The 55766-nt window shown below is 67.1% G+C and carries 56 protein-coding genes (1 of these 56 running past the window's edge); 25 read left to right on the forward strand and 31 right to left on the reverse strand.

From position 1 onward, the window contains the following. The first annotated feature begins 219 nt into the window (after positions 1 to 219). Positions 220 to 1152 (forward strand): fimbrial protein, encoded by a 933-nt coding sequence (locus tag AB4Z48_RS10805; RefSeq protein WP_441613922.1) that lies wholly within the window; start codon positions 220 to 222, stop codon positions 1150 to 1152. 36 nt (positions 1153 to 1188) lie between these two features. On the opposite strand, the gene fliR is transcribed toward AB4Z48_RS10805, so the two are convergent. The 8 genes from fliR to AB4Z48_RS10845 all read right to left on the reverse strand — a co-directional run bounded on the left by fliR (position 1189) and on the right by AB4Z48_RS10845 (position 7163). Next, positions 1189 to 1974: a flagellar biosynthetic protein FliR gene (fliR, locus tag AB4Z48_RS10810; protein ID WP_441613923.1), complete on the reverse strand. Its 786-nt coding sequence runs from the start codon at positions 1972 to 1974 to the stop codon at positions 1189 to 1191. Between the two features lie 37 nt (positions 1975 to 2011). Next, on the reverse strand, positions 2012 to 2281 hold the full coding sequence (gene fliQ, locus AB4Z48_RS10815; protein ID WP_043353410.1) for a flagellar biosynthesis protein FliQ: 270 nt from the start codon (positions 2279 to 2281) through the stop codon (positions 2012 to 2014). 45 nt (positions 2282 to 2326) lie between these two features. After that, on the reverse strand, positions 2327 to 3166 hold the full coding sequence (gene fliP / locus AB4Z48_RS10820; protein ID WP_441613924.1) for a flagellar type III secretion system pore protein FliP: 840 nt from the start codon (positions 3164 to 3166) through the stop codon (positions 2327 to 2329). Further along, positions 3163 to 3741 carry a flagellar biosynthetic protein FliO gene (gene fliO / locus AB4Z48_RS10825; RefSeq protein ID WP_441613925.1) on the reverse strand — a complete coding sequence of 193 codons (579 nt, stop codon included), beginning with the start codon at positions 3739 to 3741 and terminating at the stop codon, positions 3163 to 3165. The genes fliP and fliO overlap by 4 nt, the downstream gene beginning before the upstream one ends. Beyond that, on the reverse strand, positions 3738 to 4190 hold the full coding sequence (gene fliN / locus AB4Z48_RS10830; protein ID WP_441613926.1) for a flagellar motor switch protein FliN: 453 nt from the start codon (positions 4188 to 4190) through the stop codon (positions 3738 to 3740). Before fliN ends, fliO begins: the two co-directional genes overlap by 4 nt. Further along, positions 4183 to 5187, reverse strand: coding sequence for a flagellar motor switch protein FliM (gene fliM, locus AB4Z48_RS10835; RefSeq protein WP_441613927.1), 1005 nt, complete (start codon positions 5185 to 5187; stop codon positions 4183 to 4185). The genes fliN and fliM overlap by 8 nt, the downstream gene beginning before the upstream one ends. 149 nt (positions 5188 to 5336) lie before the next feature. Next, entirely contained in the window at positions 5337 to 5822 is a 486-nt protein-coding gene (gene fliL, locus AB4Z48_RS10840) for a flagellar basal body-associated protein FliL (protein ID WP_441613928.1), read from the reverse strand. 315 nt (positions 5823 to 6137) lie between these two features. Further along, positions 6138 to 7163 carry a GlxA family transcriptional regulator gene (locus AB4Z48_RS10845; RefSeq protein ID WP_441613929.1) on the reverse strand — a complete coding sequence of 342 codons (1026 nt, stop codon included), beginning with the start codon at positions 7161 to 7163 and terminating at the stop codon, positions 6138 to 6140. Between the two features lie 256 nt (positions 7164 to 7419). Here AB4Z48_RS10845 and AB4Z48_RS10850 point away from each other — a divergent pair, with 256 nt between their 5' ends. The 3 genes from AB4Z48_RS10850 to AB4Z48_RS10860 all read left to right on the forward strand — a co-directional run bounded on the left by AB4Z48_RS10850 (position 7420) and on the right by AB4Z48_RS10860 (position 11510). Next, positions 7420 to 8106 (forward strand): M24 family metallopeptidase, encoded by a 687-nt coding sequence (locus AB4Z48_RS10850; protein ID WP_441613930.1) that lies wholly within the window; start codon positions 7420 to 7422, stop codon positions 8104 to 8106. Positions 8107 to 8346: 240 nt separating this feature from the next. Further along, entirely contained in the window at positions 8347 to 10932 is a 2586-nt protein-coding gene (acnB, locus tag AB4Z48_RS10855) for a bifunctional aconitate hydratase 2/2-methylisocitrate dehydratase (RefSeq protein ID WP_441613931.1), read from the forward strand. Between the two features lie 125 nt (positions 10933 to 11057). Then, positions 11058 to 11510: a thioesterase family protein gene (locus AB4Z48_RS10860; protein WP_441613932.1), complete on the forward strand. Its 453-nt coding sequence runs from the start codon at positions 11058 to 11060 to the stop codon at positions 11508 to 11510. 36 nt (positions 11511 to 11546) lie between these two features. Here AB4Z48_RS10860 and alkB read toward each other — a convergent pair whose 3' ends face one another. The 7 genes from alkB to fliF form a co-directional block, all read right to left on the reverse strand. Then, positions 11547 to 12203 (reverse strand): DNA oxidative demethylase AlkB, encoded by a 657-nt coding sequence (alkB, locus tag AB4Z48_RS10865; protein WP_441613933.1) that lies wholly within the window; start codon positions 12201 to 12203, stop codon positions 11547 to 11549. Between the two features lie 154 nt (positions 12204 to 12357). Next, positions 12358 to 13878, reverse strand: coding sequence for a flagellar hook-length control protein FliK (locus tag AB4Z48_RS10870; protein ID WP_441613934.1), 1521 nt, complete (start codon positions 13876 to 13878; stop codon positions 12358 to 12360). A 20-nt stretch (positions 13879 to 13898) separates the two neighbouring features. After that, complete coding sequence (fliJ, locus tag AB4Z48_RS10875) at positions 13899 to 14354, reverse strand: flagellar export protein FliJ (RefSeq protein WP_441613935.1); 456 nt, start codon at positions 14352 to 14354, stop codon at positions 13899 to 13901. Beyond that, positions 14347 to 15810, reverse strand: a complete 1464-nt coding sequence (fliI, locus tag AB4Z48_RS10880) for a flagellar protein export ATPase FliI (RefSeq protein WP_441613936.1) — start codon at positions 15808 to 15810, stop codon at positions 14347 to 14349. Before fliI ends, fliJ begins: the two co-directional genes overlap by 8 nt. Further along, on the reverse strand, positions 15803 to 16657 hold the full coding sequence (gene fliH, locus AB4Z48_RS10885; protein WP_441613937.1) for a flagellar assembly protein FliH: 855 nt from the start codon (positions 16655 to 16657) through the stop codon (positions 15803 to 15805). The genes fliI and fliH overlap by 8 nt, the downstream gene beginning before the upstream one ends. Continuing rightward, positions 16644 to 17636, reverse strand: a complete 993-nt coding sequence (gene fliG / locus AB4Z48_RS10890) for a flagellar motor switch protein FliG (protein ID WP_441613938.1) — start codon at positions 17634 to 17636, stop codon at positions 16644 to 16646. The genes fliH and fliG overlap by 14 nt, the downstream gene beginning before the upstream one ends. After that, positions 17626 to 19332 carry a flagellar basal-body MS-ring/collar protein FliF gene (gene fliF, locus AB4Z48_RS10895; RefSeq protein WP_441613939.1) on the reverse strand — a complete coding sequence of 569 codons (1707 nt, stop codon included), beginning with the start codon at positions 19330 to 19332 and terminating at the stop codon, positions 17626 to 17628. The genes fliG and fliF overlap by 11 nt, the downstream gene beginning before the upstream one ends. 500 nt (positions 19333 to 19832) lie before the next feature. Between fliF and fliE the strand changes: the two genes are divergently transcribed. From fliE to AB4Z48_RS10965, 14 genes are all read left to right on the forward strand, one after another. After that, positions 19833 to 20159, forward strand: coding sequence for a flagellar hook-basal body complex protein FliE (fliE, locus tag AB4Z48_RS10900; protein WP_441613940.1), 327 nt, complete (start codon positions 19833 to 19835; stop codon positions 20157 to 20159). A gap of 157 nt (positions 20160 to 20316) precedes the next feature. Further along, positions 20317 to 22563, forward strand: a complete 2247-nt coding sequence (locus AB4Z48_RS10905) for an O-linked N-acetylglucosamine transferase, SPINDLY family protein (RefSeq protein WP_441613941.1) — start codon at positions 20317 to 20319, stop codon at positions 22561 to 22563. After that, complete coding sequence (gene rfbF / locus AB4Z48_RS10910) at positions 22560 to 23330, forward strand: glucose-1-phosphate cytidylyltransferase (RefSeq protein ID WP_441613942.1); 771 nt, start codon at positions 22560 to 22562, stop codon at positions 23328 to 23330. Before AB4Z48_RS10905 ends, rfbF begins: the two co-directional genes overlap by 4 nt. Next, positions 23321 to 24403: a CDP-glucose 4,6-dehydratase gene (gene rfbG, locus AB4Z48_RS10915; protein WP_441613943.1), complete on the forward strand. Its 1083-nt coding sequence runs from the start codon at positions 23321 to 23323 to the stop codon at positions 24401 to 24403. The genes rfbF and rfbG overlap by 10 nt, the downstream gene beginning before the upstream one ends. Continuing rightward, on the forward strand, positions 24400 to 24951 hold the full coding sequence (locus AB4Z48_RS10920; RefSeq protein WP_441613944.1) for a dTDP-4-dehydrorhamnose 3,5-epimerase family protein: 552 nt from the start codon (positions 24400 to 24402) through the stop codon (positions 24949 to 24951). Before rfbG ends, AB4Z48_RS10920 begins: the two co-directional genes overlap by 4 nt. Next, entirely contained in the window at positions 24948 to 26183 is a 1236-nt protein-coding gene (locus tag AB4Z48_RS10925) for a methyltransferase domain-containing protein (RefSeq protein ID WP_441613945.1), read from the forward strand. Before AB4Z48_RS10920 ends, AB4Z48_RS10925 begins: the two co-directional genes overlap by 4 nt. Before the next feature lie 23 nt (positions 26184 to 26206). Next, on the forward strand, positions 26207 to 26965 hold the full coding sequence (locus AB4Z48_RS10930) for a WbqC family protein (RefSeq protein ID WP_441613946.1): 759 nt from the start codon (positions 26207 to 26209) through the stop codon (positions 26963 to 26965). A gap of 19 nt (positions 26966 to 26984) precedes the next feature. After that, positions 26985 to 27704, forward strand: coding sequence for a class I SAM-dependent methyltransferase (locus tag AB4Z48_RS10935; RefSeq protein ID WP_441613947.1), 720 nt, complete (start codon positions 26985 to 26987; stop codon positions 27702 to 27704). Beyond that, entirely contained in the window at positions 27701 to 28684 is a 984-nt protein-coding gene (locus tag AB4Z48_RS10940) for an ATP-grasp domain-containing protein (RefSeq protein ID WP_441613948.1), read from the forward strand. The genes AB4Z48_RS10935 and AB4Z48_RS10940 overlap by 4 nt, the downstream gene beginning before the upstream one ends. Then, positions 28665 to 29366: a metallophosphoesterase family protein gene (locus tag AB4Z48_RS10945; RefSeq protein WP_441613949.1), complete on the forward strand. Its 702-nt coding sequence runs from the start codon at positions 28665 to 28667 to the stop codon at positions 29364 to 29366. The genes AB4Z48_RS10940 and AB4Z48_RS10945 overlap by 20 nt, the downstream gene beginning before the upstream one ends. 1 nt (position 29367) lies before the next feature. After that, positions 29368 to 30180 carry a cephalosporin hydroxylase family protein gene (locus AB4Z48_RS10950; protein ID WP_441613950.1) on the forward strand — a complete coding sequence of 271 codons (813 nt, stop codon included), beginning with the start codon at positions 29368 to 29370 and terminating at the stop codon, positions 30178 to 30180. A gap of 39 nt (positions 30181 to 30219) precedes the next feature. Next, positions 30220 to 31062 (forward strand): phytanoyl-CoA dioxygenase family protein, encoded by an 843-nt coding sequence (locus AB4Z48_RS10955; protein WP_441613951.1) that lies wholly within the window; start codon positions 30220 to 30222, stop codon positions 31060 to 31062. 83 nt (positions 31063 to 31145) lie between these two features. After that, positions 31146 to 32225 (forward strand): class I SAM-dependent methyltransferase, encoded by a 1080-nt coding sequence (locus AB4Z48_RS10960; protein ID WP_441613952.1) that lies wholly within the window; start codon positions 31146 to 31148, stop codon positions 32223 to 32225. 48 nt (positions 32226 to 32273) lie between these two features. Then, on the forward strand, positions 32274 to 33404 hold the full coding sequence (locus AB4Z48_RS10965; RefSeq protein WP_441613953.1) for a DegT/DnrJ/EryC1/StrS family aminotransferase: 1131 nt from the start codon (positions 32274 to 32276) through the stop codon (positions 33402 to 33404). 45 nt (positions 33405 to 33449) lie between these two features. On the opposite strand, the gene AB4Z48_RS10970 is transcribed toward AB4Z48_RS10965, so the two are convergent. From AB4Z48_RS10970 to AB4Z48_RS11005, 8 genes are all read right to left on the reverse strand, one after another. Further along, positions 33450 to 33740 carry an EscU/YscU/HrcU family type III secretion system export apparatus switch protein gene (locus AB4Z48_RS10970; protein ID WP_441613954.1) on the reverse strand — a complete coding sequence of 97 codons (291 nt, stop codon included), beginning with the start codon at positions 33738 to 33740 and terminating at the stop codon, positions 33450 to 33452. Next, positions 33737 to 35065 (reverse strand): flagellar hook-length control protein FliK, encoded by a 1329-nt coding sequence (locus tag AB4Z48_RS10975; RefSeq protein WP_441613955.1) that lies wholly within the window; start codon positions 35063 to 35065, stop codon positions 33737 to 33739. The genes AB4Z48_RS10970 and AB4Z48_RS10975 overlap by 4 nt, the downstream gene beginning before the upstream one ends. 43 nt (positions 35066 to 35108) lie before the next feature. Beyond that, a complete protein-coding gene (locus AB4Z48_RS10980; RefSeq protein WP_441613956.1) occupies positions 35109 to 35441 on the reverse strand; it encodes a flagellar protein FliT in 333 nt (110 codons plus the stop codon). A gap of 1 nt (position 35442) precedes the next feature. After that, on the reverse strand, positions 35443 to 35877 hold the full coding sequence (gene fliS / locus AB4Z48_RS10985) for a flagellar export chaperone FliS (RefSeq protein WP_441613957.1): 435 nt from the start codon (positions 35875 to 35877) through the stop codon (positions 35443 to 35445). A gap of 22 nt (positions 35878 to 35899) precedes the next feature. Continuing rightward, complete coding sequence (gene fliD / locus AB4Z48_RS10990; RefSeq protein WP_441613958.1) at positions 35900 to 37399, reverse strand: flagellar filament capping protein FliD; 1500 nt, start codon at positions 37397 to 37399, stop codon at positions 35900 to 35902. Between the two features lie 62 nt (positions 37400 to 37461). Then, positions 37462 to 37836, reverse strand: coding sequence for a flagellar protein FlaG (locus AB4Z48_RS10995; protein WP_441613959.1), 375 nt, complete (start codon positions 37834 to 37836; stop codon positions 37462 to 37464). Positions 37837 to 37953: 117 nt separating this feature from the next. Then, positions 37954 to 39678, reverse strand: a complete 1725-nt coding sequence (locus AB4Z48_RS11000; protein ID WP_441613960.1) for a flagellin N-terminal helical domain-containing protein — start codon at positions 39676 to 39678, stop codon at positions 37954 to 37956. Positions 39679 to 39913: 235 nt separating this feature from the next. Continuing rightward, on the reverse strand, positions 39914 to 40237 hold the full coding sequence (locus tag AB4Z48_RS11005) for an RNA chaperone Hfq (RefSeq protein ID WP_441613961.1): 324 nt from the start codon (positions 40235 to 40237) through the stop codon (positions 39914 to 39916). A 954-nt stretch (positions 40238 to 41191) separates the two neighbouring features. On the opposite strand from AB4Z48_RS11005, the gene AB4Z48_RS11010 reads away from it, so the two are divergent. Both AB4Z48_RS11010 and AB4Z48_RS11015 read left to right on the forward strand, forming a co-directional pair. Next, positions 41192 to 43273, forward strand: a complete 2082-nt coding sequence (locus AB4Z48_RS11010) for a methyl-accepting chemotaxis protein (RefSeq protein WP_441613962.1) — start codon at positions 41192 to 41194, stop codon at positions 43271 to 43273. A 368-nt stretch (positions 43274 to 43641) separates the two neighbouring features. Next, entirely contained in the window at positions 43642 to 45126 is a 1485-nt protein-coding gene (locus AB4Z48_RS11015; RefSeq protein WP_441613963.1) for an MDR family MFS transporter, read from the forward strand. A gap of 24 nt (positions 45127 to 45150) precedes the next feature. Here AB4Z48_RS11015 and AB4Z48_RS11020 read toward each other — a convergent pair whose 3' ends face one another. Next, positions 45151 to 45489, reverse strand: a complete 339-nt coding sequence (locus AB4Z48_RS11020) for a DUF190 domain-containing protein (protein WP_441613964.1) — start codon at positions 45487 to 45489, stop codon at positions 45151 to 45153. Between the two features lie 306 nt (positions 45490 to 45795). Then, complete coding sequence (locus tag AB4Z48_RS11025; RefSeq protein ID WP_441613965.1) at positions 45796 to 46314, reverse strand: MarR family winged helix-turn-helix transcriptional regulator; 519 nt, start codon at positions 46312 to 46314, stop codon at positions 45796 to 45798. Positions 46315 to 46450: 136 nt separating this feature from the next. Here AB4Z48_RS11025 and badH point away from each other — a divergent pair, with 136 nt between their 5' ends. The 4 genes from badH to aliA all read left to right on the forward strand — a co-directional run bounded on the left by badH (position 46451) and on the right by aliA (position 50947). After that, entirely contained in the window at positions 46451 to 47218 is a 768-nt protein-coding gene (badH, locus tag AB4Z48_RS11030; RefSeq protein WP_441613966.1) for a 2-hydroxycyclohexanecarboxyl-CoA dehydrogenase, read from the forward strand. Between the two features lie 37 nt (positions 47219 to 47255). Beyond that, positions 47256 to 48038 (forward strand): 2-ketocyclohexanecarboxyl-CoA hydrolase, encoded by a 783-nt coding sequence (gene badI / locus AB4Z48_RS11035; protein WP_441613967.1) that lies wholly within the window; start codon positions 47256 to 47258, stop codon positions 48036 to 48038. A gap of 89 nt (positions 48039 to 48127) precedes the next feature. Beyond that, a complete protein-coding gene (aliB, locus tag AB4Z48_RS11040) occupies positions 48128 to 49279 on the forward strand; it encodes a cyclohexanecarboxyl-CoA dehydrogenase (protein ID WP_441613968.1) in 1152 nt (383 codons plus the stop codon). A 48-nt stretch (positions 49280 to 49327) separates the two neighbouring features. Continuing rightward, the gene (gene aliA, locus AB4Z48_RS11045; protein ID WP_441613969.1) at positions 49328 to 50947 is read left to right on the forward strand and encodes a cyclohexanecarboxylate-CoA ligase; all 1620 of its coding nucleotides are present in this window, start codon (positions 49328 to 49330) and stop codon (positions 50945 to 50947) included. Between the two features lie 35 nt (positions 50948 to 50982). On the opposite strand, the gene AB4Z48_RS11050 is transcribed toward aliA, so the two are convergent. From AB4Z48_RS11050 to AB4Z48_RS11070, 5 genes are all read right to left on the reverse strand, one after another. After that, positions 50983 to 51291, reverse strand: a complete 309-nt coding sequence (locus AB4Z48_RS11050) for a hypothetical protein (RefSeq protein WP_441613970.1) — start codon at positions 51289 to 51291, stop codon at positions 50983 to 50985. 128 nt (positions 51292 to 51419) lie between these two features. Beyond that, positions 51420 to 52391, reverse strand: coding sequence for a LysR family transcriptional regulator (locus AB4Z48_RS11055; RefSeq protein WP_441613971.1), 972 nt, complete (start codon positions 52389 to 52391; stop codon positions 51420 to 51422). Between the two features lie 43 nt (positions 52392 to 52434). Next, a complete protein-coding gene (locus AB4Z48_RS11060; RefSeq protein WP_441613972.1) occupies positions 52435 to 52860 on the reverse strand; it encodes a cupin domain-containing protein in 426 nt (141 codons plus the stop codon). 4 nt (positions 52861 to 52864) lie between these two features. Beyond that, positions 52865 to 53344 carry a carboxymuconolactone decarboxylase family protein gene (locus AB4Z48_RS11065; protein ID WP_441613973.1) on the reverse strand — a complete coding sequence of 160 codons (480 nt, stop codon included), beginning with the start codon at positions 53342 to 53344 and terminating at the stop codon, positions 52865 to 52867. A gap of 301 nt (positions 53345 to 53645) precedes the next feature. Further along, entirely contained in the window at positions 53646 to 54107 is a 462-nt protein-coding gene (locus tag AB4Z48_RS11070; RefSeq protein ID WP_441613974.1) for a carboxymuconolactone decarboxylase family protein, read from the reverse strand. Between the two features lie 195 nt (positions 54108 to 54302). Between AB4Z48_RS11070 and AB4Z48_RS11075 the strand changes: the two genes are divergently transcribed. Further along, the gene (locus tag AB4Z48_RS11075) at positions 54303 to 55175 is read left to right on the forward strand and encodes a sigma factor-like helix-turn-helix DNA-binding protein (RefSeq protein ID WP_441613975.1); all 873 of its coding nucleotides are present in this window, start codon (positions 54303 to 54305) and stop codon (positions 55173 to 55175) included. A 16-nt stretch (positions 55176 to 55191) separates the two neighbouring features. On the opposite strand, the gene AB4Z48_RS11080 is transcribed toward AB4Z48_RS11075, so the two are convergent. Further along, positions 55192 to 55766, reverse strand: the 3' portion of a protein-coding gene (locus tag AB4Z48_RS11080) for a bestrophin family protein (protein WP_441613976.1). It continues 433 nt past the right edge of the window; 575 of the gene's 1008 nt are visible here — the last part of the coding sequence; the start codon falls outside the window, past its right edge — the gene reads right to left on this strand; it ends in the stop codon at positions 55192 to 55194.

The following is a 55766-nucleotide window of genomic DNA, read 5'->3' on the forward strand; positions in this document are numbered from 1 at the left end:
AGCGGCGTATCCGGCCAGGATGCCGCCGCCCTGCGGGTCCTGAATCACATACCGGATCATGAGTGCGATGCCTCAATGAATTTGGTACTTGTCCCATATATTGCATCTGATTATTTCCCGATACTGGCGGCATTCATCGCTCGTGGAGAGGCACGAGCCAATTAACAGGGGATCCCGACAATGCAATTCGATAGGCGAGGGCACAGGCGGAGCGGCCCATTGGCGTACACGATCGTGGTTGCCTTTGCCGCCATGTTGCTGTCACCGGCGCACGCCCTGGCAGCACACACCGAGATGACGGCATTCGGATCGGACATGGCCCTTCCGGCCAGCTCGGGCGAGGGGACGGTGCTGGCACGTACCAGTTTCTCGCCGCAGCAGCTTTGCGGTGCGCCCACCTGTCCTTCTCCCGTGGCATCGATATGGGTCTGGGATGGTCAGAATATCCAGCCGGGCCCGGTTACCCGCACAGGTGTAGCGGGCGTTGGCGTCCGTTTCGTGGTCAACGGGTCTCCTCTGCTCAGCGGCATGCAATCCCCGCCGACGATTTCCCAGCCCGTGGAAGTGCAACTGGTACGCACCTCGGGCGCGATGGGTGCTGGCAGTCTTGCGGGAGGTGCCTCGACGTTCCTGAACCTCTGCGCTAGTGTCAACCCGGGCTTCGGTGATTCCTGCTATGACGCCTCGGGCGCCAACTATGCCAAGATCAGGCTCGGGGGCACCATCAAGCCCATCGCCCTCACTTGCCAGACGCCCAACCAGAGCGTCAGCCTGCCGCCGGCGCAGAGGGGAGGGCTGACGGGCGTCGGCAGTTCGACCGGCGAGATCGGTTTCACCGTGCGGCTGAATAACTGCCCGCCCGGCTACAACCGGATCGGCTATACGCTTGATCCGGTCGGCGGCATGGTCGCCAATGCCCCCGGCGCGCTGCCCGCGCGCCCGGGTTCCACCGCGAGCGGGATCAACATCAGGCTGACGGACGATGCCGGCACGCCGGTGACATTCGGGGCGTCGACGCCGGTGGGCGCTTACGACAAGACTACCGGGGGATCGTATTCGATCCCGATGAGGGCGGCCTATCTCCAGACCGGCGCTTCGGTCACGGTGGGCCGCATCATTGGTGCCGCCACCGTGCTGGTCAACTATCAATAGCTACGGCACCCCGGGAGCGCTGAACGAGGGCAAGCCTCACTGCCCCAGCTGCCCCAGCAGCGTGCCAACGGTGGCGAGGCTGTCCTCGACCAGCCGCGCCATATACGTACTCATCTGCGGCATCACCAGCGTCATCATCAGGAAGCCGCCGGCCAGCGTGACCGGGAAGCCGACCGCGAACACCGACAACTGCGGCGACGCGCGGTTGAGGATGCCCATCGCCAGGTTGAGCGTGAGCAGCGCGGCGATCAGCGGCAGCGCCAGCAGCAGCCCCGAGGAAAACACACTGGCGCCGGCCGCCGCCACCGCGGACCAGCCCGCGCCGGAGAGCGGCTGCGGCGAGATCGGCAGCGCGGCGAAGCTGTCGGCCACGGTGGCCAGCAGCATCAGGTGGCCGTCCATGGCCAGGAACATCAGCATGGCGACCACGTTGAGAAAGCGGGCCAGCACCATGGTTTGCCCACCGGAAGAGCGGTCGTAGAAGGACGCGAACGACAGGCCCATCTGCAGGCCGATGGTTTCGCCGGCGAACTGCACGGTGGCGAACGCGAGCCGCATGGTGAAGCCCACCGCCAGGCCGATCCCTACCTCATTGAGGATGATCAGGAAGCCTTCGAAGGAATACACCGGCGCCAGCGGCAGCTTGTCGATGGTGGGCGAGATCACCATTGCGATCAAGGCCGCCAGGCCAACCTTGGCACGACGCGGAATGGTGGATTCGCTGAACAGCGGCGCGGTGCCGATCAGTGCCAGCAGGCGGAACAGCGGCCACAGGAAGGCCGCGATCCAGGCATAAAGCTGGGCGGAGGTGACGGACAGCACGGCTGGCGGGCGCGAGGCGGGCGAGCGCGACGGCGCTTCAGTGCACCAGGGCGGGGATGCCCTGGAAGACTTCGCGCATGTAGTCGACGAAGGTATTGATCATCCACGGGCCGGCCAGCACCATGGTGGCGAACAGGGCCAGCAGCTTGGGGATGAAGGACAGCGTCATTTCGTTGATCTGCGTGGCGGCCTGGAACAGGCTCACCACCAGGCCAGCCACCAGTGCCACCAGCAGCAGCGGCGCCGACAGCATCAGGGTCATCTTCATCGCCTGGGTGGCGATGCTCATTACGGTTTCCGGAGTCATGGCGAAGGCCTAGGTTGGGATGCGCGGGGGATGCGCGGCCCTTGGTCAGTTCAGGAAGCTCTGCGCCAGCGAGCCCAGCAGCAGTTGCCAGCCGTCCACCAGCACGAACAGCATCAGCTTGAACGGCAGCGAGATGGTGGCCGGCGGCACCATCATCATGCCCATCGCCATCAGCACGCTGGCGACCACCAGGTCGATGATCAGGAAGGGGATAAAGACGGTAAAGCCGATCTGGAATGCGGTCTTGAGCTCGCTGGTGACGAAGGCCGGCACCAGGATGCGCATCTGCACGTCTTCCGGGCCCTGCATCTCGGGGGCCTTGGCCATCTGCGCGAACAGCGCCAGGTCCTTCTCGCGGGTCTGCTTGAGCATGAAGGTCTTGAGCGGCGCGGAGGCCTTCTCGGCGGCGGCCTCCAGGCTGATCTTGTTCTCGGACAGCGGCTTGTAGGCGTCGGTGTAGATGCGGTCGAACACCGGCGACATGACAAAGAAGGTCAGGAACAGCGACAGCCCCACCAGCACCTGGTTGGGCGGCGAGCTGGCCGTGCCCAGCGCGTTGCGCAGCAGGCCCAGCACGATCACGATGCGGGTGAAGCCCGTCATCATCAGCATGGCCGCCGGCAGGAATGACAGCGAGGTCAGCAGCACCAGCGTCTGCACCGACAGCGACCAGGTCTGGCTGCCGCCGGGGCCGGCCTTGCTGGTCAGCCCGGGCAGGGCCTGGGCTTGCGCGATGGCGGGCAGCAGCACCAGCGCCAGGCAGGCGCAGGCCAGCACGGCCGCGAAGGCGAGCCGCGACGGCTGGCCGGCGCAGGCGCGCAAGGCAAGAAGCTGGCGCTGCAGGTGGCGCTGGAGGGCGCGCGAGGCGCCGGGCAGGAAATTCATGACTTCAGGTTGTGTTGCATGGCGCGCAGCAGCTTCTGTCCGAAGCTGCCGGTGCCCGCCGGATTGACCGGGTTTGCCGGAGGCTGCATGCCGCCGCCCGGATTCTGGTCCGGCTTGTGCGCGGCTTGCGCTGGCAAGGTATGGAGCGTACGGATCTCGCCGGCGCTGACGCCGAGCACCAGGCAGGTATCGCCCACCTCCACCATCACCAGGCGCTGGCGCGGGCCGAGCATGGTGCTGCCGACGACCTTCATCGCGCCGGCCTGGCCATGGCGGACCAGCCCGGCGCGGCGCGCCAGCCAGGCCAGCAGGAGGATCAGGGCGACGATGGCGAACAGGCCGAGGCCGGCCTGGGCCAGGCTTGCCGCCCCGCCGGGGCCGACGTGGCCGGGGGCGGTGCTGGTGGCACCGATGGCACCGGTGGCACCGGTGGCATTACCGGCAACCTTGGCGAGCGTGCCGGCGAGAGGACTGCCGGCGGCCACGCTGGCTTGCGCCGCTGCCGGCGCGGCTTGCGCCAGCGCCAGGCCGGTGACGAGCCCGGCGGTGGCCATCCGGCGCAGGCTGGGGTTCATCTGTTGAGCTTCCGGATACGTTCGGACGGCGTGATGATGTCGGTCAGGCGGATGCCGAACTTGTCGTTCACCACCACCACTTCGCCCTGGGCGATCAGGTAGCCGTTGACCAGCACGTCCATCGGCTCGCCGGCCAGGCCGTCGAGTTCCACCACCGAGCCCTGCGCGAGCTGCAGCAGGGTCTTGATGGGCACCTTGGTGCGGCCAAGTTCCACCGTGAGCTGCACCGGGATATCGAGGATCATCTCGATATCGTTGTGAAAACCGCTCGGCGTATCCTTCTCCAGCGGCTGGAAGACCTTGGATGCGGCCGGGGTGGCGGTAGCGGCTGCGACCGCCGGGGCCGGCGCGGCAGCGGCGGCGATATCCTCGGCGCTGGTCTGCTCCGCCAGGGCACTGGCCCAGTCGTCCATCGGGTCGGCCGGCTTGTCCTCTTTGCCGTCAGTCATGGTCGGTATCCTTGGAATCGCTTTCTTGGTGATTGATCATGCGTTCTACCCGCAGCGCGTACTGGCCGTTCATGGTGCCGAAGCCGCACTGCATCACGGGCACGCCATCGACCTTGCCGAAGACCTGCTCGGGCAGCTCGATGGGAAGTACATCGCCGGCGCGCAGCGACAGCACTTCGGCCACGGTGCTCTCCAGGTGGGCGAATTCCGCCACCAGGTCGACCTCGGCCGAGCGGATCTGCTGCGACAGCTGGGAGACCCAGCGCTTGTCCACTTCGACCTCGTCCTGCAGCGGGTTCATCAGCAGGTCGCGCACCGGCTCGATCATCGAGTACGGGAAGCAGACATGAAGCTGGCCGCCGACGGCGCCCAGTTCGATATGGAAGGCCGTGGTCACCACCACCTCGTTGAGCATGGCGATGTTGGCGAACTTGGTGTGCATCTCCGAGCGGACGTATTCCAGCTCGATCGGGTGCACGGCATTCCAGGCGTTGCTGTAGCTGTTGAGCGCAAGGTCCAGCAGGCGCCGGATGATGCGCTGCTCGGTCTGGGTGAAATCGCGCCCTTCCACGCGGGTGTGGAAGCGGCCGTCGCCGCCGAACAGGTTGTCGACCACCAGGAACACCAGGTTGGGGTCGATCACGAACAGTGCCGTGCCGCGCAGCGGCTTCATGTGCACCAGGTTCAGGTTGGTCGGCACCGGCAGGTTGCGCACGAAGTCGCCGTACTTCTCGATGCGGATCGAGCCGACCGAGATGTCGGCGCCGCGGCGGATGAAGTTGAACAGCGCGGTGCGCAACTGGCGGGCGAAACGCTCGTTGATGATCTCGAGCGTGTGCAGCCGGCCCCGCACGATGCGTTCCTGCGTGGCCAGGTTGTACGGGCGCACGCCGTCCTCGGCGACCGGCGCGGCGACTTCGGGCACGTCGGTCTCGCCCGACACGCCTTTCAGTAATTCGTCTACCTCGTCCTGCGAGAGGAACTTGTCGTAGGCCATCTAGTGTCCTGCCCCGTGAATGCCGTGATGAATGAAAGCGACCATGTGCCGATCAGCCGGCGCGCTGGCGTAGGCGCGCATGCTGAAGTACGGGCAAGGCAGGCAGGGACGGATTCATGTCGGATTTGCTGGTGGGGCAGGGCTAGCGCTTACTGCACCACGAAGGATGTGAATAGGACGTCCACGACCTGCTGTGCCGGCAGGCTGGGCGCGAACGGCTGGTTGATGACGCGCAGGATTTCCTGCGCCAGGAGGCGCTTGCCCTCCACCGTCRCCAGCTCGGGCGGCTGCTTGGCCGACAGCAGCAGCAGGATGCGGCTGCGGACTTCCGGCAGGTACTCGGTGATACGCGCCTGGTCCTTCGCGTCCGCCACCTTCAGCGACAAGCCGGTATGCAGGAAGCGGTCGCCGTCCTCGCTCTTCAGGTTGACGGTAAACGGCTCCAGCGGCACGAAGATCGGCGGCGGCACCACCGGCGCGGCGGGTGCCGGCGGCTGGCGGTTGCTCAGGATGTTGCCCAGGAAGAAGCCCCCGGCACCCAGCGCCGCGACGATCACGACGCCGAGAACCAGCAGCAGTCGCCCGCGCTTGCTCTTGTTGCCGTCAGCCTGGGAAGAAGTGAGCGTATTCGCCATGAGATGCCTGTATCGGAATGCCTTGCCATTCTTGGGCGAAGGCAGGGCAAGCAAAGGGCCGAAAAAAAGGGTGAAACCCGCTCAGCTTGGCCATTTGAGCCGAACGGGTGCGTCATCCGAGCGATGCGGATGGTCTTACTGGGGGTTAACGAATGGCGTGCACGGAACTTGAGCCGGAGTTTGAGGAAAACCCGCGCCCCGGGCTGCCGGGCGGGCAGCGGCATGGGGCGCGTGGCGGCCCGCGCACGCGTCCATGGGAAGACTGCCGTGAGGCGCACCTGGCGCGGGTGCGGGCGGCGCCTGCGTGCGCAAAGGCTAACTGCTTGATTCCATTGGTTTTTGTGCTTCCCCGGGGCGGCTGAAACTGTGCCGGTATTGTTGCGGCGAGACCCCCAGCCGGCGACGGAACACCGCGCGCATATGATGCGGATCGCGAAACCCGCATTCGTAACATACGGCCTTCAGCGGTACCGTGCCGCGCTCCAGCATCACGCGCGCGGCATCCAGGCGCGCACTTTCCACGAACTCGGCTGGCGTGATTTTTGCGTCGCGTGCAAATATGCGGGAGAAGTTGCGGCTGCTCATCCTGGCCACCGCCGCCAGCTTTTCGAGGGTGAGATCCTCGGTGAGGTGAGCCAACACATACTGCTGAACCTGCGCCACAGGCGACGTCGGCTCCACGAACGGGGTGAGGTAGGGGCTGAACTGGGACTGGCCGCCGGCGCGCCGCACGAACACCACCAGCCGCTTGGCCACGTTGAGCGCGACCTCCTCGCCATGGTCCTGGGCCAGCAGGAAGAGCGACAGGTCGATGCCCGCAGTGACGCCGGCCGAGGTGTAGAGGTTGCCATCCTGCGCGTAGATACGGTCCGCTTCCACCTGGGCGCCAGGGCAGCGCGCGGCCAGGGCGGCCACGTCGTTCCAGTGGGTGGTCACGGTGCGCCCGTCGAGCAGGCCCGCGCCGGCCAGCAGGAAGGCGCCGTTGCAGATCGAGCCGAAGCGCCTCGCGCGCTGGCTGGCCTGGCGCAGCCAGGTGTACAGCGCCGCCGGGAACGCCTTGGTCGGGAGCACCGGGCCGCCCGCCGCGAGCAGCAGGTCCCACGCGGGACCACCGGCACCACTGGCATCCGCGGCACCCGCTGCGTCCGTGAAGGTCCGGTGCGGCTGCAGCAGCATGCCGTTGGAGCAGGCAAGGGGGCCGGGCTCGGTGCCGATGATTTCGAGCTGGTAGTGGTCTTCGGGCAGCAGGAAGCGGTTTGCCTCGGCAAACACGTCGAGCGGGCCGCTCACGTCCAGCGCTTGCGCGCCAGGAAAGACGAGGATGGCGACGGATCGGTGCATGGGGCGGGTCGAAGGCGGCAGGATGGGGTAAGTATCCACGGGAGATGGCGCCATGTTATCCGAGCGCCGCCGCCTCGGGCGACGCTTTTGCCCCGCCGGGCGGGCGCTGGCACGAAAGCACCGCCGATTGGCGCCACGGCGCCGCGCGGCGCGGTTCAATCCGGGCCGGCGGCTCTCCATACTGCTTCGTATCGGCGCGGCACCAGGCATGCGCCATCAATCCGAAACCGACCCCGACCCCATCCGGAGAGACCCCATGACAATGACCGATGCCACCGCCGCCGAACGAGTCGGCCCCGCCTTTTCCGTTGACGGCATGCTGCTGGCCCGCGACAAGACGCGCCAGGCCATCCGCGATATCGCGGCCCGCGTGGCGCCCGGCATGGTCGAGGAAGACGCGGTGGCGATGGCCCGCTCGGTGCTGCTCGACGCCGGCCTGGCGCTGAGCTGGCATCCCACCCGCGTGCGCTTCGGCAGCAACACCACCAAGCCGATGAAGCTGGCCTCTGCGCCCGGCGTGGTGCTGCAGGAGAACGACATCTTCTTCATCGATATCGCGCCTCGCGTGGATGCCTGGGAAGGCGACGGCGGCGCCAGCTTCACCGTGGGCCACCATGCCGAATATGCCCGCTGCGCGCACGATGCCGAGGCGCTGTTCCATGACGTGCGCGCGGTCTGGTCCAAGCAGCATCTGACCGGCCACGCGCTCTACGACTACGCCGAGCGGGCCGCGCGCAAGATGGGCTGGGAGCTGAACTTCGACCTGCCGGGGCACCGGGTCTCGGATTTCCCGCACGCCACGATCTACACCGGTTCGCTGGCCGACCTGGAGAGCTGCCCCTCGGCCATGCGCTGGATCCTCGAAATCCACCTGCGCGATCCGCAGCGCCGCTTCGGCGCCTTCTTCGAGGACATGCTGCTGGGCGACGCGTACTACGGCTGAGCGGCCTCGGCCGGGCCAGCGCATGCCGTGGCCCGGCTTGGCGGGCGGGCATTGCCCGAGCAAATTGGTCAAGGATTTATGTTGTGATTTTGCGATGCGGGGTAAAGCTATCCCATTGTTTTATATGGGATTCGCAAAATTCACTCTTATATAAGATATAAGACATTTGACCGCAGAGGCACTTCACCTTACAATCGCGGCACAACTGGTCTTTACAACCCTATTACCCCGCAGGAACCCATGCTTGATAACTATCGCGCCCATGTTGCCGAACGCGCCGCGCTTGGCATTCCCCCTCTGCCGCTGACCGCGAAGCAAACTGCGGAGCTGATCGAACTGCTGAAGAACCCGCCCGCCGGCGAAGAGCAGGTGCTGGTCGAGCTGATCACCAACCGCGTGCCGGCCGGCGTGGACGATGCCGCCAAGGTCAAGGCCTCGTACCTGGCCGCCGTGGCGCTGGGCACGGAAGCCTGCCCGCTGATCTCCCGTGCCAAGGCAGCCGAGCTGCTGGGCACCATGCTCGGCGGCTACAACATCTCCCCGCTGATCGAACTGCTGGACGACGCCGAGATCGGCACCGTTGCCGCCGCAGCGCTCAAGAAGACGCTGCTGATGTTCGACGCCTTCCACGACGTCAAGGAAAAGGCCGACAAGGGCAACGCCAACGCCAAGTCCGTGCTGCAAAGCTGGGCCGACGCCGAATGGTTCACCAGCCGTCCCGAAGTCCCGCAAAGCCTGACCGTGACCGTGTTCAAGGTCACCGGCGAAACCAATACCGACGATCTCTCGCCGGCCCCGGACGCCACCACCCGCCCGGACATCCCGCTGCACGCGCTGGCCATGCTGAAGAACGCGCGCCCGGGCATCACCCCGGAAGAAGACGGCAAGCGCGGCCCGGTCAAGTTCATCGAATCGCTGAAGGACAAGGGCAACCTGGTCGCCTACGTCGGCGACGTGGTCGGCACCGGTTCCTCGCGCAAGTCGGCCACCAATTCGGTGCTGTGGTTCACCGGCGAAGACATCCCCTTCGTGCCGAACAAGCGCTTCGGTGGCGTGTGCCTGGGCAGCAAGATCGCCCCGATCTTCTACAACACCATGGAAGACGCCGGCGCGCTGCCGATCGAGCTGGACGTGTCGCAGATGGAAATGGGCGATGTGGTCGAGCTGCGCCCCTATGAAGGCCGCGCCCTGAAGAACGGCCAGGTCATCGCTGAATTCCAGGTCAAGTCCGACGTGCTGTTCGACGAAGTGCGCGCCGGCGGCCGCATTCCCCTGATCGTCGGCCGCGGCCTGACCGCCAAGGCCCGCGAAGCGCTCGGCCTGGCCCCGTCCACGCTGTTCCGCCTGCCGCAGAACCCGGCCGATACGGGCCGCGGTTTCACGCTGGCCCAGAAGATGGTCGGCCGCGCCTGCGGCCTGCCCGAAGGCGAGGGCGTGCGCCCGGGTACCTACTGCGAACCGAAGATGACCTCGGTGGGCTCGCAGGACACCACCGGCCCGATGACCCGCGACGAGCTGAAGGACCTGGCCTGCCTGGGCTTCTCGGCCGACCTGGTGATGCAGTCGTTCTGCCACACCGCCGCGTATCCGAAGCCGGTCGACGTCAAGACCCACCACACGCTGCCGAAGTTCATCAGCACCCGCGGCGGCATCTCGCTGCGCCCCGGCGACGGCGTCATCCACTCGTGGCTGAACCGCATGCTGCTGCCCGATACCGTGGGCACCGGCGGCGACTCGCACACCCGCTTCCCGATCGGCATCAGCTTCCCCGCCGGCTCGGGCCTGGTGGCCTTCGCCGCCGCCACCGGCGTGATGCCGCTGGACATGCCTGAATCCGTGCTGGTGCGCTTCAAGGGCAAGATGCAGCCTGGCGTGACCCTGCGCGACCTGGTCAACGCCATCCCGCTGTACGCCATCAAGTCGGGCGAGCTGACCGTGGCCAAGCAAGGCAAGAAGAACATCTTCTCGGGCCGCATCCTGGAAATCGAAGGCCTGCCCGACCTGAAGGTCGAGCAAGCGTTCGAACTGTCCGATGCCTCGGCAGAGCGTTCGGCCGCCGGTTGCACGGTGCACCTGAACAAGGAACCGATCATCGAATACATCAACAGCAACATCACGCTGCTGAAGTGGATGATCGCCGAAGGCTACGCCGACGCACGCAGCCTGCAGCGCCGCATCAAGGCCATGGAAGCCTGGCTGGCCGACCCGCAGCTGCTGCAGCCGGACGCCGATGCCGAATACGCTTCGGTCATCGAGATCGACCTGGCGGACATCCACGAACCCATCCTGGCCTGCCCGAACGACCCGGACGACGTCAAGACCCTGTCCGACGTGGCCGGCGCCAAGATCGACGAAGTCTTCATCGGTTCGTGCATGACCAACATCGGCCACTTCCGCGCGGCTTCCAAGCTGCTCGAAGGCAAGCGCGACATCCCGGTCAAGCTGTGGGTTGCCCCGCCGACCAAGATGGACGCCAAGCAACTGACCGAGGAAGGCCACTACGGCGTGTTCGGCACCGCCGGTGCCCGCACCGAAATGCCGGGCTGCTCGCTGTGCATGGGCAACCAGGCACAAGTGCGCGAAGGCGCCACGGTGATGTCGACCAGCACGCGTAACTTCCCCAACCGCCTGGGCAAGAACACCAACGTGTACCTCGGCTCCGCCGAACTGGCCGCCATCTGCTCGCGCCTGGGCCGCATCCCGACCAAGGAAGAGTACATGGCCGACATGGGCGTGCTGAACGCCAATGGCGACAAGATCTACAAGTACATGAACTTCGACCAGATCGAAGACTTCAAGGAAGTGGCGGACACGGTGTCGATGTAAGTCGCGCCGCGCTGCACGCGCAGTACTTTCGGAAAGGCCCCTTGCGGGGCCTTTCTTTTTGCTTCACGCCTTGCCGTCTTCCGTCTTCCGCCTTCCGTCTTCCGCCTTACCGCTCCCATCGCATCATGGCCCGTCTCAAGCTCGACTTCCCCGAAGACCAGTACTACTACTCCACCCACCTCACGGTGCGCGTGACCGACATCAACTCGGCCAACCACCTCGGCAACGATTCGATGATCTCGATGATCTCCGAGGCAAGGGCGCGCTTTCTGTTCGACCTGCGCACCGGCGACGACGCCGAGGCCGACCAGGTCGGCATCATCGTCACCGACCTCGCCACCACTTACCGCAACGAAGCCCATGCGCGCGACCAGCTGCTGTTCGAAGTGGGCGTGATGGACTTCAACCGCTACGGCGGCGATATCACCTTCCGCATCACGCGGCCGCGGGACGGTGCCCTGGTCGCCATGGCCAAGTCCGGCTTTGTCTTCTTCAGCTACGAGCGCAAGGAAGTGATGCCGATGCCGGAATCGTTCGCGCGCAAGTTTCCCAAGGTCAACTGGGTGGATCGCGGCTGAGTGGCCCGCATGGCGCGGCCGATGCGGCTGCGCAGCCTAGCGCGTCTTGCGGAAGGTCAGGTTGATGCGCTCGTGTCCGGTCAGCGCGTGATCGCCGTCGGCCAGCGGTGCGATGCCGTGGAATGCCAGCCGTGACGGTCCGCCCCATACCACCACGTCGCCATGGGCCAGGCGCACGCGCTGCGGACGCTGGGTGCGCAGCGCGCCGCCGAACAGGAAGATCGCCGGCAGGCCGAGCGAAACCGAGACGATCGGCGCGCGCAGGTCGAGTTCGTCGCGGTCCTGGTGCAGTGAAAGCCGCGTGCCGGGGGCATAGCGGTTGAGCAGGCAGGCATCCGGCCTGAAATCGGCATAGCCCGCATCGTCGGCCGCCGCGCGTGCGAGCCAGAGGAGGGCTTCGGGCATGGGTGGCCACGGCTTGCCGCTGAGCGGATCCGCCGGCTCATAGCGGTAGCCGGTGACGTCGGATACCCAGCCGAGCTGACCGCAATTGGTCATGGCCACCGACATGCGCAGGCCGCCCGGGGTGATCAGGTGGCGCCACGGCGCCTGCGCGGCGATGTCCCGCACGGCGCCGAGCAGGGTCTGCTCATGCGCGCGGGCAAAGCCGCGCAGGATCGTCGCGCCGGGCGCGAGCGGCTCGGCGTGGGGCGGGTCTTCCTGCGGGAGGGAGTCGAAAAGGTCGAAGGTCATGACGTTGCGGGAAGCAGGCGATGGACGCCTGTGCGGCGAGCCTGTTCTCAAACGACATGGTATGCGCGATTGCAGCCGGCCGTCGCCGACGTTGCCGGCGTTGCCACCGGCTGGCAAGCGCGGCAGCGCGTTTGCCAGCCGTGCGCGCCCGGGGTCAGGCGAACGTATCGACTTCGCCGCGGGCAAGCGTACGCGCGGGGGCTGCCACGGTGCTGCCTGCGCCGGCCGGGGCGGCCGTGTTGCCCGCCAGCGCGCCAAAGCTGGCTTGCTGGCCGCCCGACTGGCGCTGTTGCTGCGGCTGGCCATTGCCGGGCTGGCCGGCAAAGCTGTCGGCGCCGACCGACGCCTGGCCAAGCTGGATGCCGCTGTCGGCCATGGCGGTACGCAGGTGCGGCAGGGCCGCTTCCACCGCCGCGCGCACGGCGGCGTGCGGGGAGACGAACTGCGCCTGTGCCTGGTCGTTGACCACGTTGAGCACGACCTTCAGCGGGCCGAGATCGGGCGGATTGAGCTGCAGCTCGGCGGTGTGGTTGCCTTGTGTCGACAGGCGCACCATTTGCTGGCTGAGCGCCTGCGGCCACTGGCCGTCGCCCACCGGCGGGGCGACCGGCAACGAGGTGGCCGGCGACAGGCCGCTGCTGGTTGGCGCCGGACCGGCGGCCATGGTGCTGGCGGCCATCGCCGCCGTGGCAGCGTTGCCGGACGGGGCCGCGTCGGTGCCGGACGGCTCGGCGGCGCGCATGGCCGCGGCGAACTGGGCTGCACCGGTGGTGGTGGCAGTGGTTGCGGTCGCGGTGGCGGAAGGGCTGGTGGGCGGCAGCGCCCTGGCATCCTTGGCGTCGCCAGCTTGCACCAGCGCCTTGTAAGGCTCGCCGCCGGTGCCCTGCTGGCCGGTGGACTGGCCGCCGTTGCTGCCTTGCTGGCCGGACATGGCTACCTTGAGGCTGTTTGCCAGGTCGGGGCCGGCCTTGCCGGCGTCGGCCGCGGTGGTGGTGGCCGGCTTGTCGGTGGCCTGGGCGCCGGCCGCGTTCTGCGGCACGGCCTGCAGCGCGGCGCGCTGCGAGGCGATGGTGGCGAGCGTATCGGCCGCGGTCGAGGCGGCTGGCGCCGCCGGGCCGGTCGCGCCGGTGGCGGACGCGGCGGCTGCGAGCGCCGGATCCTTCAGGTCCGGCATGCCGGACTGGCTGCCGAGGGCGGCGGCAGCCGCGCCGGACAAGGCGCTGCCGCTTGCCGGCTGCAGCGCGGGCTGGGCCGGTTGCGCCGGCAGCAGCAGCGCCAGCGCGGCGGCGGCGGCCTGCGCTGCCGGGTTCACGGCAAGTGCGTCGCCCTGTTCGCTGTCCTTGTCGGCATCCTTGTCGCTGTCCTTGTCGCCATCCTTGCCTTGCGGGCGTGCCGGCTTGGCGGCAACGCTGTTTCCTTGCGTGCCTTGCGTACCGTTGCCGGCGGCCGCGTTGTTCTGCGTTGCGCTGTCTTGCGCCGTCGCGTTGCCGTTGCTGCCGGCCTTGCTGCCGTTGTCGGCCTTGCCGGCGTTGCTGGCGCTGTTGTTGCGGCTGTCGTCGCGGGCGCGCGCCAGCGCGTCGCCGAATCCCTGCGACGAGGCGTCCGTGCCGCTGCTGCTGCGCGAGGCGGCCGCGCTGCTGGCGGCGTTGCTGACAATCTGGCTGATATCGATCATGGTCGGTGCGTTCTGGCGGCTTAGCGGTGGCGGCCCGCGACTTGCAGGCGGGCGGCGCGCGCGGCGTATTCGTCGGTGTCGCGCTGCTCGCGGCGCGAGATGGCTTGCTGCTCGCGCGTCTGGGCGCGGGTGATCAGGGTGTCGAAGGAGTTCTGGCGACGCTTTTGCTGCTGCCAGTTGGCGCGCCCGGCCAGCAGCTGGGCCTCCGCGCGCGCCAGCGATTCGGTCTGCTGGCGGATGGCGGTGTCGAGGGATGCCAGGAACTGCGCGAAGTCCTGCCAGCGCGTGGAGGTCATGCCGTCCTGCGCGATGGCCTGCATGCGCTCGCGGTATTCCTGCCGGTACTGGGTGAGCGCGGCCAGCTGCTGCTCGGCCTGGTTGCGCAGGCCCTGCAGCCGGCCCAGCTCGCGCGCGGCGGCATCCGTATCGTTCTGGGCCAGGTCGGCCAAGGTATTCAATGCAGATGGCTTAGCCATGTTGACTCCGTTCGAAGAGACTATGCAACTGGCCGATCGAGGCGTCATAGCCGGCGCGCTCGTGGATGTCCTGCTGGAGGAAGGCTTCCATCTGCGGATGCAGGTGGATGGCCAGGTCCAGTTCCGGGTCGTTGCCCGGCACATAGGCACCCACGCTGATCAGGTCGCGATTGCGCTGGTAGCGCGACATCAACTGCTTGAAGCGCCGCACCGAGCCGAACTGCGACGGCTCGATCAGCGCGGTCATGGCCCGGCTGATCGACGCTTCCACGTCGATGGCCGGATAGTGGCCCGATTCCGCCAGGCTGCGCGACAGCACGATATGGCCGTCGAGAATCGCGCGCGCGGAATCGGCAATGGGATCCTGCTGGTCGTCGCCTTCGGTCAGCACGGTGTAGAAGGCGGTGATGGAGCCGCCGCCATCGGGGCCGTTGCCGGTGCGCTCCACCAGCGTGGGCAGCTTGGCGAACACCGAGGGCGGATAGCCCTTGGTGGCGGGCGGCTCGCCGATGGCCAGGGCGATCTCGCGCTGGGCCATGGCGTAGCGCGTGAGCGAGTCCATGATCAGCAGCACGTGGCGGCCCTGGTCACGGAAATACTCGGCCAGGCGCGTGGCATAGGCGGCGCCCTGCATGCGCAGCAGCGGCGAGGTATCGGCCGGGGCCGCCACCACCACCGAGCGCCTGCGGCCGTCTTCGCCCAGGATGTTCTCGATGAAGTCCTTCACTTCGCGGCCGCGCTCGCCGATCAGGCCGACCACGATGACCTCGGCGCTGGTGTAGCGCGCCATCATGCCCAGCAGCACGCTCTTGCCCACGCCCGAACCGGCGAACAGGCCCATGCGCTGGCCGCGGCCCACCGTGAGCATGCCGTTGATGGCGCGCACGCCGACGTCCAGCACGGTCTCGATGGGGGCGCGCTCGAGCGGGTTGATCTGCGCGCCGCCCAGGGTGACCTCGGTGGCGGCGGTGATGGGGCCGAGCCCGTCCAGCGGTCGGYCGGCAGCGTCGAGCACGCGGCCAAGCAGGCCTTCGCCCACCGGCAGGCGCTTGGACCCCGGCTCGCGCGGGGTGGCGTCGCCGCTGGGGCGCGGCGTGGGTTCGAGCGGATACACGCGCGCGCCGGGCACCAGGCCCACCACGTCGGATTGCGGCATCAGGTAGAGGCGGTCGGCGCCGAAGCCGACCACTTCCGCCTCGGCCATGCGCGGACCGGACGCCTTGCCGCCGGGCGACTGGCCCCCGGGCAGCTCGATCAGGCAATCGCTGCCCACCGGCATGCGCAGGCCGACGGCTTCCAGCACCAGGCCGGCCGCGCGCGTCAGGCGCCCGCAACTGCGCTTGCTGTCGATCTCGGCAATGCCGGCCGAGGCGGTGTTCAGCGCATCGCGCCAGCGCTGGCCATGCAGGCCCGGCACGGTGGGCGCGGCATCGGGCTTGGCGGCGTTGTCAGGCATGGGGCGGCTCCCACGGATCATCGCGGCCGAGCGCCTTGACCACGCGGCTCCAGCGCGTGGACAGCGTGGCGTCGAGCTCGCCGCTGGCGGCGCTCGCCACGCAGCCGCCACGGGCCACCGCGGGGTCGGCGCGCACGCTCCAGCCGGCGGCTTGGAGCTCGCCCGCCAGGTGGGTTTCCACCAGCGTCACGTCTTCGGCGTTGAGCAGCAGGCAGGGCGAGCCGGACAAGGCCGGCTCGGCGGCGAGCAGTTCGCGCACCGCCGGCAGCAGCACGCCGGGGTCGGCAACCACGGTCTGTTGCACGAGCCGGCGCGCCACATCCAGCGCCAGCGAGATCAGGGTCTGCGCCACTTCCTCGTCGACGCGGCCGAGCGCGTGGCTGAAGGTGGCGGCCAGCTCCTGCAGGCGGCCAGCCTCGGCGCGCGCGCCTTCCAGCCCGCGGGCATAGCCTTCACGGTGTCCGTCGCCATAGCCCTGGGTCTGGCCCTGGGTATAGCCCTGGGCGTAGCCTTCCTTGCGCGCGCCGTCGCGCATGGCTTCCAGCGCGGCGAAGTCGATGGGGGGCGGGGCGGGTTCCATCGGCATGAACTCGGCCGGCTCGGGCTCGGCCTTGCGCGGATCGAGCGAGACCATCTGCCAGCGCTGCCAGCCGCTCTTCTGCGGGGCGCGGCCGCCCGGCGGGGCAAAGCTCTCGAACTCGTCCTGCCGCGGGGCAGGACGGCTGCCCGCACGGCGGCCGTCGCCGCCATCGCCGCCGGCGCCACGCCGGTCGCCGCGGGTATTCGTGTAGGCCGGGTCCGCGGCAAAGCCGCGGAACTGGCCAAGGGCACGTTCAGACGTAGGCATCGTCGCCACCACCGATTACAACTTCTCCGGCTTCGGCCAGGCGGCGCACCACCTGGAGGATGTTCTTCTGCTCGGCCTCGACCTGCGAGACCCGTACCGGGCCCAGCGCATCGAGGTCTTCGCGCAGCATTTCGCCGGCGCGGGTAGACATGTTGCGGATGAACTTGTCGCGCAGTTCCGCCGGCGCGCCCTTGAGCGCGACGATAAGCGATTCGGTGGCCACTTCCTTGAGCACGCGCTGGATGCCGCGGTCGTCCACTTCGAGCAGGTTCTCGAACAGGAACATCTCGTCGATGATCTTCTGCGCGAGGTCGCTGTCGTGCAGGCGCACGCCCTCGATCACCGCTTCTTCGTGGGCCGTGCTCATCAGGTTGATGATCTCGGCCGCCGTGCGCACGCCGCCCATGCGGCTGCGCTTGAGGCTCTGGCCTGCCAGCAGCTTGGTCAGCACGTCGGTGAGCTCCTGCAGCGCACCCGGCTGTACGCCGCCGAAGGTGGCAATACGCAGGATCACGTCGTTGCGCAGGCGCTCGGTGAACATGCCGATGATCTCGGACGACTTCTGGCGGTCCAGGTGGATCAGGATGGTGGCGATGATCTGCGGGTGTTCGTCGCGGATCAGCTCGGCCACCGAAGTGGAATCCATCCAGTTCAGCGAGTCGATGCCACTGCCCGGGTCGCGCGACTCGAGGATGTCCTCGATCACGGACAGCGCGCGCTCCTCGCCCAGCGCCTTGTTCAGCACGCTGCGGATGAACGCGCTCGAATCGACGTTGAGCGCCAGGTACTGCTCGGTCTCCCCGCGGAACTCGGCCAGCACTTCGGCCATCTGCTCGCGGGTGACAGAGCTGAGCGTGGCCATGGCCTGGCCCAGGCTCTGTACTTCGCGCGGACCGAGGTGCTTGAATACTTCGGCTGCGGCATCTTCACCGAGCGACATCATCAGGATGGCGCTCTTCTGCAATCCTTCATCGGTCATCGCTAGACATCCAGTTCTTGATCACACTGGCAACCAGGCGCGGGTCGCGTTGCGCGGCGTCGCGCACCAGGGCGAGATCGCTTTCGTATTTGGCGGCGAGCCGCAGGACTTCCGGATTGGCCGGCTCTTCGGGCGGCAGCAGTACGGCCTGCTCCTCGTTCTTGTCTTGCGGCGGCGGCAGCGGCGGCGCGGTGTACTTGCGCAGCACCGGGCGTGCGATCTTGAACCACACGAACAGGGCCAGCAGGGCCAGCATCAGGTAGCCGGCGGCGGTCTTGGCCAGTGCGATCATGTCAGGCTGCTTCCACAGCGGCAGTTCGGGCTTGATCTCGGTGTCGGACGTGAACGGGCTGTTGACCACGTTGAGCGAGTCGCCGCGGTCTGCCGAGAAGCCCATGGCTTCCTTGGTCAGGTTCTCGATCTGCGCCAGCTGCGTGGCGGGCAGGGCCTCGGTCACCATCTTGCCGTTGGCGCCGGCCTTCTGGCGGTAGTTGACCACCACCGCCACCGACAGGCGCTTGACGCCGCCCGGCGCCTGCTGCACATGGCGCACGGTGCGGTCGAGCTCGTAGTTGGTGGTGCTGTCGCGGCGGCTGCTGCTCGGGCCGGACTGGGCGGTCGTGGTGGCGCCGGACTGCGCCGTTTGCGCGGCCTGGCCTTGCTGGCCGGGCTGCTGGCCAGGCTGGTTGGGCTGGCCGGGGCGCGGCGGCTGGGCCGTGGCGATGGGCGCGGTGGCCGGGGCGGGCGGCTGGTTGGACAGCGCGCCAGGCACGCCGCCGACGGGCGCCGCGCCTTGCTGGTTCGATTCGCTCGACTGCTGGCTGCGGATAGCCGCGTGGGTCGGGTCCTGGTTGGGCTTGAACGATTCGTCGGTGTGCTCGACGATGGAGAAGTCCACGTCGGCGGTGACCTGGGCCTTCACATTGTCCTGGCCGACGATCGGCGCCAGGATGGCTTCCACGCGCTGCGCGTAGTTGCGCTCCAGCGCCTGCACGTACTTGATCTGGCTGGCGTCGAGCATGCGCTCGTTGGTGCCGTTGCCGGACAGCAGGTTGCCGTGCTGGTCGACGATGGAAATGGACTTGGGGGTCAGTTCCGGCACGCTGGAGGAGACCAGGTAGCTGATGGCGGCAACCTGGCCGTCGTCGATGGCGCGGCCCGGGTAGAGCTGCAGCACCACCGAGGCGGTCGGCTTCTGGCGTTCGCGCACGAACAGCGTGGGCTTGGGGATGGCCAGGTGCACGCGCGCCGTCTGCACCGCCGCGATCGATTCGATCGAGCGCGCCAGCTCGCCTTCCAGGCCACGCTGGTAGTTGACCTGCTCGGCAAACTGGCTGATGCCGAACTTCTGCGTGTCCATCAGCTCCATGCCGGTGGTGCCGCTCTTGGGCAAGCCCTGGGAGGCCAGTCGTAGGCGGGTTTCGTGGACCTTTTCGGCAGGCACCATGACCGCACCGCCGCCTTCGGCGAACTTGTACGGCACATTCATTTGCTGCAGGGAGGCGATGACGGAACCGCCATCGCGCTCGGACAGATTGCTGTAGAGCACCTTGTAGTCCGGCGCCCGCGACCACAGCACGCCCACCGCGATGGCGGCGGCGAGCGCCGCGCCGCCCAGCATGAGGGGCAGGCGCGGATTGGTCTTGATGCGCTCGAACAGCTCGGATTTGCCCGACAGGGCTGTCACGGCGTTCATGCGCGCGCCCCCGTCACGGCCAGGATCGGCTGGGCCGGATGGCGGGCGCCGCTCTGGCTGCCCTGTCCACCCCGGCCAGCCTGGGCATTCCCGGCTGCGGCATGGCTAAGATCACGCTGCTGACAAAACACGCGTACTCCCCGCGATAGTTGATGAAGGTCGGGGCCGGGAGCGGGGCGCGGCAAGGCAGCGGCACCCCAGCTCCGGCACGGTACAGATCATCGGCCAAGGCGGGTATCGACAATCCTGCGAATAAGCCTCGTTTTCCACCCGATTTCCCGCAATGGCCCGTCCGGCGGGGCGGGTAGGCTTCGGGGGCTGGCAAAAAGGGCGGGTGCGGATGCGGTTTGTGGCATGCGCGGCGCACCGGCAGGCCGGCCGGCAGCGGCGGGGGCAAGCGCCCGCGCCATGTTCAATGACTTGACTCTTTCCGGAACCGGTTTTCCCCCGGGCGGGCTGCGGCCGGCGAAGGGGGCAGGGCGGGTTCCAAGCGGATCGCCATGACTACCATTTCTTCCCTCGACGGCATGCTGCAGCAACTGCGCGGGCTGGCCCAGAGCGCCACCGGCACGGAAAGCCCGGCCACCTCGGCCGCCGCCGCGCCCGGCAGCTTCGCCGGCGAACTGCAACGCTCGCTGGCGCGCGTGAGCGCCGTGCAGGAGCACGCCTACGGCCAGGCAGAATCGTTCGAACTGGGCAAGCCCGGCGTTGCGCTCAACGACGTGATGATCGACATGCAGAAGGCCAATGTGTCGTTCCAGACCGCGGTGCAGGTACGCAACCGGCTGGCGGCGGCTTACCAGGAAATGATGAACATGGCCGTCTGAGGGCCGCCGGCGTTTCCATCCGGTGGGGTCCGCAGTCGACGGGACCCACGACACGGACGCCGGGAACGTCGGGACAGGACGACTACTGCTAGCCGGTTTCCGCTGGCCATGCGCCGTGCCCAAGGTGTGCGCAGGTCGCGATTTTCAAGTCGATGCGATGAACAATTCCCCTACTGCTTCCAAGGGCGGCTCGAGAGCTGCCAGCCATGTTGCCCAGACCCGCGCCAGTTGCTTGGCCGGACGCTATCGCGACGCGCAGCGCCATGCGGACAAGGCCCTGAAGCACCCGGACACGGCTGACCAGGACGCCTATTTCTGGGCAGCCAGTGCCTATATGGGCGCGCAGAACTGGCAGCGGGGCCGCGAGCTGGTCGGCGCCGGGCTGGAGAAATTCCCTGACTCGGCGTTGCTGCTGTCGCTGCAGGGGGGTGTCCTGGCGGAAGACGGCGAATATGACCAGGCCAACGCCATGCTGCGCCGGTGCGTCGAAATCGACCCGCGGCTCGCCATCGGCTGGATCCGGCTCAGCTCGGTGCTCTTCCTGCAGCACCAGTACGTCGCCAGCCGCGACGCCGCGCTCAAGGCGCTGGAACTGGAGCCGGAGGATATCTTTGCGCTGACCACCTATGCCAGCGCCATGAAGGAAATGGGCTACGTACGGGAAGCCGTGGAAGCGCTCGGGAAGATCTCCGAGCTGTATCCCGATACCCCGGTGCACCGTCCCAACCTGCTGTTCACGATGCTCTTCGACGAGAAGAGCACGCCGCAGACCCTGCGCGCCGAGGCGGAGACCTACGCAGGCATGCTGGCCCGCAAGCGCCATGGCAGGAAGCGGCAGGGCCGCCCGCCGGCCTCCGGCCGCATCCGCGTGGGGCTGATCTCCAACGACCTCTACGCGCATGCTTGCGCCTACTTCATCATCCCGTTCCTGACCAACCTGGATCATGAGCGCTTCGAAGTGTCGGTGTTCTCCCTGAACGGGCGCAAGGACAACGTCACCACCAAGATCCGGCTCTATGCGGATCATTTCGTCGACCTGGCGGGCAAGTCGGAAAGCGAGATCGTGTCGACGCTCGACGCGGCGGGCATGGATGTCCTGTTCGACCTGGGCGGCTACACCACCAATTCCCCGCTGGTCTACCTGGCATACAGCCTGGCGCCGGTCCAGGTCACCTGGATGGGCTATCCGAGCACCACGGGCATGGCCCAGGTCCAGTACCGCATCAGCGACTGGATAGGCGATCCCGCAGGCAACGAGGGCAACTATACCGAGCAACTCCTGCGCGCGCCCGTGATCGCCAGCGTGTACTACCCGCTGGTGGCGACGCCGCTGCGGGTGTACGAGCAGCACATGGCAGTGCAGGAAACCCCCGCGCTCAAGAACGGATTCGTCACCTTTGGCTGCTGTATCAACCTCGCCAAGGTCAGCCAACGCACGCTTCGCCTGTGGAGCGCGGTGCTGGCCAGGTGCCCGGACAGCAAGCTGCTGCTGGAGTGCAGCGGGCTGGAGAAGGAGGAGGTCAGGCATCCGCTGCTGCATCGCATGGAGGCGGCCGGCATCGCCGCCGAGCGCGTCATCTGCGTGCCGCGCTCGGGCCTGAATCAGTACCGCCTGTACAACCAGATCGATGTCGTGCTCGATACGGCGCCCATGACGGGCGGCGCGAATACCTGCGACGCCTTGTGGATGGGCGTACCCGTGGTCACGCTGGCCGGCACGGCCTTCCACGAGCGTATTTCGGCGTCCTGCGTTCACGCGATCGGGCTGGACGGGCTGAGCTGCGGGACCGAGGAAGAATATGTCGAGGTTGCCGCCAGCCTGGCGAGCGATCCCGCCGGGCTGAACGCCCTGCGCCTGTCGATGCGGGCGAGGTTCGAGCAAAGCCCGCTGTTCGACGCGCCTGCCTTCACGCGCTGGCTGGAGGCGGAAATGACCGGGCTGGTCGGGCAATACCGGGAAGTGCCGCCGGCCGGCGCGGGCCTGGAGGAGGGGGTCTTCTTCGATGGCCAGTGGCACCCGATGGAGGAGATCGTCCTGGCGGTGGTCTCGCTGCTGCAGGAGCGGAACTACCTGGACCTGAACAGCCTGCTGGAGAACATCTCGGCCAAATGGAGCCGGCACTGGCTGGTGGCCTTTGCGCTGGCGGAGATGGCGCATGAGAGCGGCAACAAGGAGTGGTCACTCGACCTGCTGATCGAGAGCGCCGCCCTGAGGAAATTCTCCCTGCCGCTGTATCGCCTGCTCAGCCAGCGCCTGGACGAGTGCGGACGCGACAAGTCCGTCCTGGACCAGTTCCTGCAGCAATCGTTCGGCCTGGATCTGGCCTACCTGGACCGGCAACCCGTGCCGTCGATCGCCGAGATCGCCGGTGTCAAGGTCCTGCGCGAGGACGCCACGGCATGAAAGCGGTGATCCTGGCTGGTGGGCTTGGCACGCGGATCTCGGAGGAGTCGCACCTGCGTCCGAAGCCCATGATCGAGATCGGCGGCAAGCCGATCCTGTGGCACATCATGAAGACCTACTCCCACTACGGGATCAACGACTTCGTGATCTGCCTGGGCTACAAGGGCTACATCATCAAGGAGTACTTCGCCAACTATTTCCTCCACATGTCGGATGTCACCTTCGACATGAAGCATAACCAGATGGAGGTGCACCAGCGCCATGTCGAGCCATGGCGCGTCACCCTGGTGGATACCGGCGAAAGCACGCTGACCGGCGGGCGCATGAAGCGCGTGCGCGACTATGTGGGCAAGGAGCCCTTCTGCTTCACCTATGGCGATGGCGTGTCCGATATCGACATCGGCGCGCTCGTCGACTTCCACTACCGCCACGGCAAGCCGGCGACGGTGACCGCGATCCAGCCGCCGGGCCGCTACGGCGCGCTCAACCTCAACGGCGACATGGTCGAGAGCTTCCAGGAAAAGCCCGCGGGTGACGGCTCGTGGATCAACGGCGGCTATTTCGTGCTCGACCCTTCGGTGATCGACCGCATCGAGGACGACCGCACGAGCTGGGAGGCCGAGCCGCTGATGCAGATGGCCACCGACGGCGCACTGGCCGCCTACATGCACCGGGGCTTCTGGCAGGCGATGGACACGCTGCGCGACAAGACCTATCTGGAAGACCTGTGGGGTCGGGGTAATCCGCCCTGGAAAGTATGGAAATAGCGCAATTTGGCCACCTCTACCAGGGGCGCCGCGTTCTGCTGACGGGCCACACCGGCTTCAAGGGCAGCTGGCTGGCGCAGTGGCTGACCGGGCTCGGCGCGGAGCTGACCTGCTATGCCCTGCCGCCCCAGGCGGGGCATAGCCACTGGGACCTGCTGCAAGTCTCCGCCGCGGATGTCCGCGGCGATATCCGCGACATGGCGGCGCTGGATTCCGCGTTCGCCGCCTGCCGTCCGGAGATCGTCTTTCACCTTGCCGCCCAGCCGCTGGTGCGGCGCTCCTACAGCGATCCGCTCGAGACCTGGTCCACCAACGTGATGGGCACGGCCAACGTGCTCGAAGCATGCCGCCGCCACGCGGGCGTGCGGGCGGTCGTCCTCGTCACCACCGACAAGGTCTACGCAAACCGCGAGTGGGAGTGGGGCTATCGCGAGAACGACCCGCTCGGCGGCCACGATCCCTATGCGGCGTCGAAGGCCGCGACCGAGCTCCTGGCGGCAAGCTATCGCCAGTCCTTCCTCGGCGCCACGGACACGCTGCTGGCAACCGCGCGCGCCGGCAACGTGATCGGTGGCGGCGACTGGTCCGCGGACCGGTTGATCCCCGACCTGGTGCGTGCGCTGGCGCAGGGCAATCCGCTCGAGATCCGCTCGCCCCGGTCCACCCGTCCCTGGCAGCACGTGCTGGATTGCCTGTCCGGCTACCTGCTGCTGGGGCAGCGCTTGCTGGAGGGCGATGCGGCTTGCGCCGCCGCCTGGAACTTCGGCCCGGCGGCGGAGGGTAACTGTTGCGTCGAATCCGTGCTCGGCCGCCTCAAGGCGCACTGGCCGGAGCTGGCGTGGCGCGTGGCAAGCCAGCCGCAGCCCCATGAGTCGGGGCTGCTCGCGCTGGATTGGTCGAAGGCGCGCGCCCGGCTTGGCTGGACCCCGGTCTGGCAGCTGGACGAGGCGCTGGGCGCCACCGCCGCCTGGTACCGCCAGTTCCAGGCCCGTGGCACGGCAGCGACCCGTTCGCAGCTTGCCGCCTATGTCGAACAGGCGGCCTGCGCCGGACTCGTCTGGGCCGCCGCATGAAAACCGAACCGACAAACATCGAGGGTGTCCGCCTGGTGCGGACCGAGCCGTTCGCCGACCACCGGGGCGCCTTCGCCCGGATGTTCTGCGCGGATGCGCTGGCGGAAGTCATCGGCGCGCGCCAGGTGCTGCAGATCAACCATTCCCGCACGCGCCAGGCAGGCGCGGTGCGCGGCCTGCACTTCCAGCTCGGCGCGCACGCGGAAATGAAGCTGGTGCGCTGCCTGCGGGGGCGGGTCTGGGATGTCGCGCTCGATCTCCGGGCCGGATCTCCCACGTTCCTGCAGTGGCAGGCGTTCGAGCTGAGTGCCGGGAACGCGCTCATGGTGGCGATTCCGGAAGGCTGCGCGCATGGATTCCAGGCACTGGAAGCCGACAGCGAACTGCTCTATCTGCATACCGCGCTCTACACGCCGCAGGCCGAGGGCGGCGTGCGGCACGACGATCCGAGGCTGGGCATCAGGTGGCCGCTGCCGGTCACCGATGTGTCCGCGCGCGATGCGTCTCACCCTCTTCTGAATGCCGGATTCCCGGGGATTTACCCATGAACTGCCGTCACTGCACAACACCGCTCGAGCATGTCTTCCTGGACCTGGGCTTCGCCCCGCCGTCGAATGCCTACCTGGAGGTAGCCGACCTGGCCGCGCCGGAGGTGCATTTCCCGCTCAAGCTCTACGTCTGCAGCCACTGCTGGCTGGTGCAGACGGAGGACTATGCCCGCGAGGACGAGCTGTTCCGCGCCGACTACGCCTACTTCTCGTCGACCTCGAAGACCTGGCTGGAACACGCGGCACGCTATGCCGGCGAGATCACCGCGGACCTGGCGCTCGGTGCGCACAGCCATGTCATCGAAGTGGCGTCCAACGACGGCTACCTGCTGAAGAACTTCGTCGCCGCCGGCATTCCCTGCCTGGGCATCGAGCCGACCGCGGGCACGGCGCAGGCCGCCGAGCGGATCGGCGTGCCCACCTTGCGCGAGTTCTTCGGCGAAGCGCTGGCGCGCCGCCTGGCCGAGGCCGGAAAGCAAGCCGACCTGATCGCGGCCAACAATGTATTCGCCCACGTTCCGGACATCAACGATTTCACCCGGGGCCTCAAAGTGGCGCTCAAGCCCGGCGGCACCATCACGCTCGAGTTCCCGCACCTGCTGCGGCTGATCGAGCAGACCCAGTTCGACACCGTCTATCACGAGCATTTCTCCTACCTCTCGCTCCACACGGTCAGGCAGATCCTCGCCGCCGCGCAGCTGCGCATCATCGACGTACGCGAACTCCCCACCCATGGCGGCAGCCTGCGCGTCTACGCCTGCCACGCCGACGACGGCCGCGCCGAGCAGCCGGCGGTTGGCGCGCTGCTGGGCAAGGAGCAGGACTTCGGCTTGCGTGCGCTGGCCACGTACCAGGGCTTCCAGGACCGCGTCGACCGGCTCAAGGATGCGCTTACCGTGTTCCTGATCGAGCAAAAGCGCGCCGGCAAGCGCCTGGCCGCCTACGGCGCGGCAGCCAAGGGCAATACGCTGCTGAACTACGCGGGCATCCGGCCAGACCTGCTGCCCTACGTATGCGATGCCGCGCCGTCCAAACAGGGCAAGCATCTGCCCGGCAGCCACGTACCGGTGATGCACCCGGACCACTTGCGCGAAGACTGTCCGGATGTGGTCCTGATCCTGCCCTGGAACATCGCGGACGAAGTGGTCCGGCAGCACGGCTATATCGCCGAATGGGGCGGAACGTTCGCGGTCGCGGTCCCCGAAATCCGCTATATCCCTGCCGCGGCATGACGGCGCAGGACCCGATCCCAGACATGACAGATTCCCTCCATGGCACCCGCCTGGTGATATCGCAGCCCATGTACTTCCCGTGGGTGGGCATGCTCGAGCAGGTGCGGCTGGCCGATACCTTTGTCTTCTACGACGACGTGCAGTTCTCGCGCGGAGGATTCGGCAACCGTGTGCAGGTCAAGACGGCGCAGGGCATGCGCTGGATGACCGTGCCGTTGCGCGGGCTCCGCCTGGGCCAGCGCATCGACGCGGTGGAGGTCGACGACGGCACCGGCTGGCGCGCACAGCATCGGGAGCTGCTGCGGCAGGCTTACCGCGATGCGCCGCACGTGCAGGACATGCTGGCCCTGGTGGACGAAGTCCTGGCCTTGCCCACCACGTCGCTTTCCGAGCTGACCCAGGCTTCCATGCTGGCGCTCGCGGACTATTTCGGCGTGGCCGGCGGCAAGCCGTTCGCCCGCTCGTCGGCGCTCGGCATCCCCGGCGAGAAGAGCCAGCGCGTGCTGGATGTGTGCAAGCGGATGGAGGCAGGTCGCTACATCACCGGCCACGGCGCGCGCAACTATCTCGACCACGAACTGTTCGAGCGCAATGCGGTGACCGTCGAATACATGGACTACGCCATGCACCCGTACCCGCAGCGCCACGGTGCCTTCACCCCCTACGTCTCGGGCCTGGACCTGGTCGCCAACTGCGGCCGCGCCGGGGCGAGCCAGATCTGCTCCGGAACGATCGCCTGGCGCGACATGATGCAGCGCCAGGCGTGCGCGCCGGCCCACTGAACCCCAAGACTGAAGAGTCATGAACCATCTTGACGCAGTAGCTACCGAGTATCTGCCGAACTCCGCGACGGAGCTCGAGAACGACCTGGTACTGAACTGGTATCCCGGCCGCATCATCGAGCGGTTCGGACATTGCGAGGCATTGCTCGAACTCGGCCTGGGCCACGGCTTCACCGCGTCCGCGTTCGACCAGCGGTGCGACCGGCATGTCATCGTGGAAGGCTCGCCGCTCGTCATCGAGCTGTTCGGCAAGCGTCATCCGGAGCTGGCCCACACGGTGGTGCTGGATTACTTCGAGACCTTCGAGACCGAACAGCGTTTCGACGTGATCGTCATGGGCTTCATCCTCGAGCACGTCGACGATCCCGGCCTGCTGCTGGCGCGCTATCGCCGTTTCCTCAAGCCCGGCGGCAAGGTCTATGTGGCCGTGCCCAACGCCAAGTCGATGAACCGGCGGCTGGGTCTCGAGCTCGGGCTGATCGACGATATCTACAGCCTGAACGCCAACGACATCGCTCTCGGGCACCAGCGCCAGTACTGCCGCGACACCCTGCGCGCCGTGCTGAACGAGCATGGCTACGCCATCACGCATGAGGAAGGCATCTACCTGAAGCCGCTGCCGCTGAGCGTGCTCAAGACACTGCCGGACATGCGCGCGAACATGCAGGCCATGCTCAAGGTCGGCGTCGGGTTTCCCGACCTGTGCGTGGCCTTGCTGGTGGAAGCGCAGCTGCAATGACCGTGACCGTCATCGTAACCGGCGTCGGCGCCATCATCGGACAGGGTGTGGTGAAGAGCCTGCGCGCCTGTGGCCGGCCGGTGCGCATCGTCGGCGTCGACCGCAACGCCGGATCGATGGGCAGCTACCTGTGCGATGCCTTCCGCGCCAAGCCGCCGTGCGAGGAGTCCGATCCCGCCTATCTCGATTTCTGGCGCGATCTCGTGCAGCGGGAAGGGGCGCAGCTGATCCTGCCGGCGCTCGAGGTCGATGTGTCCCTGATGGACCGGGAGCGCGCCTTCTTCGACAGCCTCGGCGTGGTGCTCGGGCTGAACCAGGCTGCGCTGGTCAGGCTCAGTGCGGACAAGTGGCGCTGCGGCCAGGCCATCGAGGCGCTTGGCCTGCCTTCGATTCCCAGCCGCATCGACGGCAGCTGGGAGGAGCTGGTCGGTGCGCTGGGCCCGGCGCCCCTGTTGATGAAGCCACGCGACGGCAACGGCTCGCGTGGCATCGTGCGGCTGCATGACGAACCGGACTATGACTACTGGCGCCGCAAGCAGGGCGACAGCGCCATGGTCCAGCGCATCGTCGGCACGGACGACGCCGAATACACGGTCGGGTTGTTCGGCTTCGGCGACGGCGGCATGGTGCCGCCCATCGTCTTCAGGCGCAGGTTGTCGGCGGCCGGCAGCACGGGCTATGTGGAGACGGTGCGCGACGCCGACATCGAGTCCGCCACGCAGGTCCTGACCCGGCATTTCCGCCCGCTCGGCCCCACCAATTACCAGTTCCGCAAGGAGGGCAGCGTGCCCTACCTGCTCGAGATCAATCCGCGCTTCTCCAGCAGCACTTCGCTGCGGACCGCGTTCGGCTACAACGAGGCGGGCATGGCGCTCGATTTCTTCCTGCAGGGCAGCAGGCCATCGGCGCCGCTGCTCAGGCATGGGCGGGCGTGGCGATATTCGGAGGACTTCGTTGCCTATGATCGCGATTCTCTCTGATATCCACGGCAACCTGCCGGCGCTGCATGCGGTGGTCGACGCTGCCCGCGCGCTCGGCTGCCAGCGCTTTATCTCGCTCGGGGACGTGGTCGGCTATTACGCGCAGCCGGGCGAATGCATTGACCTGCTGCGCCAGCTCGATGCCATCAATGTCATGGGCAATCACGACCAGTACATGGTCGCCGCGCTGGACTGCCCCCGTTCGCGCACGGTGGCGCAGATCATGGCATACCAGCGCACCGTGGTGAGCGTGGAGCAGGTCGCGTGGCTGGCGCGCTCGGTGTCCATCCATACGGAAGCACTGAACTATTTTGTCCACGGCGGCTGGAACGATCCGCTCGACGAGTATCTGTACCGCGTGGACGCGCACACCGTGCCGCCACAGGCGCGCAATCTCTTCTCGGGCCATACGCATGTGCAGACGCTGGCGGTGTTCGGCGAGAAGACGTACTGCAACCCCGGATCGGTGGGGCAGCCCCGCGACGGCGATCCGCGCGCGGCATTCGCGGTGCTGGACGGGTACGAGATTGCCTTGCACCGCGTTGACTACGACATCGCACAGACGGTTGCGGCAATGGAGCGGGCGGGCTTTCCCCGCCACTACGCCGAATGCCTGTACATGGGCGCCCAGATCGGCGGGCGCATCGACAAGGTATTGGTTGAAAAAGACAATGGAGAGTGAAATGAATCCGATTGAGCAGTTCAAGCAGGAGGTGCAGGGGAACATCCGCCGGCTCGGCAGCGAAGCCAGCCTGCGCGGTGCGTCGCTGGACTGGATGTGCGCCGTGGCGGTGGGCAACTACGCCTACAACTTCACCTGGCTGGGCCGGCCCATCATCCAGTATCCGCAGGATATGGCGGCGATGCAGGAACTGATCTGGAGCGTGCGGCCGGACCTGGTGATCGAGGCCGGCATTGCCCACGGTGGCTCCCTGATACTCAGTGCGTCGATGCTTGCGATGCTGGACTACTGCGATGCGGTGGAGGCCGGCACCAGCTTCGATCCGCGGGCTTCGCGCCGCCGCGTGCTGGGCCTCGATATCGATATCCGCGCGCACAACCGCGCGGCCATCGAAAAGCACCCGATGGCCCACAAGATCGACATGCTGCAGGGCTCGAGCATCGATCCCGCCATTGTCGCCGAGGTGCATCGCCGTGCGGCCGGCTATGAGCGCGTGCTGGTCATTCTCGATTCGAACCATACGCACGACCACGTACTGGCCGAACTGGAAGCCTATGCGCCGCTGACGGCGAAGGGCAGCTATTGCATCGTCTTCGATACCCTGGTGGAAGACCAGCCGGAACACCTCTCGCCCGCGCGTCCGTGGGGCAAGGGCAACAATCCGAAGACCGCGGTCTGGGCCTACCTGGAGCGCCTGCGCAGCGAGACCGTCCTGGGCGCCGACGGCGAACCGCTGAAGTTCGAAATCGACCGGCAGGTCGAAGACAAGCTCCAGATCACGGTGGCGCCGGATGGCTACCTGCGGCGCGTGTAAGCCTGGGGCCGCGGCGAGCGATTGAGACAGGGGCAGACAATGGACTTCGTTCCGACAGATGAGCTGCGCGCGCGCTTTGCGCGCGACGGCATGCTGGTGATACCCGGCTTCTTCGATATCGAGCGGGAGATCCGTCCGATCCAGCGGGCCATCTACGACATTATCGGCCTGGTGGCGGCCCGGCACGGCATTGCGCTGGTGCGCGAGCCCTTCTCGGCGGAGCAGTTCGATGCCGGCTATGCCCAGCTGACAGGCGTGAGCCGCGCCTTCGGCGGCGAGGTCTACGACCAGGTCAAGCAGATCCCGGCGTTCCTGCGGCTGATCTCGTCCGAGAAGGGCGAGGCCCTTTTCAAGTTCCTGCGGGGAACCGATGTGGCGGGCATCGGCACGGCCAGCTATGGCATTCGCATCGATAGTCCGCAGGAAGAGCAGTTCCGCAGCCATTGGCACCAGGAGTTCATCTTCCAGCCGCAGAGTGTCGATGGCATCGTGATGTGGAGCCCGCTGCGCGCGGTGACCAGGGAGATGGGCCCGGTGGAAGTATGCCGCGGCTCGCATCGCGACGGGATCCGCAAGTGCAGCAAGACCGGGGTCGGGGCCGCCAAGTCGGGTGCCTACAAGATCGGCATGGTCGACGACGAGAAAGTGGTTGCCGCCTATGAGCGCTGCGCGCCGCTGACCCGGCCGGGCGACCTGATCGTGCTGGATTTCCTGGTGATCCACCAGTCCGGATACAACGTTTCGGACCGGCCGCGCTGGTCGGTCCAGTCGCGCTTCTTCAATTTCCGCGACCCCTATGGCGCGCGCCTGGGCTGGAAGGCCTCCGTCACCGCGGGGACCGAGGTCGAGGCGCTGTTTGCCGAATATTTTGCCGAGGAATAGCAGTGGCCTGTCAATGCAACGTTTGCGCGAATGCGCTTCCCGCCCCGGTCTACGAGTCGGACGGCGATAGTTCGATCACGACCATGAACACCGTGGTGCCTGGCCGCACCCAGGTCTATCTCTGCCCGCATTGCGGTCATCTGCAGACCAGCGAGCTGCCGGACCTTGCGCATTACTACGCCAATGTGTACGAGATCAACCTCGCAGCGGAAGACGACGACCAGCTCTACAAGATGGTCGACGGACGCCCGCTCTACCGGGCCGACCACCAGGCCGCGGTGCTGCAGTCGAAGCTCGATCTGTTCCCGGGCTGCCGGGTGCTCGACTACGGCTGCGCCAAGGCGCCGACCCTGAGGAAGGTCGTGCAGGGGAACCAGGGCATCGCGCCGTTCCTGTTCGATGTCACCGACAAGTATGTATCGCACTGGGCGCGGTTCCCGGGCCAGCCTGGCTGGGCCACCCACGAGGTGGACCCGGCCTGGGCGGGCAGCATGGACGTGGTCCTGTCCTTCTATGCGCTGGAGCATATCTCCCGGCTCGGGCAGGCGCTGGCCAATATCAAGGCTTTGCTCAAGCCGGGCGGGCACTTCTACTTCATCGTGCCGAACGTGCTGGAGAACGTGGCCGACTTCGTCGTGGCCGACCATGTGAACCACTTCACGGCCGAATCGTTGCACTACATGCTGAGCGCGCAGGGCTTCGACCGCGTGGAAGTCGATGCCGGCGTGCACGATGCCGCGTTCGTGGTGACGGCAAGGCTCGGCGCGGGGGCCGCCTGCGCGGTCCGGCAACCGGATGCCGCCGCGCTGGCGGGGCTGGAGGCTTTCGCGCGCGACACCGCGCAATACTGGCACGGCGTCGTGACAAGGCTGAAGGCCTTCGAGCGGGCACACGCATCGGCGCCCAGCGCGATCTACGGTGCCGGCTTCTATGGGAACTTCATCGCCTCGGCCCTGGATTCGATGGAGCGCGTGGAGTATTTCGTGGACCAGAATGCGCACCTGCAAGGCCGCCTTTGCCAGGCGCGCGAGATCGTCTCGCCGGGGGCACTGCCGGGGCATATCGGCCGCGTCTACGTTGGCATGAATCCGCGCACGGCGCGCGCCGCGATTGCCGCGATCCCCGAATGGCACCAGAAACAGGCGGACTACTTCTTTCTCTGAAAGGCTGCTGTCGCGGTCGAACCGGCTTCCCTGGGAACCCCGATCATCATGAAACGCATATTCGTCTCCGGCCCGTCGATCACCGACAGGGAAATCTCCTATGTCACCGATGCGGTCACCAATGCCTGGTACGCCGACGCCAATCGCTACAACGACCGGTTCGAGCGGGCTTTCGCCGACTACCACGGGGTCCGGCATGCGGTGTCGCTGCCATCGTGCACCTCGGCGATCCATCTCTCGCTGCTGGCGCTGGGCGTCGGGCCCGGCGATGAAGTCATCGTGCCGGACTGCACCTGGATCGCCAGTGCGGCGCCCGTCAGCTACGTAGGCGCGACGCCCGTGTTCGCGGACATCGACCCGTCGAGCTGGTGCCTGAGCGCCGCGTCGTTCGAGGCCTGCATCACGCCGCGCACCAAGGCCGTGATCCCCGTCGACCTGTACGGCAACATGCCCGACTACGATGCGCTGTGCGCCATTGCCAGCCGGCACGGCGTGGCGGTCATCGAGGACGCCGCCGAGTCCGCGGGTTCGCGCTATCGCGGGCGGGCCGCCGGCACGCTCGGCCTGACCGGGACCTTCAGCTTCCATGGCTCGAAGACGCTGACCACCGGCGAAGGCGGCATGCTGATCACCGACGACGACAGCGTCTATCGCCGTGTCATGGTATTGCGCGATCATGGCCGGCAACCGGGCGACACCATGTTCGAGAATCGCGAAGTCGGCTACAAGTACAAGATGAGCAGCATGCAGGCCGCGCTCGGGCTGGCGCAGATCGAGCGTATCGAAGAACTGGTGGCGCGCAAGCGGCAGATTTTCGAGTGGTACCGTGAAGAGTTCTCGCGGTGCCCGGAGATCCTGCTCAACAGCGAGGCACCGGACGTGCGCAATACCTACTGGATGGTGACGGTGCTGCTGCCGGAGCGCATTGGCGGCAAGGTCCCGGCGATCCGCCGGCTGGCGGAGTGCGGCATCGACAGCCGGCCGTTCTTCAATCCCCTGAGCAGCCTGGCGGCCTATGCCGCCACGCCAGGCGCGGCCGCCGCGCGCGCAGCCAACCTGGCCTGCTACCGGATCGCGCCGCATGCACTGAATCTGCCGTCGGGACTTGGCCTGGACCGCGATGACGTGGCGCGCGTCGGCGCCGAGGTGCGGGCCATGCTGGGCGCGGGGCACGACTGAGCATACGCGCGGGCGCGCTCCGCGGCCGCCCGCGCGGCCGGCTTTTCAGCCGGCGCTTTCGCCAGATGTGCTTTCCAGGCGATAGAGCCAGGCAAGCAGCTCCGCCACGGCGACATAGAGCTGGGGCGGGATGTGCGAATCGAGGTCGACCTGCATCAGCAGGCTCACCAGCGCGGGCGAGTCATGCACGTAGACACCCGCCTCCTGCGCACGCGCAATGATCGATTCCGCGGTCACGCCGTAGCCCTTGGCCACCACGCGCGGCGCGGCATCGTCGTTGTCGTAGCGCAGCGCGATCGCGGCGCCGCGCGGGGTGGGTTGATGTGCGTCGTTCATCTGCCTGTTCCTGGCGTGGCCGGCTCGCCGGTGTCGACATCCAGGCGCATCAGCACGATGCCGGAGGCCGCCAGGTTGCCTGACAGTGCCGACCTGTCGGCGTTCATGCGCGAAGCGACGCTTCCGTCAGCGGTGACGATGCGCGCGTCCAGGCCGGTGCTGTTCAAGGTCAGGCGCGCTTCCACCGTTCCCATGTGAGGCAAGTTCAATACCAGTCGTGTGCTCCAGGCGGCCGCGGCGGTGCCGGCACTGCCGTCGTCCGCATGCTCGCGGCGGATTTCCCAGTCCATGGGCGTGCCGGGCCAGGCTTCGCCGGCCCAGCGCAACTGCTGGCCGGCAAGCAGTTCGAGTTGCTGCCGGACCACGCCTTCCGCGCCGGGGTGCAGGACCGTTGCCGGGCCGCTGCTGCGGGCGGCTGCGTGGTCGTCGATGCTGGCCGTGGCCAGCAGGGTGCCGAGGCGCGTTTCCCGATGGCGGGGTGCGTCGGCGCCCTTGGCCGTTGCTTCATAGGCTTGCGCAGCCTGGCTCGCCAGCGCGGCGGCACGGCCCGGATGCGCGGGCTGCTGGAGCGTGGCCGGCGTAGCGTTCGTCTGGGCGGCGGTCTCGGTTGCGGCACCGCCACGCGGGGAGGGAGCGGGGCCGCGCGCGTCGGCCTGCGTCGCTTGTCCGTCTTCCGCAAGGAGCTGCAGGGGGCTGTCCGCCTCGGCCATCGCGCCCCCGGGAGTCAGGGGGGCAGGTGCTCCGGCCGTAGCCGCCGGCGCGGGGAGCAGGAGAAGCGGCGCAGGCGGCGCGCCTGCCTTGTCCGGTGCCGGGGCAGGGCCCTGGGCGGTGCCGGCCCCGGCGCCAGGGGCGCGCAGCATCGCTTGTGGCTCTTTGCGCAGCAGTTCCAGCGGCCGGGCGCCGCTCACCCATTCGGCAAGATGGCTCTCATAGAACAGTCCGCTGCGTCCGATCGCGTCCGCCAGGGCGGCGCGCAGGGCGGGTGCGCCGGCGGCCGTGGGCGGCGATGGCAGCAGGGAAGCGGCTGAACGCTGGGGTTGAACATCGACGCGCTCCAGCAAATCCAGGATGACGCGTGCCGCGGAGCTCAATATTTCGCGGGTGGAACCGCTTTGCGCGGGCTGGCCCGCCTGCGCGGCGGAGGGCAAGGGCAAGACCGTGCGCCCTTGCACGGCGGAGCCGGTGGACGTCTGCGGGTTGCCCTCCGGCAAGGGCGCCGTCGGGAGAAGTGCCGACAGCTTCGATACCGACAGCGCGGTGCGCAGGCTTTGCGGGTTCAGGTCGCGCAGCAGGGATGCGTCCGACGAGACAGGAATGCCAGTCATTGCAGGCCGCTAGGTGATATCGGTGCCGGGAGGTCCGGCCAGGTCAGCCGGCAACGCCATAGGCATGGCCGAGGCTCTGCTGCCGCCTGGCGCTGGCGATCATTCCTCCGAAGCGCGTCAGCTCGGGCATCAGCAGATCGCGGATGGCCGCATCGTAGGCAAGGATGCGCTCCAGGCGGTGGAAGCGGCTGGAACGTTCATGTTCGGGGAACGAGGCTTCGTCCTTGAGCTGGCGCAGGCGGTCGACCTGGGCCATATACACCTTCTGCAGGTCGCTCAGCGCATCCCAGTGGTTGGCCCGGGCCGTCTCGAGCATCTGTTCGGCAAGCAGTTCGAGCTCTTCGTAGCAGCTCAGAACGGGGCTAGGTCTATGCATGTCAGGTCCCTGCCGAAGCGAGTTGGTGAGATTCACCGGGTACCGGCGAGGCCGCGTCTTCGATCTGCGCCCAGGCCGATGCCAGGTTCTCGAGCAAGTGATCGACTTCGTTCAGCAGTGTTTCATCGTTGCGCAGGTTGGCCAGCATCAGCCGGCGCGACATGTAGTCGTAAAGCGCCTCCAGGTCGCCGGCGATCCCGCCGCCGGCATTGTGGTCGAGCGCGGCCCGCAAGCCGTTGTCGATGATGCTGATGGCGTGCGAGATTGCCTTGCCCTTCTCGGCGACGGCACGGGCTTCCATGTGGAACTTGGCGCGGGCGATGGCGCCGCGCGCGCCGTCGTAGAGCATGACGATCAGCTTGTGGGGGCTGGCGCTCATGGCGCCGGTCTGGATCCCGACCTGGGCATAGGCGTTGACGGCATTTCGGGCGAACATGATCGACTCCTGGGCGGGCTTACTACTTGTTCGAGGTGTTGTTCATCGCGTTGAACTGCTGCGTCAGATAGCTGCTGGTGTTGTTCATCTGCGCCATGATCGTGTCGAGCTGCGTGAACTGCGCCTTGTAGTTCGCAATGGTCGCGTCCACCAGGTCCGACTTCGACGTGTACTGGTCGCTCAGGTCCTTCAGCGTCTGGTTGACGTCGTTGGTGGCCGAGGTCAGCGCGCCGTTGGTGCCGGTCAGCGAGGTGACCAGCGCATTGATCTGGTTGCCGTAGCCGCTCTTGCCGTCGGTATTGCCGAACAGGCCGGCGACACCAGCCGCATTCGAGTTCAGTGCGTTGGTCAGCGTGACATTGTCGAGCTGGATGGAGCCATCGGTCTGGAACGATATGCCGGCTTGCGAGAGCGTGTTGATCGCGTTGGCGCCGCTGCCGCTGCCTTGCGGCATGTTCAGGATGCCGCGGATCTGCGACTGGATGATGCGCAGCGTACCGTCGCCGGTCAGCGGCGAGCCGGTCTTGGTGCTGGGATCATAGGCGGTCAGGCTCGCGGCGACGCTCTGGAGATTGTTGTAGGCGGAAACGAAAGACTGCACGCCGGTCTGGATCGTCTTGGTGTCGCGCTGGATGGCGACGCTGGTGTTGCCCGTCTGGGTCAGTGCCAGCGTGACGCCCGGCAGGGCGTCGGTCACGTTGTTGCTGGCGCTCTGGATGGCAATGTTGTTGACGGTCAGCTGCGCGTTCTGGGCGACGATGCTTTGCTGCATGCGTTGTCCGCCGGAGCCGTTGTTCACGTCATAGCTGACCAGGCCGGCCAGCGATGTGCCGCTGCCGGCTTCGTTGTTGACCTTGATGCGCATGCTGCTGGCCGCGCCCGTGTCCTTGGCCGTCAGGACCAGGCGATACGGCGTGCCCGAGCCGTCGTTGACGATACTGGCGGTGACCCCGGTGTTGGCCTTGTTGATGGCGTCGCTCACGCCTTGCAGCGTATTGTTGGTGCTGTCGATCTTGATGTCGATCCCGCTCGAGCCCGCCGTGGCGGCGAACGTGGCGTTGCTGTAGCGGCCGTAGGTGGGGCTGGCGGCATTGTTGTCCAGGCTGCCACCGGCGGCATCGGTGATGGTGCCGAAGTCGATGTGAATGGTGCCGGTCGTGAGCGCCGCGGTCTGGGAAGCCTGGCCGGCGGCGACCAGCGACTGGGCCTGAGCCAGCGCCGAGACGTTGACGGCGTAGGTGCCGGAAGTCGCCTTGCTGCCTCCCGTCGCGGTGAGGACACCGGTGTTGCTGGAGGTCGCGGTCGTCCCGTTGAAGAAGCTCGGGTCGGCCAGTTGCTTGGCAGCGGCCTGGAACGCGCCCAGCACGCTCTGCAGCGTGCCGTAGGCCGAAAGCTTGGTCTGGGAACTGGCTTGCTGCGCCTTGATCGCGTTCAGCGGAGCCTGCTCGGCGGTGGTGAGCTGGTCCAGCAGCGAGCTGAGATCCAGGCCTGAGCCTACGCCGAGGTTCGAAATGCTTGTCATGACTGCTTCTCCAGGTATAGCTTGATTGGGTCGGGTCCGGTCTTGTGCTGTCTTGCGCGGTCTTACGCGGTCTGATGCACGAACAGACCCTGCAATTGCTGCATGGCGTTCGCGATCTTGATGACTTCCTCGGTCGGGATCTGGCGGATCACCTCGCCGCTGGTCTTGTCCACCACCTTCGTGATGATGCGGTGCGAATCGCTATCGATCTCGAACTCTACGCTGACCGATGCCATGCGCAGGACCTGGGTCAGCCGCTTGACGGCTGCATCCAGTCCGCCCGGTTGTTCCTGCGGCGTGCTCGCCGGCGAATCCTCGCTGCCGGCAGTGGCGGCAATGCCGGCCTCTGCGCGCATCGTTTCCCCGCCCGACGCCATGCTGGCCGGCATGGCGGGAATGGCGGGGATGCCGGACGGGATCGGGAAGGATTCGGCCATGTCGGTTCGGAAGTCGGAGGTTGGAATGCTTTCCCAGGGCCGCGGCCCTGGGGAAACACTCGAGGCCCGTTATGCCAAAGCCGGCACGAATGCCGGCTTCAGCGAAGCAGTTACGAATTAACGCAGCAGCGACAGCACGCCTTGGGTCGACTGGTTAGCCTGCGCCAGCACCGAGGTACCAGCTTGTTGCAGGATGTTCGCGCGGGTCATGTTCGACACTTCCGTTGCGTAGTCCGCATCTTGAATGCGCGAGCGCGACGACGACAGGTTCGTCACGGTCGTGCCCAGGTTCGAGATGACGGAGTCCAGGCGGTTCTGTACTGCACCCAGCGAGCTGCGCAGGTTGTCGACGGTCTGCAGCGCCTTGTCCAGCACGGCCAGCGGATCGGTCGTGCCCGAACCCGACGACGAGGTCGTGCTCGTGGTGAATGCGTTGGTCGCTGCGTCGATGTAGGCGGCGCCGCCGATCTTCGCGTTGATGTCCGGATCCGTTGCGGCGGCCGGGCTGGCGCTGTTGTCTGCCACGGTGACGGCACCGGTGGTGGTGTCGACAGCGTAGTTGGTGGTGAAGCTGGCCGTCGTGGTCAGGTTGCCCTTTGCATCAACGTAGCTCGAGGTCGCGCCGTTGGCGCCGTCTGCCTTGCCGGTAGCGCCGTCAAGCTTGATCGTGGACGTCAGGCCGCTGGTCTTGCCCAGGGTGACGGTGGTCGCGTTGCCCGAGCCGCCTGCCAGCACTGCAGCTGCCACGTCGTTCTTGCTGGCTGCTGCGTTGTTGGTGACATTGCCACCAGCAGCGGAGGTGTAGGTGGTGCCGTTGACTTGCACGCTTGCGACACCAGCGGCAGCCGAGCCGGCGTTGGTGAACACGCCACCCAGCGTTGCTTGCGACAGGCCGCCAGTGTTGTTGGTGGTGAGGTTGCCGGCGCCGTCGTCGTACAGGGTGGTGACGCCGTCAGCGGCGGTCAGCTTGCCTGCGCTGTCGACCTTGAACTGGACCGATGCGCCGCTGGCGTTGGTGTACGTGCCGGCTGCCTGGCCGAATGCCGGCAGGTTGGAGCTCGACAGCGAGGCTGCCGAAGCAGCGGTGGTCACCTTGTACGAGAAKTTGCCGGTGCTCGAGTTGTAGGTGTAGGTGTTGCCGCCAGCCACAGCAACCGTGTCGCCGTCTTGCAGCTTGGCCAGGACCTGGTCGGTCGAGGCGAAGGTGTTCTTGGTCGTGACTTGGTACAGGCTCGAGCTGATCTTCGTGGCGGTACCGGCGGTCACTGCGTTGCTCAGGTCGGTAACCGTAGCAGCCTTGTTCGGGGTGCTGGTCACGCTGAAGCTGTCCAGGCCCAGGGTCTTCGAGCTGATTTCCGACAGGTTGACCGAGATGGTCTGGCCGTCGTTCGCGCCAACCTGGATGTTCAGGGCCTTTGCCGACGAGGACAGGACCTTGACGCCGTTGAAGTCGGTTTGTTGCGAAGTACGGTCGATTTCAGCCAGGCGCTGCGTAATTTCATCCTGGATCGACTTCAGGTCGGAGGCGGAGTTCGAACCGTTGGCGGCCTGAACGGCCAGCGTGCGGATACGTTGCAGGTTGTTGTTGACTTCGGTCAGCGCGCCTTCCGTCGTTTGCGCCATCGAGATACCGTCGTTGGCATTGCGCTGCGCTACGGTCAGGCCGTTGATGTTGGCGGTGAAGCGGTTGGCGATGGCCTGGCCGGCGGCATCGTCCTTGGCGCTGTTGATGCGCAGACCCGACGACAGGCGCTGAATCGCGGTGTTCAGTTGCGATTGCGAAGCGTTGAGGTTGTTCTGAGTCATCAGAGACAACGAATTGGTATTGATGATCGACGACATGGTACGACTCCTAGTTGCAGTGATTTACACAGTCCGGCGGCTGCCGTGTAACGTTGGCTGACTGCGTTGCAGTGCGTGTAGTGCCTCCGTTGCTAGGGTTATCGACCAGCGTCGGAAAAGGTTTAGTGTGATCTTGCGGTCGTGCCCTGAAGTTTCTTTGCGCGCTCCGGCTGGCGCGGCGGGGCGCGTGGCCGGGGCCCTGGCGGCGCCACGCCTGGTCATCCTCGCCATATCTCTAGCGCCGCTTGCGCGTGCGGGGCGTATACAGGCTGACGAACTCCGGCGAGCTTTCCGCGCCCGGCACGCTGGCCATGGCTTCCGGTGCGTGGGCGGGCGTAATGACCGCGATGGCGTGCTTGTAGACGACCTGGGGCACCGGATCGTCCGGCGATTCGGCCAGCAGCACCATATAGTTGTCGGCGGCGACGATCACGCCATGCAGGCGGATGCCGCTGGACAGGTGCACGATGACCGGCTTGCGGCTCGCACGGTGGGTGGACAGTTGCTGGTGCTGCAGCTTCCGGCTAGGGCGGTCCACCCTGGTTTCCTTCTTGTTCACAACTTCTCCGGAAGAGCCCGCGCGGGTTCTGGCGGCTGGCAGGGATTCGATAACCAGGCGTGGGCAACTGAGGTATGACGCACTGCTGAGCGCGGGCTGCGGCCCGGCCTGGGCGGAACTGGGGATGAAACATCCGCTCTCGATGCTGGCCGGGGGGGCGGGGTGCATGGATCGCGGCCAGCCGCGGTATGTGCGCGGGAGGGGGGTCCAATACCGCCTCGCAATCGGTGGCGAGCGGCGCCGCCAGAAGAGAAGGGGAATACTTCAGGGGCGAGAGTAACAAAATTTTACAAATATGGACGGTTGGGGGGCGCGCCTAGCCTAGAGGTTTACCTCTAAAAAACCGATTGCATCACAATAGGTGAATATATGTCCATGTTCACTTGTGGGGCAAATCCCAACGCCGGCCAGGCCCGCAACCCCTGTGCAGCATGGGGTTGCTGGCGATGACACGGCCCTGGCCTGCTTGCTGAAGCATCCGGTGCCACCCATGCGCCACAAGGAGTGGCAGAGCAGGCACTTTTTCCTATCCGAGATATCCCTGATAGAAATTGGATTTACACCTCATGTAAGCAGGTTTATATTCGCTACTGAACCTTTCGGTTCCTAGCAGTCCTGGAAAGCCTACGAGCACCCCGCGCGTGGGCTTCTTTTTTTGTGCGCCCACTTTTCTTGTCTGGCATGCCGCCGGGCACGAGGCCCGATGGCAGCACATCGAAGTGCCTGCCGCCATTAGACGACAGGACGCACGCTGCCAATTCCCTGAATTGCCGGTCTTTCTCCCCCTATATCTCCGCGTATCTTCGCGTTTTTCGCTTTCTTCGCGCAAAACGCGCAAATGTACTCAAGCTTGTCTGGTCCCCTGCCGTTAAGCCCGCGATGCGGCGTCGATCCGGAAGCCTGTCTGGAGCGAGTGCGCCGCGCGCGATGAAAAAGCAAAAAGGAGCCGGGAAGATGCGTTGGTTGCGAAACTTTGGCATTGGGGCGCGCCTGACGGTGGCGTTTTCGGTGGTGACGCTGACGTTGGTGGCGGTGGCTGTCGTGGGCGTGGTGTCCCTGCGCACCATGAACGAATCGATGCACGTGACGGTGGAAGGGCGGCTGTTCAAGGTCATGGATATCGAGCGCGTCAAACAGGACGCGCTATGGATCGGTATCCTCGTGCGCGACGCCACCTTGAACGAGGACCCGGTCGCGGTGCGGCGCAACGCGGAGAAGATCGGCGCGCTGCGCCAGGATATGGGTTCCACGCTGGACGAACTCGGCAAATGGCTCGCCAAGTCCGCCAGGCCGGAGATCCGGGAAACCTACCGCCGCCTGACCGAAGCGCGCGAGGCGTATAACGGCCAGCTCGACATGGTGCTGCGCCAGCTGCAGGGCGGCGAATTCGACGGCGCGCGCAGCGCGCTGGTGGCGACGCTGCCGGCGGCCCAGGCGCCCTATTTCGACAAGCTCACTGAACTTGCCGAGGGCGGGCGCAAGGTGGCGATCGTCGCCGTGGACGAATCGGAAGCCAGCTACGAGATGGCGCGTGACGTGCTGGTCGGGCTGGCTGCCGCCGCGGTGGCGCTGGCCATCGCGCTCGGTATCGGCATCACGCGTTCGATCACGGGGCCGGCGCGCCAGGCGCTCGAAGCCGCCCAGGCGCTGGCGCAGGGCAACCTGACCTACAGCATCAAGGCGCACAGCAATGACGAGATGGGCCGCATGCTGGGGGCGCTCGAACGCGCCTTCGGTCAACTGGCGGCGCTGGTCCACGGCATCCAGGGCGCTTCGCGCTCGATCGACGGCGCGACACGCGAAATCGCCAGCGGCAACACCGACCTGTCCCAGCGCACGGAGGAGCAGGCGGCTTCCCTGGAGCAGACCGCCGCATCGATGGAGCAGCTGACCTCCACGGTCAGGCAGAACGCCGCCAATGCGCGCCATGCCAACGAACTGGCGGTGAGCGCTTCCGGCGTGGCCACCGAAGGCGGGCGCGCGGTGCGCGGCGTGGTGGAAACCATGCAGAGCATCTCGCAATCGTCGGGCAAGGTGGCCGAGATCGTCGGCGTGATCGAGGGCATTGCCTTCCAGACCAATATCCTGGCGCTCAACGCGGCGGTGGAAGCGGCCCGCGCCGGCGAGCAGGGCCGTGGCTTCAGCGTGGTGGCTGCCGAGGTGCGCAGCCTGGCGCAGCGTTCCGCGTCGGCAGCCAAGGAGATCGGCCAGCTGATCAACGGCTCGGTGGGGCAGGTGGCCCATGGCGCCAGGCAGGTGGAAGATGCGGGCCGCACCATGGACGATATCGTCGGCGCGGTCAAGCGCGTGACCGACATCATGGGCGAGATCGCCGCGGCGAGCGAGGAACAGTCTTCCGGCATCGAACAGGTCAACCGCGCCGTCAGCCAGATGGAGAGCGTGACGCAGCAGAATGCCGCCCTGGTGGAGCAGGCCGCCGCTGCCGCCGAGAGCCTGCAGCAGCAGGCCGCCGGCCTGGTGGGTGAAGTGTCGCGCTTCAAGGTCTCGCCGGAGGACACCAGCGTGGCGCGGCAGGCACCGGCCCGCGCCGGGACGCCGGCTGCCATGCCGGTTATGTCGGTTGCGCCGGTTGCGCCGGTGCGGTCGGCCGCACCTGTTGCGCGCGCCGCGGCGCCAGCCGCCAGGCACCAGCCGGCCGCGCGTGCTGGCGGGGCCAAGAGCCATGCGCCGGCGCGTCTTGCCGCTGTTCCCGCGGCGCGCGACGCCGGGGATTCCGCCGAACGCCATCACGCCGCGCCGGCCCGGGCGGTCGCCCGCGTGACCGCGCCGGCGGCTGCCAAGCTTGCCGCCGCCCCGCGTGCCGCTGCCGAGCGCGTGACGCGCGAGCCGGTGCTGCCGAGCAAGGCCCGCGCCCCGGTAGTGCGCCAGGGCCGCGAGCCGGTGCTGTCGGCCAAGTCGCTGCCGGTGACCCGCCAATCCAGGCCCGCCGCGGCCGCTCCGGTGGCGCGCCGCGTACCGCGTGCCGCCGCAGCCGGCAACCTGGCGGTGGCCAACGGCGACTGGGAATCCTTCTAAGGCCGTGCCCCGCAGGGCGGGGCACGATGCGGGCGGGAAAGACGCGGTGCAGGGCGGGAGGCTTCGGCCTACAATAACGCCCTTGTATCCCAAAACAGACATGAGCGGGGCCGCCTGGTGCCGTCTGCTGCCGTCGGGGGCCCGCGCCCGCGCCGGTGGCGCCGGCCCTGCACTCGATGTCCTTTCCCGCGTTCCTCTCCCCCCGCCCGCCCATGACCGCCGTCTCCCCGCCGTCGTTCCCGCCGTCTCCGCCTCCACTGTTGCCTGCCCTGCAAGCGGCATCGGCCTCCTCCCCGCAAGGCGCGGCAAACGGCGGCCAGCGCGACGGCCGCGCATCCGGTCCGCCCGCGGTGCCGCCGGTGCCCGTCATGCAGGTCATCTTCGGGCTGATGCTGGCGATCCTGCTGGGTGCGCTGGAGCAGTCGATCGTGGCCGTGGTGCTGCCGGAGATCGCGCTGCAGCTCAACGGCTTCGAGGTGATGGCGTGGGTGGTGTCCGCCTATCTGGTGGCGTCCACCGTGGTGACGCCGATCTACGGCAAGCTCTCCGACCTGCTCGGGCGCCGTTCGGTGCTGTCCTTCGCCATCGTGCTGTTCCTGCTGGCCTCGATCGCCTGCGCGCTGGCGCAGACCATGCCCCAGCTGATCATCGCGCGCATCCTGCAGGGACTCGGCGGCGGCGGGCTGATCTCGGTGTCCCAGGCGACCATTGCCGACGTGGTGCCGCTGCGCGACCGCGGCCGCTACCAGGGCTATGTGAGCGGCGTATGGGCCGTGGCCAGCATGGCCGGGCCGGTGATCGGCGGCTACCTGGCGCATTTCCTGTCGTGGCGCTGGATTTTCTGGATCAACCTGCCGCTGGCACTGATCGCGCTGGTGGTGGTGCGCCGCGCGCTCAAGCACCTGCCGGTGGGCGGGCGCCGCCACCGCATCGATTATGTCGGCGCGCTGCTGTTCGGCGGCGGCCTGACCGGCGTGCTGGTGTTCCTCACCCGCCTGGGGCAGGGCCAGTCGGCGCTGGCGCCGCAGACGCTGGGCCTGCTGCTGGCCGGCCTGGTCGCGCTGGTGCTGTTCGTGTGGCAGGAAAAGCGGGTGGCCGACCCGATGATCCCGCTGGCCATGCTGCGCGTGCCCACGGTGGCGATTTGCTGCATCACGCTGTTCCTGTGCTTCTTCCAGCTCATCGCGATGTCGGTGCTGCTGCCGCTGCGCTTCCAGGTGGTGGGCGGCGCGCAGGCCGACACCGCGGCGCTGCGGCTGGTGCCGCTGACCCTGGCCATCCCGTTCGGCGCCTTTATCTCCGGGCGGCTGATGACCCGGAGCGGGCGCTACAAGCCGCTCCAGCTGGCCGGCTCGCTGATCGCGCCGCTGGCCATCCTGGCGCTGGCCTTCGTCGATCCGCACGCGGTGGTGCTGACCGCCCTGGTGATGATCGCGCTCGGCCTGTCGATCGGGCTGCAACTGCCCAGCGGGCTGGTGGCGACCCAGAACGCGGTGCCCGCGCAGCAGGTCGGCGTGGCCACCGCGCTGACGGCGTTCTCGCGCATGCTGGGCGGCGCGGTGGGCGTGGCGGTGCTGACCACGGTGCTGATCGGGCTGCTGCGCCATGGCGGCATGGGCGTGTCGGACCTGAAGGGCGGCGAGGACATCCTGACGAGCATGTTCCACCGCGCCATGGTGGGCGGCGACGCGGCCGACGCCGGTGCCGTGCGGGCCGCCGCCGAGACGGCGTTCCGCATTCTCTTCGTGCTCAGCGCGGCGGTGTCGCTGGTGGCGCCGTTCCTGGTGATGCGCCTGCCGGAAGCGACGCTGCGCGGCAGCAAGACGACGACCGTCGCGGCCAGCATGGACTGACGTGGCGGGCAGGAGCCGGCAGCTTCACGGGCTGTCGGCCCCCGTCGCGCCTTTGCCGAGAAAGCCGAACTCGACCGGCGTCTTGGCATAGAACACCTGCACGTCTTCCTCCGCCAGCCGCGCGAACAGGCGCTCCACTTCCTCGCCGGTGGCGATGACGGTGATTTCTTCCGGCCGGTCGGCCAGTTCCAGGAAATGCCAGCTATGAAAGCGGCGGTCGTGGCCGATGCCTTCGGCCGCCACCAGGTGCGTGGCGCCGCGGATGCGCAGCTCGCGCAGGACCTGCAGCAGCCAGTGCGACAACTGCTTGCCGTGATGCCGGCGGTTTTCGATGGTGAAGAGTGTCAGCTGGAAGCCTTGCACGATAGCCCCCCTTGCGGGCCCCGCGGCGGCAGGCCCATGGCGCGACCGCGGCACGGATGCCTGGCGCCGGGCTGGGCGCCTGCCTGAAGTCTAGGCCAGCCGTGGGCCGGTCTCAGGTGTTCCTTCTGGCACACCTTGATGAATTTCTGGGGTAACCCTGGTCTCGTCAATACGTGAGACTGGCAGACTGGCCATAGACAAATTCGCGCTGGAAGGCGGCAGACGCCAATCGTTTCTGTATTGAGAACGCGGGGAATATCGCCGCCCATACCGCGCCCGCCACCGCGCCTTCGCATGATCGCGCCTTCAATCCTGCGTGTCCTGCGCGGCGGTCCCTTCGTCATCCAGCGCTTTCATGTTCTCCAGCAGCTTGAGCAAGTAGTGCAGCGTGTGGGTGATATCCCCTGTCGAGAAATCGGTCAGCGCCCGCGCGTAGTAGTCGCGGATCTTGGGCTGGGCCAGGCGTAGCCACACGTCGCGTCCGCTCTCGGTCATGGTGACCAGCCGCGAACGCCGGTCGCGTCCGTCGGGAGCCATGCTCAGGTGCCCGTCGCGCTCCATGCGGCTCACCAGGCCCGACAGGTTCTGCCGGCTCACCATCAGGTAGCGGGCGAGGTCGCCCACGCTCATTCCCGCGGCCGCCTGCGGTCGCGACAGCGCGCCGAGCACCGCCCACTGCTGCGTGGTGAGGCCCTCCGCCTCTACGGCTCTCGATCCCGTTTTATGCAACATATTTGCACATTGGTACAGGCGGAAGAACAACCTGTTCGCCATCTCCGTGCGTGCGGATGGCCCAAGTTCATCGTCAAATTCGGGGTTAACCATGGCTATTTCCTGATGAGGCGGGCTTGCATTGTTCCAGATGTCCTCCTAATATACGTCAACATATTTACCTATTTAAACGGTGCCGCGCGGCGCTTCAGCCGCACGATAGCACCCGGGACCCTGAAAGGAGAACATTGTGCAAAGACTTGAAGGCAAGACGGTCATCGTGACCGGCGGCGGCGGCGGCATCGGCGGGGCAAGCTGCCGGCGCTTCGCTCGCGAGGGCGCCGCGGTGGCGGTGCTGGACCTCAACCCCGAAGCGGCAGACCGGGTGGCGCAGCAGATCCGCGCCGAAGGCGGCCGCGCGGAGGCGTTTCGCTGCGACATCACGGATCGCGCCAGCGTGGACGCCGCGGTAGCCGCGGTCGTCGACAAGTTCGGTCCGGTCGACGTGCTGGTGAACAACGCCGGCTGGGATGTGTTCAAGCCGTTCACCAAGACCGAGCCGGCGCAATGGGACCGCCTGATCGCCATCAACCTGACCGGGGCGCTGCACATGCACCACGCCGTGCTGCCCGGCATGGTGGAGCGCAGGCGCGGGCGCATCGTCAATATCGCCTCCGACGCGGCGCGCGTGGGCTCGTCCGGCGAGGCGGTCTACGCCGCGTGCAAGGGCGGGCTGGTGTCCTTCTCCAAGACCATCGCACGCGAGCACGCGCGCCACGGCATCACCGTCAACGTGGTGTGCCCGGGGCCGACCGACACCGCGCTGTTCGAGGACTACAAGCAGGGCGCGGGCAACCCGGAAAAGCTGATCGAGGCGTTCACGCGTTCGATCCCGCTGGGCCGCATCGGCCAGCCGGACGACCTGCCCGGCGCCATCGTGTTCTTTGCCAGCGACGACGCTGCCTTTGTCACCGGGCAGGTGCTCAGCGTGTCGGGCGGCCTGACCATGAACGGCTGAGCCCGCACTCGCCAACGAAACCCTGGAGACAAGCACCATGAACTACGAAGACATCCTGTATGAAGTGCGCAACGGCGCGGCGTGGATCACCATCAACCGCCCCGAGAAGATGAATGCCTTCCGCGGGCGCACCTGCGACGAGCTGATCCACGCCATCAACCGCGCCGGCTACGACCGTGCCATCGGTGCCATCGTGCTCGCGGGCGCCGGCGAGAAGGCCTTCTGCACCGGCGGCGACCAGTCCGCCCACGAAGGCCAGTACGACGGCCGCGGCACCATCGGCCTGCCGATGGAAGAACTGCACAACGCCATCCGCGACGTGCCCAAGCCAGTCATCGCGCGCGTGCAGGGCTATGCCATCGGCGGCGGCAATGTGCTGTGCACCATCTGCGATCTCACCATCGCCTCGGACAAGGCCGTGTTCGGGCAGGTGGGGCCGAAGGTGGGCTCGGTCGATCCCGGCTACGGCACGGCGTTCCTGGCGCGCGTGGTGGGCGAGAAGAAGGCGCGCGAGATCTGGTACCTGTGCCGGCGCTACCCGGCCGCCGAGGCGCTGGCCATGGGCCTGGTCAACGCAGTCGTGCCGCACGGGCAGCTCGATGCCGAAGTGCAGAAATGGTGCGACGAGATCATGGAGAAGAGCCCCACGGCGCTGGCCATCGCCAAGCGCAGCTTCAACATGGACACTGCCCAGCAGAGTGGCATCGCCGGCATGGGCATGTATGCGCTCAAGCTCTACTACGACACGGAAGAATCGCGCGAAGGCGTGACGGCCTTCCAGGAAAAGCGCAAGCCGGACTTCCGCAGGTACGCGAAGTAAGCCGCGCGCCTCCACGGTACGCGCTGCACGCCCGCACGGCCCGGCCGGCGGGCGCGCGTCAATACAACATTCCGCAGGCCGCAGACATCATGAACCCCTATCTCGACGAAGACCTGGCCGCACTGGCCGACCATGCCCGGCGCTTTGCCACCGACCGCATCGCGCCCGGATTTCTGGAGCGCGACCGGACCCGCGTGCTGGACCGCGCGCTGATGCGCGACATGGGCCAGATGGGCTTCATCGCGCCCGAACTGCCCGAACAGTACGGCGGGCAGGGCCTCGGCTGCCTGGCGGCCGGCGTGATCCACGAAGCGGTGGCGCGCGCGGACCTCAGCATTTCCTACATCAACCTGCTGGCCTCGCTGAACGGGCAGATCCTGGCCCAGCATGCCGCGCCGGAGATCGCACGCCCCTGGCTGCAGCGCCTGACCCGGGGCGAAGCGCTGTTCGCCATTGCGCTGACCGAGCCGCGCGGCGGCTCCGACGCGGCCAGCCTGCGCCTGCGCATGGAGCGCGATGGCGACCACTACGTCCTCAATGGCGAAAAGACCTCCATCTCCGCCGCCGACCAGGCCGACGCCGCCGTCGTGTTCGCGCGCTCCGGCACGGTAGAGGCCGGCGCGCGCGGCGTCTCGGCGCTGCTGGTGCCGATGGACCTGCCGGGCATCACCACCAGCCGCTTCGATTGCCATGGCCAGCGCGCCATCGGCCGCGGCTCGATCTTCTTCGAGAACGTGCGCGTCCCGGTCAGTCACCTGCTCGGCAAGGAGGGCCAGGGCTTCGTGCAGGTGATGCAGGGCTTCGATTTCTCGCGTGCGCTGATCGGCCTGCAGGTGCTGGCGGTGGCCAAGGCGAGCCTCGACGAAACCTGGGAATACGTGGCGCAGCGCGAGGCGTTCGGCAAGCCGCTGTCGGCGTTCCAGGGCGTGTCGCATCCGCTGGCGGATTTCGAGACGCAGGTGACGGCCGCGCGCCTGCTGTGCCTGCAGACGCTGTGGATGAAGGACCGCGAACTGCCGCATACGGCCGAAGCCGCGATGTGCAAGTGGTGGGCGCCCAAGCTCGCCTACGACGTGGTGCACCAGTGCCTGCTGTCGTTCGGCCACGGCGGCTACGACCGCGGCCCGATGGAGCAGCGCCTGCGCGACGTGCTCGGTTTCCAGATCGGCGACGGCACCGCGCAGATCATGAAGACCATCATCGCCCGCACGCGCGCGGGCCGGGACGCGGTGCCGGCCTGACCTGCGCTTGCGCCATCCATGACAACGACAGCAACGAGGAGACACGCCATGGCATTCGACGCCATCCTGCTGCCACCGCGCCGCGCCGCCAGCATCGCGCAGGGCTTGTGGCCGGACCGCACCATCAATGATGCGCTGGACGATTGCGTGTCCCGCTGGCCGGACAAGACTGCGCTGAGCGCGGTGCGCGCGGAAACCGGCGCCACCGTGCGGCTGAGCTACCGCGAGCTTGCCGGCCGCGCGGACCGGATCGCCGCCGGGCTGGCCCGGCTCGGCGTGGGGCGGGACGATGTGGTGTCTTGCCAGCTGCCGAACTGGTGGGAGTTCACCGCGCTGTACCTGGCGTGCTCGCGGCTGGGCGCGGTGCTCAATCCGCTCATGCCGATCCTGCGCGAGCGCGAGCTGTCGTTCATGCTTCGGCACGCCGCCAGCAAGGTGGTGGTGGTGCCCAGGCGCTTCCGCGGGTTTGACCATGAGGGCATGCTCGAAGGCCTGCGCGCGTCGCTGCCGGACCTGCAGCACCTGCTGGTGATCGGCGGCGCCGGCGCCAATGCCTTCGAAGCCCTGCTGCAGGCGGGCGACGATGCGCCTGCGCCGCCAGTGCATCATCGCCCCGGGCCCGATGACATCACTCAACTGATCTACACCTCCGGCACCACCGGCGAGCCCAAGGGCGTGCTGCACTCGGCCAATACGCTGATGGCCAATATCGTGCCCTACGCGCAACGCATGCGCCTGGGCAGCGGCGACGTGATCCTGATGGCCTCGCCCATGGCGCACCAGACCGGCTTCATGTACGGGCTGATGATGCCGCTCATGCTCGGCGCCAGTGTGGTGCTGCTCGATACCTGGGAGCCGCGCAGGGCGCTGGAGCTGATCCGCGGGGAAGGCGTGAGCTTTACCATGGCGTCCACGCCGTTCCTCTCCGACCTGGCCAGGGCCGTAGCCGATACGGGCCTGGCGATCCCGACGTTGCGCACCTTCCTGTGCGCCGGCGCGCCGATTCCCGGCGCCCTGGTCGAGCAGGCGCGCGCAGCGCTCGGGGCCAAGGTGGTGTCGGCGTGGGGCATGACGGAGATGGGCGCGGTCACCACCACGCGCCTGGACGATGACGACGAGCGTGCCGTCAACACCGACGGCTGCCCGCTGCCCGGGGTGGCGGTGCGCGTGGTGGACGCAGCCGGTACGGAGCAGCCCGCCGGCGCAACCGGCAGGCTGCTGGTGCGCTCGTGCTCGAACTTCGGCGGCTACCTGCGGCGCCCGCACCTGAACGACACCGACGCCGACGGCTGGTTCGATACCGGTGACCTGGCCCGGATCGATGCGCACGGCTTCATCCGCATCGACGGGCGCAGCAAGGACGTGATCATCCGCGGTGGCGAGAACATTCCCGTGGTGGAGGTCGAGGCATTGCTGTACCGCCATCCCGCCGTTTCGCAAGTGGCCATCGTGGCCTACCCGGACGAGCGGCTGGGCGAGCGCGCCTGCGCATTCGTGGTGACGCGGCCGGGCTGCGCGTTCGACATGGCCGCCATGGCCGCCTATCTCAAGGCGCACAAGCTGACCCAGCAGTATGTGCCGGAGCGGCTGGTGGTGCGGGAGGCGCTGCCGTGCACGCCGGCCGGGAAAATCCAGAAGTTCCGCTTGCGCGAGGAGTTGCGCGGCTGAGGGCCGGCGGCCGGCAATTGGCTGTCGGCTGTCGGCTATTGGCTCTCGGCAACGGGAGCGGTTTGCCGCGAATCGCGCGGGTCGGCCGCCGGTTGCATCGGCGGCCGGCAAGCCAGCGGCTTCAGAAGCGCGTACGCAGTCCGCACGGCAACGTCGAATGATTTGTCGAGCGCAATCTTGCACCCGTTCACGCTGATCTGCCAGGCGTCCTGGCGCGTGAGCCGGCACGAGATGCTGCGGTCCTCCATGCTGTCGGAGAACCACCTCCACAACCGTGCATCATCCCGCTGGGCTGCTTCCGCAGCACGAAGCCTCGTCATCTCGAGGCGGTCATCTAAAGGCATGCTATCCACATAGTTTCGGGCGGCGCGGGCGCGGCCTTTGCAGGGCGTGCCGGCGTTCCTTGGCAGGCGCGGCGACCCGGCCGGAGCAGGCGCGCACCGCAACACACCCTGTTGTCTCCGGGACACCATCAGGCAAGCGGGATCCGGAGATCGAGCAGCCGCGTCTGCTCCGCGATGTAGTCGACGAACACCCGGACCCGCGCCGGGAGATGCTTGCGGCTGAGATAGCACACGTAGTGGCCGCTGTCGTCGGGTGCATGGCCGGCAAGGCAGTGCACGAGCTGTTCCGTGCGAAGCAGCTCGCGGATCTGGTAGGCCGCCAGCTGCGCAATGCCCTGGCCGCGGAGCACCGCCTGCAGCACCAGGTCCGCATCGTTGAATGTCAGCCGCGAAGGCGGCAGCAGCGTGATGCCAGCGCCGTCGGCCTTGAACTCCCAGCTCCGCACGCGGCCGCCCGCGGTCCGCAGGTTGATGCAAGGATGGCGGGCAATGTCGTCGATGGAGTCCGGCAACCCGTGCATGCGTGCATATGCCGGCGAGGCGCAGACCAGCATCTGCATCGGAATCAGCTGCCGGGCAATCACCTGGCTGTCTTCCATTCTGCCGTCGCGAAATGCGACGTCGATGCGGTCCGCCGCGAAATCGGCGGGGCGGTCGTCGAGCTGAACGTCCAGCGAGATTTCCGGGTACCTGGCGTGGAATCCGCAGAGCAGGGGCGCCACAATCTTGCGTCCGAACCCTGTCGTTGCCCGCACGCGCAGATGACCGCGCGGGGGGCCGTTGCGCAGCTCGCGCATGTCCCCGAGTGCCTGCGCGATGCGCTCGATGGCCGGACGGCAGTTGTCGTAGAACAGCTTCCCTTCGCGCGTCAGCGAGGTACAGCGCGTCGTGCGCACGAACAGCCGCGCGTCGAGTTGCGTCTCAAGCTTCTGCACGTTGCGGCTGACCGCGGAACGGCCGATCCCGAGGCGGACGCCAGCCTTGGCGAAGCTGCCTTCGCTGACGACGGCAATAAAGGCGATCACACCGGCGTAACTCGTTGCGAAACTGGTGGCGAGCGCATCGCCGGGCAAGTCCGGGGCGATAAAAGAAATATCCATGCCCGCAAGACGTTGGATACCGCCCGCGTGTGACAGGCGCCGGCTATTTTTCCGGGACCAGCACCGGTGCGTCCTTGTCCTTGATCAGCAGCACGACGAACTTGGCCGGCTTTGTGTTGCTGGCGTTCCTTCCCACCGTGTGCACGTCGTCCGGGCCTTCATGCCAGGTCTGGCCCGGCGTCAGGGTGACTTCCTTGCCACCCTTGACGGCCATGATGATCTTGCCCTCCAGCACATAGATGAAGGCATGCGCGTTGTGCCGGTGTACGGGATCCTTGCTGCCGGGCGGATAGACCACGGTGATCATCAGCGCCTCCTTGCCGGGGAATTCGGGCAAAGGCTGCGTAAGCACGGGCGTGACGATGGCGTCGTGTGCGTCGTGTGCGTCCTGTGCGGCGTTGGCGGACTGCACGCCCGCGAGCGAGGACAGCAGGAACAGCGCAGCCGTGAATCGCTTGGTGAACTTCATGGCATCACTCCAGGTTGGCCTTGTCCAGACCATACTCCTTGTCGGCCGAGCCAGGGGAGGTACGGAAGGCCACGTTGGCGCGGTTCCAGGCGTTGATCGCCATCACCAGGAACGTCAGGTCGGAAAGCTCCTTCTCCGAGAACTGCGTGAGCACGCGCTCGTAGAGCTCGTCCGGCACCCCATGCTCGGGAATCTTGGTCAGCACTTCCGTCCATGCGAGTGCCGCGCGTTCGCGCGGCGCGAACAACGTCGATTCGCGCCAGATGGCGAGGTGGTGCAGGCGCAGTTCGCGTTCGCCGTGAATGCGCGCTTGCTTGATATGCATGTCGACACAGAAGGCGCAGCCGTTGATCTGCGATGCGCGGATCTCGACCAGGTGGCGGATGTTCGGCTCGATCTTCGAGTCATTCAGCAGCATGCTGACTCCGATAAGCTTCTTGAGGAGCTCGGGGGATTGCTGCATGTAGTTCAGGCGTTGCGTCATGATGTTTTCCTGGCGAACTTGAAGATACGGCCCCGGAGGGCCAGGGCGCCGGCCATATCCGCCGGACACGACGAATCCTAGGTGTCGAAGCCGTGCTGCGCTAGATACGCCGCGGGGATCACATTGTTTCCCGTTCGGCACCAATCGCTTGCGTCCGACCATGCCCTGCGCATGGCGCGCGCGATTGCCGCGACAGCCGGCACCGGACAGGACGCGAGGCGGGCCGATTGGTGCGTGCACGGAAACGCGCCGCGCATGCGCGCAGGGCACCGTGCCAGGGTGGCGTGGACCTGCGGGTCGATCAGAAGCCAGGCGCCGGCACTTCCGGAATCTGGTTGCGCAGGCTCAGGTTCATGACGTTCCAGCCACGGATCGCCGCGATGGTGTACAGCAGTTCGGCAATCTCGGTCTCGCTGAATTGCTCGCGCAGCTCCGGGTAGACCGCATCCGTGTCGTCGCGATGCGGCAGTGCGTTGACGGCTTCCGCCCAGGCCAGCGCGGCGCGCTCGCGGGCGTTGAAGAACGGTGCTTCGCGCCAGCCGGCCACGGCATTGAGATGGCGCGGATCAAGTCCTTGCTTGACCAGGTCGCGCCAGTGCATGTCGATGCACATGCCGCAACCATTGATCTGGGATACGCGCAACTGCACCAGTTCCACCAGGCGGGGCCCGAGCGAGCTCTGCTTGACGGAGCCGGAGAGATTGATCATCGCCTTCAGGTTCGCCGGCGCCAGATTGAAGAAGTCCATACGTGCTGCAGTCATGATATTTACCTTTCGTCTTGTTTGGCAGGAGCCCTCTGCGCCTTGCTTATCCGTAAGACGGCGGGCAGGACACGCTTGTGACAGTCATGGCGAAAACTTCGCTGCATCGCGCCGGCAGGTCCGGTGTCCGCCCGGTGTCACAGGGCAACGCGCTGGCGCGTCTAAGGTGAATGTTCCTCATATGGCCCCTGGCTTATGGATATCGCAGAGACCTTCGCCGCGCTGAAAACCCGCCTGATCGGCATCGCCGATCGCATGCTCGGCATCCGTGCCGAGGCCGAGGCCGAGGACGTGGCCAGGGACGCATGGCTGCGCTGGCAGGAGGCTGACCATGCCCGCATGCCTTCCGCGCAGGCATGGCTGGTCACGGTCACGACAAGGCTGCCGATCGATCGCCCGCGTTCGCGCGGGCAAGAGCAGGCGGAGTACGTCGGCTGGTGGCTGCCGGAGCCGCTGGTCGAGCTTTGCGAAGACACCCCGCAGGCCGAGGCGGCACTGGCGAGCGATTTGTCCGGGGCGCTGTTCTGGGTCCTGGAGCGCCTCTCTCCCGACGAGCGCGCGACGTTTCTGCTGCGCCAGGCGTTCGACCTGGACTACGAGGAAATCGCCGCCGTCCTCGGCAAGACCGGCGCGGCCTGCCGCCTGATCGTGGACCGCGCCGGCGAGCACGTCCGCGCAAGCTGGCTGCGCTATGACGCATCCAGACAGGAACATCGCGCATTGCTGGCGCGCTTCATGGAGGCCGCCAGCGCCGGCGACTGTACGGCGATGCGGTCCATGCTCGAGCCAGACGCCGTCCTGGTTGCCGACGGCGACGGCAAGGGGCCATCGCGCGGGCGCGTCCTGCGCGGCGCGGCCCGGATTGCCGGCGTCTACCGGTCCGCCCTGCGCGCGGTACCGGGCCGGGTGCGCTACCGGGCGGCCCGCATCAACGGCATGCCGGGCCTCCTGCGCTATGTGGACGGCAAGATCGAATCGGCACACGCCTTGAGCATCGACGCGGGGCGCATCGCCACGATCTACGTCGTGCGCAATCCCGACAAGCTTGCGGGGGTCCCGTCCTTCTAGGCTGTTCGTCTAGAGACTAGAGAACGATGTGGCCGTCCGACTCCGGCTCGGGCGACACGGGCTCGTCGCCCAGGAGGTTCATCAGTTCGCATTCGATCTGCCGGCAAATCCGTGTGATGGGCACATCGTTGGCGTTTCCTTCGAACGGGTTCTCCGTGCTTTCGCCCACCTGTTCCAGCGCGAGATACATCCAGGAGATCATCGCGCTGAACGGAATGACCAGCCAGATCATGTTGCCGTGCATGATCCCCGTAACGCGCTCGCTGAGTTTCTCGAACTCCGCGAGGATGCCGAAGGGAAGCAGCAAGCAGAAGGAACGTACAAACAGGACATTGATGACTGCGTATTGCCTGGGATACGGATACTCCTTGATACGCTCCGCCCTGCCTTGTTGCTGGAAGCACTCCCGGAACGTCCGTTGGAATTCCATATAGAAAGGGTGGCTGATCTCGCCGGCGGCCAGGAGTCGCTTGACCGCCGCGGCCTGCGCGCCCAGCAGGCTGGTTGCCTTGTTGTCGGCTTGCAGAAGCGACGCAAGCTCGGCCGGCGGCAGGTACGGCGCAAGCGCCTGTTCCAACGGCATCTCCCACT

This window comes from Cupriavidus sp. 2TAF22 (assembly GCF_052115045.1).
Classification (GTDB): domain Bacteria; phylum Pseudomonadota; class Gammaproteobacteria; order Burkholderiales; family Burkholderiaceae; genus Cupriavidus.

Excerpts from the sequence above, each read along its gene's own strand:
- fliQ (WP_043353410.1), bottom strand. The coding sequence starts at position 2,281 with ATGACTCCGGAAACCGTAATGAGCATCGCCACCCAGGCGATGAAGATG.
- fliP (WP_441613924.1), bottom strand. The coding sequence starts at position 3,166 with ATGAATTTCCTGCCCGGCGCCTCGCGCGCCCTCCAGCGCCACCTGCAG.
- fliO (WP_441613925.1), bottom strand. The coding sequence starts at position 3,741 with ATGAACCCCAGCCTGCGCCGGATGGCCACCGCCGGGCTCGTCACCGGC.
- fliN (WP_441613926.1), bottom strand. The coding sequence starts at position 4,190 with ATGACTGACGGCAAAGAGGACAAGCCGGCCGACCCGATGGACGACTGG.
- fliM (WP_441613927.1), bottom strand. The coding sequence starts at position 5,187 with ATGGCCTACGACAAGTTCCTCTCGCAGGACGAGGTAGACGAATTACTG.
- AB4Z48_RS10845 (WP_441613929.1), bottom strand. The coding sequence starts at position 7,163 with ATGCACCGATCCGTCGCCATCCTCGTCTTTCCTGGCGCGCAAGCGCTG.
- AB4Z48_RS10850 (WP_441613930.1), top strand. The coding sequence starts at position 7,420 with ATGACAATGACCGATGCCACCGCCGCCGAACGAGTCGGCCCCGCCTTT.
- acnB (WP_441613931.1), top strand. The coding sequence starts at position 8,347 with ATGCTTGATAACTATCGCGCCCATGTTGCCGAACGCGCCGCGCTTGGC.
- AB4Z48_RS10860 (WP_441613932.1), top strand. The coding sequence starts at position 11,058 with ATGGCCCGTCTCAAGCTCGACTTCCCCGAAGACCAGTACTACTACTCC.
- alkB (WP_441613933.1), bottom strand. The coding sequence starts at position 12,203 with ATGACCTTCGACCTTTTCGACTCCCTCCCGCAGGAAGACCCGCCCCAC.
- AB4Z48_RS10870 (WP_441613934.1), bottom strand. The coding sequence starts at position 13,878 with ATGATCGATATCAGCCAGATTGTCAGCAACGCCGCCAGCAGCGCGGCC.
- fliJ (WP_441613935.1), bottom strand. The coding sequence starts at position 14,354 with ATGGCTAAGCCATCTGCATTGAATACCTTGGCCGACCTGGCCCAGAAC.
- fliH (WP_441613937.1), bottom strand. The coding sequence starts at position 16,657 with ATGCCTACGTCTGAACGTGCCCTTGGCCAGTTCCGCGGCTTTGCCGCG.
- fliG (WP_441613938.1), bottom strand. The coding sequence starts at position 17,636 with ATGACCGATGAAGGATTGCAGAAGAGCGCCATCCTGATGATGTCGCTC.
- fliF (WP_441613939.1), bottom strand. The coding sequence starts at position 19,332 with ATGAACGCCGTGACAGCCCTGTCGGGCAAATCCGAGCTGTTCGAGCGC.
- fliE (WP_441613940.1), top strand. The coding sequence starts at position 19,833 with ATGACTACCATTTCTTCCCTCGACGGCATGCTGCAGCAACTGCGCGGG.
- AB4Z48_RS10905 (WP_441613941.1), top strand. The coding sequence starts at position 20,317 with ATGAACAATTCCCCTACTGCTTCCAAGGGCGGCTCGAGAGCTGCCAGC.
- rfbF (WP_441613942.1), top strand. The coding sequence starts at position 22,560 with ATGAAAGCGGTGATCCTGGCTGGTGGGCTTGGCACGCGGATCTCGGAG.
- rfbG (WP_441613943.1), top strand. The coding sequence starts at position 23,321 with ATGGAAATAGCGCAATTTGGCCACCTCTACCAGGGGCGCCGCGTTCTG.
- AB4Z48_RS10920 (WP_441613944.1), top strand. The coding sequence starts at position 24,400 with ATGAAAACCGAACCGACAAACATCGAGGGTGTCCGCCTGGTGCGGACC.
- AB4Z48_RS10925 (WP_441613945.1), top strand. The coding sequence starts at position 24,948 with ATGAACTGCCGTCACTGCACAACACCGCTCGAGCATGTCTTCCTGGAC.
- AB4Z48_RS10930 (WP_441613946.1), top strand. The coding sequence starts at position 26,207 with ATGACAGATTCCCTCCATGGCACCCGCCTGGTGATATCGCAGCCCATG.
- AB4Z48_RS10935 (WP_441613947.1), top strand. The coding sequence starts at position 26,985 with ATGAACCATCTTGACGCAGTAGCTACCGAGTATCTGCCGAACTCCGCG.
- AB4Z48_RS10940 (WP_441613948.1), top strand. The coding sequence starts at position 27,701 with ATGACCGTGACCGTCATCGTAACCGGCGTCGGCGCCATCATCGGACAG.
- AB4Z48_RS10945 (WP_441613949.1), top strand. The coding sequence starts at position 28,665 with ATGATCGCGATTCTCTCTGATATCCACGGCAACCTGCCGGCGCTGCAT.
- AB4Z48_RS10950 (WP_441613950.1), top strand. The coding sequence starts at position 29,368 with ATGAATCCGATTGAGCAGTTCAAGCAGGAGGTGCAGGGGAACATCCGC.
- AB4Z48_RS10955 (WP_441613951.1), top strand. The coding sequence starts at position 30,220 with ATGGACTTCGTTCCGACAGATGAGCTGCGCGCGCGCTTTGCGCGCGAC.
- AB4Z48_RS10960 (WP_441613952.1), top strand. The coding sequence starts at position 31,146 with ATGAACACCGTGGTGCCTGGCCGCACCCAGGTCTATCTCTGCCCGCAT.
- AB4Z48_RS10965 (WP_441613953.1), top strand. The coding sequence starts at position 32,274 with ATGAAACGCATATTCGTCTCCGGCCCGTCGATCACCGACAGGGAAATC.
- AB4Z48_RS10970 (WP_441613954.1), bottom strand. The coding sequence starts at position 33,740 with ATGAACGACGCACATCAACCCACCCCGCGCGGCGCCGCGATCGCGCTG.
- AB4Z48_RS10975 (WP_441613955.1), bottom strand. The coding sequence starts at position 35,065 with ATGACTGGCATTCCTGTCTCGTCGGACGCATCCCTGCTGCGCGACCTG.
- AB4Z48_RS10980 (WP_441613956.1), bottom strand. The coding sequence starts at position 35,441 with ATGCATAGACCTAGCCCCGTTCTGAGCTGCTACGAAGAGCTCGAACTG.
- fliS (WP_441613957.1), bottom strand. The coding sequence starts at position 35,877 with ATGTTCGCCCGAAATGCCGTCAACGCCTATGCCCAGGTCGGGATCCAG.
- fliD (WP_441613958.1), bottom strand. The coding sequence starts at position 37,399 with ATGACAAGCATTTCGAACCTCGGCGTAGGCTCAGGCCTGGATCTCAGC.
- AB4Z48_RS10995 (WP_441613959.1), bottom strand. The coding sequence starts at position 37,836 with ATGGCCGAATCCTTCCCGATCCCGTCCGGCATCCCCGCCATTCCCGCC.
- AB4Z48_RS11010 (WP_441613962.1), top strand. The coding sequence starts at position 41,192 with ATGCGTTGGTTGCGAAACTTTGGCATTGGGGCGCGCCTGACGGTGGCG.
- AB4Z48_RS11015 (WP_441613963.1), top strand. The coding sequence starts at position 43,642 with ATGCAGGTCATCTTCGGGCTGATGCTGGCGATCCTGCTGGGTGCGCTG.
- AB4Z48_RS11025 (WP_441613965.1), bottom strand. The coding sequence starts at position 46,314 with ATGGTTAACCCCGAATTTGACGATGAACTTGGGCCATCCGCACGCACG.
- badI (WP_441613967.1), top strand. The coding sequence starts at position 47,256 with ATGAACTACGAAGACATCCTGTATGAAGTGCGCAACGGCGCGGCGTGG.
- aliB (WP_441613968.1), top strand. The coding sequence starts at position 48,128 with ATGAACCCCTATCTCGACGAAGACCTGGCCGCACTGGCCGACCATGCC.
- aliA (WP_441613969.1), top strand. The coding sequence starts at position 49,328 with ATGGCATTCGACGCCATCCTGCTGCCACCGCGCCGCGCCGCCAGCATC.
- AB4Z48_RS11050 (WP_441613970.1), bottom strand. The coding sequence starts at position 51,291 with ATGCCTTTAGATGACCGCCTCGAGATGACGAGGCTTCGTGCTGCGGAA.
- AB4Z48_RS11055 (WP_441613971.1), bottom strand. The coding sequence starts at position 52,391 with ATGGATATTTCTTTTATCGCCCCGGACTTGCCCGGCGATGCGCTCGCC.
- AB4Z48_RS11060 (WP_441613972.1), bottom strand. The coding sequence starts at position 52,860 with ATGAAGTTCACCAAGCGATTCACGGCTGCGCTGTTCCTGCTGTCCTCG.
- AB4Z48_RS11065 (WP_441613973.1), bottom strand. The coding sequence starts at position 53,344 with ATGACGCAACGCCTGAACTACATGCAGCAATCCCCCGAGCTCCTCAAG.
- AB4Z48_RS11070 (WP_441613974.1), bottom strand. The coding sequence starts at position 54,107 with ATGACTGCAGCACGTATGGACTTCTTCAATCTGGCGCCGGCGAACCTG.
- AB4Z48_RS11075 (WP_441613975.1), top strand. The coding sequence starts at position 54,303 with ATGGATATCGCAGAGACCTTCGCCGCGCTGAAAACCCGCCTGATCGGC.